This window comes from Psychroserpens luteus (genome assembly GCF_015319355.1).
In the GTDB taxonomy this organism is placed as follows: Bacteria; Bacteroidota; Bacteroidia; order Flavobacteriales; family Flavobacteriaceae; genus Psychroserpens; species Psychroserpens luteus.
Genome location: NZ_JADILU010000012.1, coordinates 1 through 51282 on the forward strand (window position 1 = coordinate 1; position 51282 = coordinate 51282).

At 32.9% G+C, this 51282-nt stretch carries 62 protein-coding genes and 1 pseudogene; 47 read left to right on the forward strand and 16 right to left on the reverse strand.

Going from position 1 to position 51282, the window contains the following annotated elements; genetic code table 11:
* Nucleotides 1-80 (forward strand): IS3 family transposase (locus IM744_RS20940; RefSeq protein ID WP_394355007.1); only part of this gene is annotated, 80 nt, incomplete at its 5' end.
* Between the two features lie 101 nt (nt 81-181).
* Here the strand turns inward: IM744_RS20940 and IM744_RS19680 are convergent.
* On the reverse strand, nt 182-913 hold the full coding sequence (locus IM744_RS19680; protein WP_194509892.1) for a hypothetical protein: 732 nt from the start codon (nt 911-913) through the stop codon (nt 182-184).
* Between the two features lie 305 nt (nt 914-1218).
* On the reverse strand, nt 1219-1977 hold the full coding sequence (locus IM744_RS19685; protein WP_194509893.1) for an SGNH/GDSL hydrolase family protein: 759 nt from the start codon (nt 1975-1977) through the stop codon (nt 1219-1221).
* 665 nt (nt 1978-2642) lie between these two features.
* Between IM744_RS19685 and IM744_RS19690 the strand changes: the two genes are divergently transcribed.
* From IM744_RS19690 to IM744_RS19710, 5 genes are all read left to right on the forward strand, one after another.
* Nucleotides 2643-3359, forward strand: coding sequence for a cupin domain-containing protein (locus IM744_RS19690; RefSeq protein WP_194509894.1), 717 nt, complete (start codon nt 2643-2645; stop codon nt 3357-3359).
* A 160-nt stretch (nt 3360-3519) separates the two neighbouring features.
* Complete coding sequence (locus IM744_RS19695) at nt 3520-4386, forward strand: helix-turn-helix domain-containing protein (RefSeq protein ID WP_194509895.1); 867 nt, start codon at nt 3520-3522, stop codon at nt 4384-4386.
* A gap of 32 nt (nt 4387-4418) precedes the next feature.
* Nucleotides 4419-5558 (forward strand): acyl-CoA dehydrogenase family protein, encoded by a 1140-nt coding sequence (locus IM744_RS19700; RefSeq protein WP_194509896.1) that lies wholly within the window; start codon nt 4419-4421, stop codon nt 5556-5558.
* 241 nt (nt 5559-5799) lie between these two features.
* A complete protein-coding gene (locus IM744_RS19705; RefSeq protein WP_194509897.1) occupies nt 5800-6432 on the forward strand; it encodes a hypothetical protein in 633 nt (210 codons plus the stop codon).
* A gap of 2 nt (nt 6433-6434) precedes the next feature.
* Nucleotides 6435-7073, forward strand: a complete 639-nt coding sequence (locus tag IM744_RS19710; protein WP_194509898.1) for a hypothetical protein — start codon at nt 6435-6437, stop codon at nt 7071-7073.
* Nucleotides 7074-7124: 51 nt separating this feature from the next.
* Here the strand turns inward: IM744_RS19710 and IM744_RS19715 are convergent, their stop codons facing one another.
* From IM744_RS19715 to IM744_RS19725, 3 genes are read right to left on the reverse strand one after another with little or no spacing between them, the layout of a single operon-like run.
* A complete protein-coding gene (locus IM744_RS19715; protein WP_194509899.1) occupies nt 7125-8294 on the reverse strand; it encodes an MFS transporter in 1170 nt (389 codons plus the stop codon).
* Between the two features lie 47 nt (nt 8295-8341).
* Nucleotides 8342-9235, reverse strand: coding sequence for a dienelactone hydrolase family protein (locus IM744_RS19720; RefSeq protein WP_194509900.1), 894 nt, complete (start codon nt 9233-9235; stop codon nt 8342-8344).
* Nucleotides 9236-9267: 32 nt separating this feature from the next.
* On the reverse strand, nt 9268-9858 hold the full coding sequence (locus tag IM744_RS19725; protein WP_194509901.1) for an FMN-binding negative transcriptional regulator: 591 nt from the start codon (nt 9856-9858) through the stop codon (nt 9268-9270).
* 84 nt (nt 9859-9942) lie between these two features.
* On the opposite strand from IM744_RS19725, the gene radC reads away from it, so the two are divergent.
* From radC to IM744_RS19745, 4 genes are all read left to right on the forward strand, one after another.
* A complete protein-coding gene (radC, locus tag IM744_RS19730; protein ID WP_194509902.1) occupies nt 9943-10641 on the forward strand; it encodes a RadC family protein in 699 nt (232 codons plus the stop codon).
* 24 nt (nt 10642-10665) lie between these two features.
* The gene (locus IM744_RS19735) at nt 10666-11970 is read left to right on the forward strand and encodes a polysaccharide deacetylase family protein (RefSeq protein WP_194509903.1); all 1305 of its coding nucleotides are present in this window, start codon (nt 10666-10668) and stop codon (nt 11968-11970) included.
* 39 nt (nt 11971-12009) lie between these two features.
* A complete protein-coding gene (locus IM744_RS19740) occupies nt 12010-12699 on the forward strand; it encodes a YjjG family noncanonical pyrimidine nucleotidase (RefSeq protein WP_194509904.1) in 690 nt (229 codons plus the stop codon).
* Nucleotides 12700-12921: 222 nt separating this feature from the next.
* Entirely contained in the window at nt 12922-13794 is an 873-nt protein-coding gene (locus IM744_RS19745; RefSeq protein WP_194509905.1) for a hypothetical protein, read from the forward strand.
* Here the strand turns inward: IM744_RS19745 and IM744_RS19750 are convergent.
* Nucleotides 13791-15071, reverse strand: coding sequence for a replication-associated recombination protein A (locus IM744_RS19750; protein WP_194509906.1), 1281 nt, complete (start codon nt 15069-15071; stop codon nt 13791-13793). The two genes, IM744_RS19745 and IM744_RS19750, sit on opposite strands and share 4 nt — an antisense overlap.
* A gap of 81 nt (nt 15072-15152) precedes the next feature.
* Here IM744_RS19750 and IM744_RS19755 point away from each other — a divergent pair, with 81 nt between their 5' ends.
* Nucleotides 15153-15902, forward strand: coding sequence for a rhomboid family intramembrane serine protease (locus tag IM744_RS19755; RefSeq protein WP_194509907.1), 750 nt, complete (start codon nt 15153-15155; stop codon nt 15900-15902).
* Here the strand turns inward: IM744_RS19755 and rlmB are convergent.
* The 7 genes from rlmB to IM744_RS19790 all read right to left on the reverse strand — a co-directional run bounded on the left by rlmB (nt 15899) and on the right by IM744_RS19790 (nt 26904).
* Nucleotides 15899-16633: a 23S rRNA (guanosine(2251)-2'-O)-methyltransferase RlmB gene (rlmB, locus tag IM744_RS19760; RefSeq protein WP_194509908.1), complete on the reverse strand. Its 735-nt coding sequence runs from the start codon at nt 16631-16633 to the stop codon at nt 15899-15901. The genes IM744_RS19755 and rlmB overlap by 4 nt on opposite strands.
* A gap of 63 nt (nt 16634-16696) precedes the next feature.
* Nucleotides 16697-18340, reverse strand: a complete 1644-nt coding sequence (locus IM744_RS19765) for an aryl-sulfate sulfotransferase (protein ID WP_194509909.1) — start codon at nt 18338-18340, stop codon at nt 16697-16699.
* Between the two features lie 172 nt (nt 18341-18512).
* On the reverse strand, nt 18513-19553 hold the full coding sequence (locus tag IM744_RS19770; RefSeq protein WP_194509910.1) for a hypothetical protein: 1041 nt from the start codon (nt 19551-19553) through the stop codon (nt 18513-18515).
* A gap of 13 nt (nt 19554-19566) precedes the next feature.
* The gene (locus IM744_RS19775) at nt 19567-20430 is read right to left on the reverse strand and encodes a hypothetical protein (RefSeq protein WP_194509911.1); all 864 of its coding nucleotides are present in this window, start codon (nt 20428-20430) and stop codon (nt 19567-19569) included.
* Nucleotides 20431-20441: 11 nt separating this feature from the next.
* Entirely contained in the window at nt 20442-21959 is a 1518-nt protein-coding gene (locus tag IM744_RS19780) for a SusD/RagB family nutrient-binding outer membrane lipoprotein (protein WP_194509912.1), read from the reverse strand.
* A 4-nt stretch (nt 21960-21963) separates the two neighbouring features.
* Nucleotides 21964-25098 (reverse strand): SusC/RagA family TonB-linked outer membrane protein, encoded by a 3135-nt coding sequence (locus tag IM744_RS19785; RefSeq protein WP_194509913.1) that lies wholly within the window; start codon nt 25096-25098, stop codon nt 21964-21966.
* 117 nt (nt 25099-25215) lie between these two features.
* Nucleotides 25216-26904 (reverse strand): POTRA domain-containing protein, encoded by a 1689-nt coding sequence (locus IM744_RS19790; protein ID WP_194509914.1) that lies wholly within the window; start codon nt 26902-26904, stop codon nt 25216-25218.
* Nucleotides 26905-27076: 172 nt separating this feature from the next.
* Between IM744_RS19790 and rpsL the strand changes: the two genes are divergently transcribed.
* From rpsL to eno, 34 genes are all read left to right on the forward strand, one after another.
* Nucleotides 27077-27451 carry a 30S ribosomal protein S12 gene (gene rpsL / locus IM744_RS19795; RefSeq protein ID WP_010181934.1) on the forward strand — a complete coding sequence of 125 codons (375 nt, stop codon included), beginning with the start codon at nt 27077-27079 and terminating at the stop codon, nt 27449-27451.
* Between the two features lie 92 nt (nt 27452-27543).
* Nucleotides 27544-28020: a 30S ribosomal protein S7 gene (gene rpsG / locus IM744_RS19800; protein ID WP_194509915.1), complete on the forward strand. Its 477-nt coding sequence runs from the start codon at nt 27544-27546 to the stop codon at nt 28018-28020.
* A 6-nt stretch (nt 28021-28026) separates the two neighbouring features.
* Entirely contained in the window at nt 28027-30153 is a 2127-nt protein-coding gene (fusA, locus tag IM744_RS19805) for an elongation factor G (RefSeq protein ID WP_194509916.1), read from the forward strand.
* Nucleotides 30154-30166: 13 nt separating this feature from the next.
* Nucleotides 30167-30472, forward strand: a complete 306-nt coding sequence (gene rpsJ, locus IM744_RS19810; RefSeq protein ID WP_007650482.1) for a 30S ribosomal protein S10 — start codon at nt 30167-30169, stop codon at nt 30470-30472.
* Nucleotides 30473-30665: 193 nt separating this feature from the next.
* Entirely contained in the window at nt 30666-31283 is a 618-nt protein-coding gene (gene rplC / locus IM744_RS19815) for a 50S ribosomal protein L3 (RefSeq protein WP_194509917.1), read from the forward strand.
* Nucleotides 31283-31912 carry a 50S ribosomal protein L4 gene (gene rplD / locus IM744_RS19820; RefSeq protein ID WP_194509918.1) on the forward strand — a complete coding sequence of 210 codons (630 nt, stop codon included), beginning with the start codon at nt 31283-31285 and terminating at the stop codon, nt 31910-31912. The genes rplC and rplD overlap by 1 nt, the downstream gene beginning before the upstream one ends.
* Nucleotides 31913-31918: 6 nt before the next feature.
* Nucleotides 31919-32209, forward strand: a complete 291-nt coding sequence (gene rplW, locus IM744_RS19825) for a 50S ribosomal protein L23 (RefSeq protein ID WP_194509919.1) — start codon at nt 31919-31921, stop codon at nt 32207-32209.
* Between the two features lie 10 nt (nt 32210-32219).
* Nucleotides 32220-33047 (forward strand): 50S ribosomal protein L2, encoded by an 828-nt coding sequence (gene rplB / locus IM744_RS19830; protein ID WP_194509920.1) that lies wholly within the window; start codon nt 32220-32222, stop codon nt 33045-33047.
* A 10-nt stretch (nt 33048-33057) separates the two neighbouring features.
* A complete protein-coding gene (gene rpsS, locus IM744_RS19835) occupies nt 33058-33336 on the forward strand; it encodes a 30S ribosomal protein S19 (RefSeq protein ID WP_028871106.1) in 279 nt (92 codons plus the stop codon).
* A 5-nt stretch (nt 33337-33341) separates the two neighbouring features.
* Entirely contained in the window at nt 33342-33749 is a 408-nt protein-coding gene (gene rplV / locus IM744_RS19840) for a 50S ribosomal protein L22 (protein ID WP_194509921.1), read from the forward strand.
* A gap of 8 nt (nt 33750-33757) precedes the next feature.
* Nucleotides 33758-34480, forward strand: a complete 723-nt coding sequence (rpsC, locus tag IM744_RS19845; RefSeq protein ID WP_194509922.1) for a 30S ribosomal protein S3 — start codon at nt 33758-33760, stop codon at nt 34478-34480.
* Between the two features lie 19 nt (nt 34481-34499).
* The gene (rplP, locus tag IM744_RS19850) at nt 34500-34919 is read left to right on the forward strand and encodes a 50S ribosomal protein L16 (protein WP_194509923.1); all 420 of its coding nucleotides are present in this window, start codon (nt 34500-34502) and stop codon (nt 34917-34919) included.
* Between the two features lie 13 nt (nt 34920-34932).
* Nucleotides 34933-35124, forward strand: coding sequence for a 50S ribosomal protein L29 (rpmC, locus tag IM744_RS19855; protein ID WP_040278737.1), 192 nt, complete (start codon nt 34933-34935; stop codon nt 35122-35124).
* An 18-nt stretch (nt 35125-35142) separates the two neighbouring features.
* The gene (rpsQ, locus tag IM744_RS19860; protein WP_040278735.1) at nt 35143-35400 is read left to right on the forward strand and encodes a 30S ribosomal protein S17; all 258 of its coding nucleotides are present in this window, start codon (nt 35143-35145) and stop codon (nt 35398-35400) included.
* 2 nt (nt 35401-35402) lie between these two features.
* Nucleotides 35403-35771, forward strand: coding sequence for a 50S ribosomal protein L14 (gene rplN / locus IM744_RS19865; RefSeq protein ID WP_040248536.1), 369 nt, complete (start codon nt 35403-35405; stop codon nt 35769-35771).
* Between the two features lie 11 nt (nt 35772-35782).
* Complete coding sequence (gene rplX, locus IM744_RS19870; protein WP_194509924.1) at nt 35783-36094, forward strand: 50S ribosomal protein L24; 312 nt, start codon at nt 35783-35785, stop codon at nt 36092-36094.
* Between the two features lie 2 nt (nt 36095-36096).
* Nucleotides 36097-36648, forward strand: coding sequence for a 50S ribosomal protein L5 (gene rplE / locus IM744_RS19875; protein WP_194509925.1), 552 nt, complete (start codon nt 36097-36099; stop codon nt 36646-36648).
* A 3-nt stretch (nt 36649-36651) separates the two neighbouring features.
* Nucleotides 36652-36921 (forward strand): 30S ribosomal protein S14, encoded by a 270-nt coding sequence (gene rpsN / locus IM744_RS19880; RefSeq protein ID WP_194509926.1) that lies wholly within the window; start codon nt 36652-36654, stop codon nt 36919-36921.
* Between the two features lie 100 nt (nt 36922-37021).
* Complete coding sequence (gene rpsH, locus IM744_RS19885; protein WP_194509927.1) at nt 37022-37420, forward strand: 30S ribosomal protein S8; 399 nt, start codon at nt 37022-37024, stop codon at nt 37418-37420.
* Nucleotides 37421-37437: 17 nt separating this feature from the next.
* Nucleotides 37438-37980 (forward strand): 50S ribosomal protein L6, encoded by a 543-nt coding sequence (rplF, locus tag IM744_RS19890; RefSeq protein WP_194509928.1) that lies wholly within the window; start codon nt 37438-37440, stop codon nt 37978-37980.
* Between the two features lie 10 nt (nt 37981-37990).
* Nucleotides 37991-38347, forward strand: coding sequence for a 50S ribosomal protein L18 (gene rplR / locus IM744_RS19895; protein ID WP_194509929.1), 357 nt, complete (start codon nt 37991-37993; stop codon nt 38345-38347).
* A gap of 6 nt (nt 38348-38353) precedes the next feature.
* Nucleotides 38354-38878: a 30S ribosomal protein S5 gene (gene rpsE / locus IM744_RS19900; RefSeq protein WP_033960800.1), complete on the forward strand. Its 525-nt coding sequence runs from the start codon at nt 38354-38356 to the stop codon at nt 38876-38878.
* Nucleotides 38879-38889: 11 nt separating this feature from the next.
* Complete coding sequence (rpmD, locus tag IM744_RS19905) at nt 38890-39072, forward strand: 50S ribosomal protein L30 (RefSeq protein WP_194509930.1); 183 nt, start codon at nt 38890-38892, stop codon at nt 39070-39072.
* Nucleotides 39073-39081: 9 nt separating this feature from the next.
* A complete protein-coding gene (rplO, locus tag IM744_RS19910; RefSeq protein WP_194509931.1) occupies nt 39082-39534 on the forward strand; it encodes a 50S ribosomal protein L15 in 453 nt (150 codons plus the stop codon).
* A 13-nt stretch (nt 39535-39547) separates the two neighbouring features.
* Nucleotides 39548-40903, forward strand: coding sequence for a preprotein translocase subunit SecY (secY, locus tag IM744_RS19915; RefSeq protein ID WP_194509932.1), 1356 nt, complete (start codon nt 39548-39550; stop codon nt 40901-40903).
* 87 nt (nt 40904-40990) lie between these two features.
* On the forward strand, nt 40991-41206 hold the full coding sequence (infA, locus tag IM744_RS19920) for a translation initiation factor IF-1 (RefSeq protein ID WP_027126052.1): 216 nt from the start codon (nt 40991-40993) through the stop codon (nt 41204-41206).
* Nucleotides 41207-41214: 8 nt separating this feature from the next.
* Nucleotides 41215-41331, forward strand: a complete 117-nt coding sequence (gene ykgO / locus IM744_RS19925; RefSeq protein WP_008269159.1) for a type B 50S ribosomal protein L36 — start codon at nt 41215-41217, stop codon at nt 41329-41331.
* Nucleotides 41332-41333: 2 nt separating this feature from the next.
* A complete protein-coding gene (gene rpsM / locus IM744_RS19930; RefSeq protein WP_194509933.1) occupies nt 41334-41708 on the forward strand; it encodes a 30S ribosomal protein S13 in 375 nt (124 codons plus the stop codon).
* A 100-nt stretch (nt 41709-41808) separates the two neighbouring features.
* Nucleotides 41809-42192, forward strand: coding sequence for a 30S ribosomal protein S11 (gene rpsK / locus IM744_RS19935; protein WP_194509934.1), 384 nt, complete (start codon nt 41809-41811; stop codon nt 42190-42192).
* 214 nt (nt 42193-42406) lie between these two features.
* Nucleotides 42407-43012 (forward strand): 30S ribosomal protein S4, encoded by a 606-nt coding sequence (rpsD, locus tag IM744_RS19940; RefSeq protein ID WP_194509935.1) that lies wholly within the window; start codon nt 42407-42409, stop codon nt 43010-43012.
* Between the two features lie 94 nt (nt 43013-43106).
* The gene (locus IM744_RS19945; protein WP_194509936.1) at nt 43107-44099 is read left to right on the forward strand and encodes a DNA-directed RNA polymerase subunit alpha; all 993 of its coding nucleotides are present in this window, start codon (nt 43107-43109) and stop codon (nt 44097-44099) included.
* Between the two features lie 71 nt (nt 44100-44170).
* Nucleotides 44171-44644 carry a 50S ribosomal protein L17 gene (rplQ, locus tag IM744_RS19950; RefSeq protein ID WP_194509937.1) on the forward strand — a complete coding sequence of 158 codons (474 nt, stop codon included), beginning with the start codon at nt 44171-44173 and terminating at the stop codon, nt 44642-44644.
* Nucleotides 44645-44875: 231 nt separating this feature from the next.
* Complete coding sequence (carA, locus tag IM744_RS19955; RefSeq protein WP_194509938.1) at nt 44876-45979, forward strand: glutamine-hydrolyzing carbamoyl-phosphate synthase small subunit; 1104 nt, start codon at nt 44876-44878, stop codon at nt 45977-45979.
* Nucleotides 45980-46178: 199 nt separating this feature from the next.
* A complete protein-coding gene (gene eno / locus IM744_RS19960; protein WP_194509939.1) occupies nt 46179-47471 on the forward strand; it encodes a phosphopyruvate hydratase in 1293 nt (430 codons plus the stop codon).
* A 157-nt stretch (nt 47472-47628) separates the two neighbouring features.
* On the opposite strand, the gene IM744_RS19965 is transcribed toward eno, so the two are convergent.
* Nucleotides 47629-48390, reverse strand: coding sequence for a DUF481 domain-containing protein (locus IM744_RS19965; protein ID WP_194509940.1), 762 nt, complete (start codon nt 48388-48390; stop codon nt 47629-47631).
* A gap of 212 nt (nt 48391-48602) precedes the next feature.
* On the opposite strand from IM744_RS19965, the gene IM744_RS19970 reads away from it, so the two are divergent.
* Together IM744_RS19970 and IM744_RS19975 are read left to right on the forward strand one after the other, a co-directional pair.
* Nucleotides 48603-49889 carry a citrate synthase gene (locus IM744_RS19970; protein WP_194509941.1) on the forward strand — a complete coding sequence of 429 codons (1287 nt, stop codon included), beginning with the start codon at nt 48603-48605 and terminating at the stop codon, nt 49887-49889.
* 64 nt (nt 49890-49953) lie between these two features.
* Complete coding sequence (locus IM744_RS19975) at nt 49954-50868, forward strand: dimethylarginine dimethylaminohydrolase family protein (RefSeq protein WP_194509942.1); 915 nt, start codon at nt 49954-49956, stop codon at nt 50866-50868.
* Between the two features lie 20 nt (nt 50869-50888).
* On the opposite strand, the gene IM744_RS19980 is transcribed toward IM744_RS19975, so the two are convergent.
* Both IM744_RS19980 and IM744_RS20945 read right to left on the reverse strand, forming a co-directional pair.
* Nucleotides 50889-51077, reverse strand: coding sequence for an ACT domain-containing protein (locus IM744_RS19980; protein WP_241738379.1), 189 nt, complete (start codon nt 51075-51077; stop codon nt 50889-50891).
* A 24-nt stretch (nt 51078-51101) separates the two neighbouring features.
* Nucleotides 51102-51167 (reverse strand): annotated as a pseudogene (locus IM744_RS20945) (hypothetical protein); the annotation flags it as partial.
* Nucleotides 51168-51282 lie beyond the last annotated feature (115 nt).

A 51282-nucleotide genomic window follows, 5' to 3' on the forward strand; every position in this document is an offset into this window, starting at 1 on the left:
ATTATAATAATGAAAGAATTAAACTAAATCTAAATGGAATGAGCCCGATTGAATATCGAGCTAATTATTGTCAAAATTAATTATAAATTTGTCTAAGCTTTTGGGTGCAGTCTAAAATCCGAAAGGATTTTCGTAAGCAGGCGAGAATTAGCAATAAATTATATACGGTGTTGTGCTTTCGTTATTTGTTTTTAAGTTCAAGATTAATCATTTCTTTTAATTCTTTTATATTAATCAGCATATCGCTAAGGGCTTTAGCATTGTTAATTTCAGTATAATATTTTAAACCTAATGCACCTTCAAGTGTCAAAATAATTTCTTCAATATTATCATTGATTCTTGAACCTTTATAAATAGGTTTTTTCGTGTTTAATCTAAGAAGACCTAATTGAAGAGGTTTCATTAGCGCATTTAGGTATACTCCATTATTGCCATTAGACACTTTACTGTAGCTTTCTTGTGAGCGCTTTAAATCCAGTAGATGATTTCGAATAATTTCTGGCATTAATTTTATATCACCTGTCGATTCTAATGTTTGAATAGTATTCGTGTTGAATGATGAGTATCTAGATACTCTATTAATTTTAAGTAATTCCTTAATAATTTGATTAGGCTCTAAATCTAAAGTCTCAATATATTTGTTGTATTCTTCAAAAGAGACAGTGTTACTTTCTAAAAAGGAAATTCGATTAGTAATGTTTTCTATTTCTTTATCGAGATCAACTAAAATCTGACTATAGTAGTTGTGCCTTGTTTCATTAAGTTTACTAATTTCTTTAGCATTGTTTAATTGAAGTGCAATCAATATTCCAATAACAACCAGTATAATTTCTCCAATTGCATAAATCAGATATTTGCTGAATTTGTTTTCAGTCAGTAAGTTTTGTCTAATTTTTCTAAAGAATTTTATCATTGGTTAGTTGTTTGTGGTAGTGAAGCACAATCAATGGATATACGCTATAGTCTATGTCCACACTATAACGCTAAGATAGTAAATCTTTTAATTTTTATTAATGATTTATTAGCTTCATAAATTTGTATATCAATCTATTATCTAACCTAATCATTCAAATTTCTCCCAAACACAGCAGCAACACCACCAACTAATCCTGTGATTAAAATCAAGAGATAAGGATTTTACTTTTTAATATTTCAATAATCACAAAAATATAGCAAAGCTTTGACTGGATTTTTATTATAATATAGGCTTTGTTGTGGTTAGTGCTTATTTATTATTTCTTGAGCTACTTTTCTAAAAAAAATGACGTCTAAAGGATCAATGTGATCCAATAGAACAACACTTTCACCATAAGCATCTTCAATACTGTAAGATGTGCCTAAATTCTCAGGGACTTTTTCTAAAATAGTTCCTATAAAAGTACAGGCAGTTAAAAATGCTCCCAATTGGTTAGGATGAGTACCATCACTATCATATAATTTGATATTTGGGCGTAATTCCATTGCTAATTTCCAAGCTTTACCAATAGGTACTATAACTGCATCATTTTGAATAGCTACTTCAGAGTATACATCATTTATTACTTCCTGATATTGTGGAACTTTTTCTCGTGCCCAAGTCAGGTATAAATATGGTTTTGCCCCATTTTCTTTGATAAGATCACAGAATAATTTTGAATATTTGAAGAGGCTGTCAGGTTCTTTGATAGCTCCCATACTAAATTCTTGAAGTACAACAATATCAAAATCCCCATTCTTTATCAATTCCTGAGTTTTTAATCCTTTTTTACCGTGCCAATGTTCACTTAATTTAGCTCCTCCTACTACGCTTTTTTTTGTAACTAATTTTGTTTTTGAATAATCAGAAATCAATGATACAATTTGTGGCATATTTTCAAAATAAGTGTAACTATTTCCAACAAACAGCACATTAATTGTGTCCTTTTTTTCTTGGGCTATACCTGTTAAGCTCAGAAATAATATTAGAATGATATTGATATTTATTGTTAACCTTTTCATTTTTTAAACTCTATTTATTTATATTAATTTGATTGTTTAATTTTTTTAGTTACCATTTTTCATCTTCTTACAAGCAATATCTATTAATATCAATTGTCGATTTTTACATTCAAACGAAGTTCGATTTATTTTTTGAGAAAGTCAAGTTTACTGGTTTAAGATTATTGATATTTCTATATTATTTCATGCAGTTGGTGTATCAAAAAGATGATTAATTTCATCATCAGATCTATGTTTTTCAATTATTAATTCAAGACTACCAGAAGAATCATGTTTAGTAAAAAAAGTTATAATATTTGTGTTTGTATTTTGATGTACTGACCGAATTCTTAAGGAAGCAAGAATCTTAGGGTTTAGGAGATTGTTTCATTAGGATTTGATTGTGGAATACATGTATGATTTGTACAACTTAGGATTCTAAGGATTTTTAGTCGAGATAAATCGCTTTTTAAATATTTGCATTTTAAATGGAGTTGAGGCTAGGTGTTGATTATGTGTATTTTAAGTTTGAAATTAATTAAATTAGGTGTAAATTTCTTTCAAATATATAATTTTGACATACTCAGTCAATTTATTGAAAGGCTAGGTCAATTGAAGTATATATATTCTATTTAATTTTGTATCATAATGCAATAAGTATTTATAAAACCTTAAATAATTCAATTATGATTAAAAATGAGAATGTTATTAAAGTAATGGTATTAGGTGTCTTATTCATGATATTTACCTTGCTTCAAAGTTGTGGTAAGAAAGAGAACAACTATAAAGCTAATGAACAAATAGCCAAGCTTTCTCTTGTTGAAGAAAAATCAGAGCCACATAGTCATGAAGAAGAATTAGAACCGCATACTCATAGTCATTCACCTCAAGATCCTGGTAATAGAATATTAAAACCAGAAGATGTAAAACAATTGTGGGTTTTTCCCGAAAGTAAAGACAAATTAGGCTCTGGAGGTATGCTTCAAATTTATATGGATGCTGAAAGTCATCCTGATGCTTCTTCAGGTTTTGCAAAATATGAGTTGGGAGTAGGAGGAGCTTTACCTGAGCATAAGCATAACAAAACAGAAGAAATTGCTTATTTTATTTCCGGAGAAGGTATTGTTATAAGTTATGAAAACGACAAACGTAAAGAGACAGTTGTTAAAGAAGGATATGTATGGTATACAGCACCTGGAGAGTGGCATTCATTTAAAAACACAGGGAATGTGCCTTTAAAATTAGTATTCGCTACAGTACCAAATGCTAAGCATGGTTTATTGAATTTCTTTAAAACAGTAAGTGCAGAACCTGGAAAACAAGCGACCGCTTTAAGTGCAGAAGAATTTGCAAAACTTGCATTAGAAAATGACATGATCTTAAAGCCTGCAAAAATTGACTAAAATTTTATTTTCATTTTGTATTTGTTGTACGAAGTCTATAATTTACCATTAAGCAATTTAAAGTGCATAAAAAACAACTTTAACCTTTGATATTGTGTTTCTTACAAGTTGATTCACTAAGAAAAGCGTAATTTTAAGCTATAAACTTCATTTAAAAACTATGGGAAACGGTTACGATATAGCAAAAAATAATCCTACGTTCAGGAAAATTGAAGTGTCATCTCTTATGTTTTCGGAATATCGATGTATGGAGGAAAAATCGATTTTTACAGCATGGTCTCATCTAAATTATTTTATTTATGTTTTAGAAGGGAAAAAGAAATGGCGAACATTGCAACATAGCTATATGGCTCATGCTAATGAGGTGCTTTTTGTAAAAAAAGGAGCTAATATAATTCATAAATTTTTTGATTCAGATTTTTGTGCTATGGTCATCTTTATTCCTGATACATATATAAAAGATTTTATTTCACAAAAACCAGAAATTGGCAGTAATATAAAACATAATATAGAAAGCGACAGTGTCATCCCTCTAAAATTAGATAGAACATTAAATACTTATTTTGCTTCTATGTTGGAGTATTTTTTTAATGAAGAAAAGCCTTCAAAATATTTGATGGAAATTAAATTTCAAGAATTATTGGTCAATATTTTATCACTCTCATCTAATCCTGAAATTGGAAGCCATTTTAAGCAGGTAGCACAAAATTTGAAACCATCTATTAAAAATATAATGGAGGCTAATTTTATTTATAATCTATCTCTAGATGAGTTTGCCAGACTAACACACCGAAGTTTGAGCACTTTTAACCGTGATTTTTATACTATCTACAAAACATCACCAGGAAAATGGCTTGCTAAAAAGAGAGTCCTTCATGCTAAAAAAATATTAGAGAGTACACAGCAAAAAATATATGAAGTGGCTTTTGATTGTGGTTTTGAAAGCCCAGCTCATTTCACAAGAGTTTTTAAGAATGAAAATGGAATAACACCTTTAAAATTTCAAAAAGCACAACTGTCCGTTTAATAACAATATAAAAATATGTTCAACTTTTGATTATGGATATTCATAAAAATAAGGAAACGAAAACCGTTTCAAAAAAGTGGTTACATCTTATAGATGAGCTAGGAGAACAATTAGCAAAAAACGGAAGCGCTCATGACCGAAATGATACCTTTGTTGCTGATAATTATAAATTATTGAAGAAAAATGGATATTTATCAGCTATGGTTCCTGAGTCCTTGGGTGGTGGTGGAGTTACTTTCAAGGAAATGTGCGCAATATTGGTGAAGATTGCACATTATTGTCCATCTACTTCATTAGCACTTTCAATGCATCAACATCTCCTTGCAACCAATATATGGAAGTATAAACATCAGGACACAGGAGAAAAATTTCTAAGAGAGGTCGTTGATAAAAACCTGGTATTGATTAGTACTGGCGCACGTGACTGGTTAGACTCTAATGGAGATATGGCAAAAATAGATGGAGGCTATTTGGTTTCAGGAAAAAAACAATTTGCCAGCCAATCAGCAGTAGGTGATGTTTTAGTGACCAGTATACCTTATAATCATCCAGATGAAGGTTGGCAAGTATTGCATTTTTCAATACCTATGAACTCTTACGGAGTAAACGTATTAGATGATTGGCAAACATTAGGGATGCGTGGAACAGGCTCTCAAACTGTGACTCTTGAAAATGTATTTGTTTCAGACGATTCTATAATGATGACAAGAGCAAAAGGTGAATTCCCTATGTTTTGGAATGTGGTGCTAACAGTAGCATTGCCCTTAATTATGGCTCCTTATATAGGAATTGCAGAGAAAGCGATGAAAATCACGCTAGAAAAGTTAAAAGTGAAACAACATAAACCACATCATATCACTTTTTTGTTAGGAGAAATGTACAATAGTCTTACATTATCACAGGTGCTTCATAAAGACATGATTGAAATAACCAATAATTTAGATTTTCAACCTAAAGAGAGCATAGGAGTTGATGTATTGACTAGAAAGACTCTGGTTACGAAGGCATGTATAAAAACTCTTAATAAAGCTATGGAAATAGTAGGAGGTCAAAGTTTTTATCGAAAATCTGAACTTGAACGACTCTTTCGAGATGTACAGGCAGTAAATTTTCATACATTACCCGAAAAGCAGCAGCTACATTTTACTGGAGAATTTCTATTGAAATATTGAAATTATTGCCAATTATTGCCAATGCTTTTAATACTTACAGATTCAATTGTCAGTATTCCCATGTTAAACTAAATTTGATTATTTTTTTGACAAAGTCAAATTGCTTTTAAATATATCAGTTATTTCAAGTGGTCAGCAATAAAAATACTTTTTGTTGCGTTATTCTTACAAATCAACCAAACCAACAAACTCTATTCTACACAATTACGTTTATTAAACTATTTTAAATCAATCAATAATTATGAAACGTATTCTTATCACAGTATGCCTTTTTACGCTATTTTTTTCATGTTCATCAGATGATGACAACAATGTAGAACCTCAATCTAATTTTTATGGATTAGCAGTTGGAAACTCTTGGAATTATAAAATTTATGAACGTAATTTTCAAACCGAAACATTAGAATATAATGGTATTCAGCAAGATATTTCTGTAATTGACACTGAAGAGATAGATGGTAATTCATATTTTAAATTAAAAATTGTTACTTCTGGCTCTTCAGATAATGATACTTATTTTCCTAATGATGAAACTATTAACTATAGAAGAATAGAAGATGGTAAGTTGCTTAATGAATATAACCAAACTATTTTTGTCAATAATGATTATACAGAACGTTTAATTTCCGAAGATGATTGGGGAAATTTCTATAATCGAACTCTAGAAGAATTAGCAACAGTAACTGTAGATGCAGGTGAATTTACATGTGCAGATATGTTAGTTTATGCTAAAAATTCAGAAGGAGCACAAATGGCAGGTTTAGATCATACGTATTACTCAAATGAGATAGGTTTAGTGTCTAGTTCTATATCATTTGTTGTGAGTGGTCAAATATTCTATAAAACAATTCTTAATTCTTATAACATTCAATAAATATGAAACGTATTCTTATTACAATATGCTTATTCGCGTGTTTAGTAGCATGCTCAAGCGATGAATCTCAAACACCAGAAGCTCAAGACTCTAATTTTTATGCCTTAACCGTTGGTAATTCTTGGGAGTATAAAAATTATAGGTACAATCAAAACACTCAAACTTATGATGACACAGGAGTTGTTGACGCAATAAGTATTATTTCTACGGAAGTCATTGATGGAGAAACCTATTACAAGTTTAGACGATTCACCACAGGTAATGAAGAACAAATAACTTATTGTAATCCCAATGGTGAACATTTTGAATATTTAAGAGAATTTGAAGGGAATCTTATATGGAGTGATGGTGCTGTGAAATTCACAAATAATGATTATACAGTAAGAACAATAGATGAAAATGATTGGGGAAACATCTTAGAAGAATTAACAGAAGATACAACAACACTAAATGTAGAAGCTGGGACTTTTAATTGTATAAATTCTGAGCGCTATGCAATTTTACCAGATGGAGAACAATCACCAGGTTTGGATAAATTTTATTATGCTGATGGATTTGGGTTAATATATGATACGTCTTCATTTGTATCTAGTGACACACCGGTTATCATAAGACGTTTGGATTCTTATAACGTTCAATAAATAATAAAACAATATTTTAAAAAAGTCTTCAATTTAAAACTGAAGGCTTTTTTATTTTGGCGAACGACTTAAGCCTATCAAACCAAGTACAGGTCCAATTCCTAAAACCATATAAACCATTACAGAGTCTGTTGATTTTACTAAAGTGTTTAAAAGCAAAATACTCACAATCGTAATGGCGAACCCTATGCAATTTACTATCGTTAAAGCTGTTCCTTTGATTTGTGGTTCTGCATTTTGAGCAACTAATGTTGAAAATAAAGGAGAGTCTGCAATCACTACAATTCCCCAAAAGATGAGAAAGCCAATGAAGACGATTTCCGAAGTAAAAATAAATATAAACGGACAAAGTAAACAACAAATGCAAGAGAGTAGAAGTGCTGTAAAGGCGGTTTTTTTTGTTCCGAAGTGCTCAGAGATATAACCTGCGATGACACATCCTAATCCTCCAATTGCTATAATAAAAAATGAGAGAAGAGGAATATTAAATTCTACATTTTGATGTAGGTCACTGTATGTTTTAAGTATTATGGGTACGAAAGCCCAAAACGTATAGAGTTCCCACATATGCCCAAAATACCCAAATGAGGCTGCACGAAACTCTCTGTTTTTAAATATTCTTGAAAATGTAGATAGGTTAAGCGTTTTGGCTGCGATTCTATATGGACCATCAGGAACTAAGAAAAAGATCAAAAGTCCTCCCAGAAATGCAATTATAGAAGTTGCGATAATAATAGGTTTCCAGGATGAAATATCAATAAAACCTTTTAATATATGTGGAAATGCAGTACCAAGAACTAAAGCGCCTACTAGAAAACTTAACGATTTGCCGAGACCTTTTTTGTAATAGTCTGAAGCAATTTTCATCCCAACAGGATAAATGCCAGCGAGGAAAAACCCTGTCAAAAACCGAAATATTAAAATGCTAGTCAACGTGTTTCCGTCCCAAATTATAGCGATGTTACATAAAGCACCAAGAACTGCTGATATAAAAAACACTTTTGATGGCGAAAATCGATCTGCTATGGTAAGTATGGCAAAAATTAATGTACCAATTATAAAACCAAATTGTACAGACGATGTTAGGTAGCCAATTGCGTTGTCATTAAGGTTAAATACATTTACGAGATTTCCCATAACTGCATTGCTAGCAAACCAAAGTGATGTACAGCAAAATTGAGAAATCACGATAATAGGTAGAATACTGTTTTTTTTAATCATTCAACTTTTTGAATAGATATGAATAGACTTGAGTTTTCTATTGAAGATTATTTGTTTTTTAAATGTTCTTTAAAAAAAGTAATAGTACGTTCCCAAGATAAATTGGCAGCTTCTTTATCATACCTTGGAGTAGTATTATTATGAAACCCATGATTGACTTCTGGATAAATATAAGCTTGATACTCTACCTTGTTAGCTTTTAAAATGGCTTCAAAGGCTGGCCAGCCTTCATTCACTCTGGTGTCTAATTCTCCATATTGTAGCAAAAGAGGTGTTTTTATTTGTTTAGCATCTTCTGCTTCTGGTTGTCTTCCGTAGTAAGGAACTGCAGCACCTAAATCTGGTAAACGTACAGCCATCATATTAGAAATCCATCCACCAAAACAAAAACCTACAACACCTACTTTTCCATTGCAGTCTTCATGAGATTTGAGATAGTGATATGCTGCAATAAAATCTTCTAGCATCTCGTCTCTATCGCGTTCATTTTGAAGTGTTCTTCCGTCGTCGTCATTTCCAGGATAACCACCAAGAGGTGTAAGTGCATCTGGAGCTAAGCTAATAAAACCTTCTTTTGCAGTTCGTCGTCCAACATCTTCAATATATGGATTTAAACCTCTGTTTTCATGCACAACGATAACACCAGGTAGTTTTGTTTTTAAATCTTTTGGTTTAGATAATAAGCCTTTTATAGAACCACCACCTTTTGGAGACTCATAATGGATATAACTAGAATCTAATGTTGGATCATTAGGCTTCACTAATAAACTGTCTACATAATTTGGTGACATAAAACTTAGCAGAGAACCTACTGTGATGCCTCCAACAGCGTAAATTCCTAGCTTTTCAACAAATTGTCTACGATTTAGTTTGTTATGAGCATAATCGTCATATAAATCAAAAACGTCTTGGCTTATGTCTTCTTTTTTTAAGTTTTTCATAGCATTAATATTAAGAGTAAAAGTTACAAAATTTAAAATACTTTATCTAAAAATTGTTTCACACTCGCCTGATTAGCACGAATTAACTGAGCTCTAGCATTCTCAGTATCCTTAGGTTTTTTATCCTGAGATAATTTAAATTTCCCTTCCCAAGACCTAATGTTTATCTCAAACATTTCAATATAATCTAAATTACGATCTAATCTTGGGTTATCTGGTTCTAAGACGTATTTGTGGTCTGGAGCTTCGAGAAACTCAGTCATTGTTATTAATGATTGTTTCAATGCTGTTTTACTTTCTATGGCTTTTACAGTGCCTTTGAGATGGAGTTTGATGTAATTCCATGTAGGTAATTGTGTCGTGCTATATATGCTTGGCGAAATGTAACATTGAGGTCCTGAGAATAGAATTGTTACATCCTTATTATCTCTAAGAAGCTTTGCTTGCGGATTGTAAATATCAATATGACCAATCAACTTTTCGTCTTCCAAAACTAGTGGTAAATGTGTAATTAGTGGCTCATTATTTTCTACGGAAATGAGCGTTGCAAGAGGATATGTTTTTATAACTTCTATTAAATGAGCTTTGTCATTATCTTGATGATGCTTTGGTGGATAGTTCATTTTTAGGATTATAACTTCTGTCTTATTTTATTTATAAGTCGGTAAATAATTGCTCCCTAAATTTACAATATATATCTTTAGAACATGACAGAAAAATCAGAGTCTTTTTCCATAAAAAATTGGTCACAAGACGATCAACCTAGAGAGAAACTTCGTGATAAAGGAAAATCTTCTTTAAGTGATGCAGAACTTGTTGCTATTCTTTTAGGTTCTGGTAATAGAGATGAAAGTGCTGTAGCCTTGAGTAAGCGTATTTTGGCAAGTGTGGATAATAATCTCAATGCACTTGGGAAACAATCTTTAAAACAATTAATGACTTTTAAAGGGATTGGAGAAGCCAAAGCAATTTCTATTGCTGCTGCTATGGAGTTGGGAAGACGACGTAGAGGAGAAGAAGCACTGCAACAAAAGAAAATTACATCAAGCGCATCTGTTTTTGAATTCATGCAACCTATTATAGGAGAGTTACCACATGAAGAATTTTGGATAGTCTACCTCAATAATTCTAATAAAGTACTCCAAAAAAATCAATTGAGTAAAGGTGGTATTACTGGGACTTTGGTTGATGTAAGATTAGTGCTTAAAACTGCGTTAGAGGTTGGAGCAGTAGGATTGATATTGGCACATAATCATCCCTCAGGAACTTTAAAACCTAGTGAAGCAGATAAGAATTTGACACAAAAATTAAAAGTAGCAGCACAAAGTTTAGACATAAAAGTACTAGATCACCTTATTATCACCGAAAAAGCATATTTTAGTTTTGCTGATGAAAATATATTATAATTTTACTGAATACTAAATACTGAATTGCTACTAGTCTACACACATAAAATTACACCAAGAGTACGCTATGCTTTTAAGCATTTGTGCACAAGAATTCTTGGGATCCCTGTTTCTTTTACAACTAAAGTAGAAGACTTTATTGCGCATGATAGTTTGAAAATGTCGTATACGAGACAACCGTTAAGTAATGAGGTGTTTGTAAGAAATCACGAATTACTTTTTGAGCAAGGCATATCAGATGTAGATATTAATGTGCAAGATTGGAATGGTACAAAATGCTTTTTTCCAACTGGAGAAAAAAGCGCATTACCTTTTGATATTTTTGCTGCATCTTTTTATTTGTTGAGTCGTTATGAAGAATATCTTCCGCATGTAAAAGATGAATATGGACGTTTTACTGCTACCGAAAGTTTAGCCTACAAAGAGAATTTCTTAAAACAACCTGTTGTAGATCTTTGGGCTTATAAGCTTAAATCTATTTTAGAAGAAAGGTTTGAAGATTTTACATTTCCGAAGAGAACTTACAACATACAACCTGTTATAGATGTACCAGTGGCTTATTATTTTAAGCAGAAGGGATTATTACGAACTCTTGGAGGCGGTATGGTAGATTTGTTTAGGTTTAAATTACGACGGTTGTCTCAGCGAATTTTAGTTTTATTCGGTTTTAAACGAGATCCCTACGACACTTTTAAATGGATTATAAATAAACAAAAACAATATAAATTTAAGTTCATTGTATTCTTTTTAATTGGTGATTATTCTACGTATGATAAAAATATTAATATCAATAAAAAGAAATTCGTGTCGCTCATTAAATCTGTGGCAGACTATTGTAAAGTTGGATTAAAGGCTTCTTATTTTGCGTTAGATGATATCGCGATTCTCAAAAAGGAAAAGAAAAAAATGGAGTTTATAACCAACTATGAGTTAGAAGCTACAAGAAATTCGTTTTCAAAAATAAATTTGCCCACGTCATATCGTAACTTAATTGAGCTAGAAATCAAGAAAGACTTTACGATGGGTTATCTAGATCACTTTGGTTTTAGAGCAGGTACTTGCACACCATTTTTGTTTTATGATTTGGATTATGAAATACAAACACCACTGCTCATAAATTCGTTTCATTGTATAGATTATGCTTTGCTAAAATATCATTCACAGTTAGATAAAAAGGAAGAATTACAGCGTTTAATTAATACGGTAAAGCAAGTTGATGGGACGTTTACACCAGTTTTTCATAATTACTCTTTTGGTAGTGATCCAAGATGGAGTGGCTTCAAAAAACTATTTACACAAATTTTAGATTCTGTTGATGAAACAACTTAGAATTAAATTTGTGCTCAAACTTTTCAAAACATTTTATAAATGAAATTAAACGGAATAAAACATATATTTTTTGATCTGGACCATACGTTATGGGACTTTGATAAAAACTCTGCATTAACCTTTGAGAAAATATTTAAAGTTCATGACTTAGATCTTGATACAAGTGTTTTTTTAGAAGTTTATGAACCTATAAATTTAAACTACTGGAAATTATATCGAGAAGAAAAAATTGATAAAGAAAGCTTACGATATAAGCGATTAAAAGATGCCTTTGATGCTGTAGGTTTTAAAGTTTCTGATGATATCATAAATCAATTATCCGAAGACTACATAACATATCTAACCACATTTAATCATCTGTTTGATGGCACTGTAGATCTTTTAAATTATTTACAACCAGTTTACGATTTGCATATCATTACTAATGGTTTTGAGGAAGCACAACAAAGAAAAATGGACAATGCCAGTATTTCGCATTTTTTTAAAACCATTACAAACTCAGAAACTGCAGGAGTAAAAAAACCAAACCCAATTATTTTTAATCACGCATTGCAAGCTTCTAACGCAAATCCAAACGATAGTATTATGATAGGTGATAATTATGAAGCAGATATATTAGGTGCTATAGATGTTGGATTAGATGTCATCTTATTTAATTATCATAATTACAATGCAGAGCCTCATATTAAGCAAGTGACTAGACTTGTAGATTTAAAAAAGTATCTTTAAAAGTATTGTTATCATTATTTAAAACAAAAGTAAACTCATTCTAACTTTGGAAAGGGATATTATCAAGCCCATGCTTATTAGGTAACTATAAACTTTTATCTAAATTAATACAAGGTGTATTTAATATGTTTGTCACAGGGAATAATTTGTTAGAATTACAAAATATTTCTAAATTTCAAAGTGTATCTTTACAATTCAGGATGAACTTAATTTTCAATTCAAATGACTAAATTACTTTATATACTAATATTTTTTATTGGTTTTCAAACACAAACAAGTGCTCAGACATCTATAAATGACTACAAATACATTATAGTTCCAAAACAGTTTGACTTTTTGAGTTCGCCAGATCAATATGAAACGAGTTCATTAACTAAGTTTTTATTTAATAAATATGGCTATACAGCCTTTTTTGAAGATGAAGATTTACCAGGAGATTTGAGTAAAAATAGATGTTTGGCTTTGAGGTCTCATATTCAAAAAAATAAAGGTTTTTTATCAACCAAACTACAAATTGATTTAAAAGATTGCAATGGGAATATTGTAATGAGTTCTGTAGAAGGTTCTACTAAAGTTAAGGAGTATAAAAAGGCTTTTCAAATTGCAATTAGAGAAGCTTTCGTTACTTATCAATTTCTAGATTATAAATATGTTCCTAAAGAAGCGGTAATAGCGTCTTCAAATAGTAATGATAATTCTTCTGAAGCTAAAGAAATTGAAAAACTTAAAAAAGAAGTTGAAGCTTTAAAAGCTAAAAAGGAGGAAGTGGTTACAATTTCCGAAGAAAAAAAAGCTGAAGCAAAAACTATTTTAAAACCTAAAGTAGAAGTAAAGCAAGTCGTTGATGACGCTATAGAACTAGAAGTGAAATCTTCATCAAAAACCGAAATTCTTTATGCTCAGCCAAAACCAAACGGTTTTCAAGTCGTTGACATGACACCTAAAGTTGTCATGTTTTTATTAGAAACGACTAAAGCTGATGTTTTTATGGTTAAGGATGAAAATGCAATTGTCTATAAGGAAGATGGTTTTTGGTACCTGTCAAAATACAATGGAGATAAAGTAATGTTAACGCAGCTTAATCTTAAATTCTAGTAATCATATTTATCTTTCCAACGGGTTTTTAAAAACTCACGTTGTGCATTTTCTCTAGCATTATTTCCAGGATTGTAGAGTTTCGTGTTTTTAATGTCTTCTGGCAAAAACTCATGTGCTACAAAGTTGTTATCGTAGTTATGTGCATATTGATAGTTGTCACCATAGCCTAACTCTTTCATAAGCTTGGTTGGTGCATTTCTAACCGAAAGCGGTACAGATAAATCACCAGTTTCTTTTACCAATTGCTGTGCTCTTCCAATCGCTTCATAAGCAGCATTACTTTTTGGAGATGTCGCTAAATAAGTTACACATTGACTCAATATAATACGAGATTCGGGATATCCAATTACAGAAACTGCTTGAAATGCATTATTTGCAATTACCAATGCTGTTGGGTTGGCATTACCAATATCTTCACTGGCTAAAATCAATAAACGTCGTGCAATAAATTTGACATCTTCACCACCTTCTATCATTCTTGCCAACCAATATACAGCAGCATTTGGATCGCTACCACGAATAGATTTTATAAATGCAGAAATAATATCATAATGCTGTTCTCCAGATTTGTCATAGCGTACAATATTATTTTGAACACGTTGAGAAACCATATCATTCGTAATTACAATGGCTTCATTTTTGTCAAAAGAAGTGACGATGAGTTCAAACAAGTTGAGGAGTTTTCTTCCATCTCCTCCAGAAAGTCTAATTAATGCTTCTGTTTCTTTAAGTTCAATATTGCGTTCTTTAAATAGAGCATCTTCTTCTAACGCACGATTTAAGAGCGCTTCTAAATCGTCTTTAGTAAAAGAGTTCAACACATATACCTGACAACGCGATAGGAGTGCAGGTATGACTTCAAAACTCGGGTTCTCTGTTGTTGCACCTATTAATGTAACCCAACCTTTCTCTACAGCTTGAAGTAATGAATCTTGTTGAGATTTACTAAATCTATGAATCTCATCAATAAACAAAATAGGATTTTTGGTAGTAAACAAACCACCACTTTGTTTAGCTTTATCTATAACTTCTCTAATATCTTTTACACCACTATTTATAGCACTCAGTGTATAAAACGGACGCTTAGATTCATTAGCTACAATATTTGCTAATGTTGTTTTACCTGTTCCTGGTGGTCCCCAAAAAATCATAGACGCGATAACACCTTGATTTAATTGTTGCGTCAAAACGCCAGTTTTACCAACCAAATGCGACTGACTTATATAGTCACTAAGCGTTTGTGGACGTAATCGTTCTGCTAATGGTTCATTCATAATACAAAATTACGAAAAACCAATGTGACAATATTTCATAGTTTTGTTAAATGGAGAGCAATTTGCTATTAAAGATAATATATGAGCAATAATCAAGAACAATTTAAATATTCAACAAGCGTCATTGTGTATCCTTTGATTTTTGTGCTATCTATTTGGATGGTCTTTTGGATGCAGGTACGTTTTTTTCCTTCTATAAAACGCTTAGGCGTGTATCCTCAAGAATTACGAGGTTTGCTTGGTGTTTTTACAAGTCCGTTTATTCATGCAGATATCGAGCATTTGTATCATAACAGTATTCCGCTTTTTATTTTATCGGTAGCATTATTTTATTTCTACAGAAAAATTTCTTGGAAAGTGTTGTTCTTCGGAATTTTACTCTCTGGCTTATTTACTTGGGTTATTGGTAGACCTGCAAATCATATTGGTGCCAGTGGTTTGGTTTATGTCCTTGTAAGCTTTATCTTTTTTAAAGGGATTTTTGCAAAGCATTATAGATTGGTAGCTTTATCGTTAATTGTTATTTTTCTCTACGGAAGTATGATATGGTACGCGTTTCCAATCAAAGAAGGTATGTCTTGGGAAGGACATCTTGGTGGACTTCTCTCAGGGTTGTTATTCGCAGTAATTTTTAGGAAAGCAATTGCAAAACCAGAACGTTATGTATGGCAGCACCCAGATTATAATGAAGAAGATGATCCTTTTTTAAAACATTTTGATGAGAATGGAAACTTTATTGAACTTAAAGAGCCAGAAATAGAGGAGGAGCCAATTTCCGAAGAAAATAACCCTCATTATAATTACACCTTTAAAGAAAACAAAGACGATTAACGACGTTGTCTAACTGCTTCATATAAAAAAGCACCACAAGCTACAGAAACGTTTAGGGATTCAATTTCACCTAAGATTGGTAATTTAGCTCTTTCATCTGATACTTTTAAAACAGATGGGTTGATACCTTTACCTTCAGATCCCATAATGATAGCACATGGTTCTGTAAATGAAACATCATAAACCGTATTTTCTGTTTTTTCGGTAGCAGCAATGACTTTTATTCCGCTTGCTTGCATATAAAAAACTGCATCTTTAATGTGATCTACTTTACAAATAGGGATTTTAAAAATAGCACCTGCACTCGTTTTAATAGCATCACCATTTACAGGAGCACCACCTTTTTTCTGAATAATTATACCAGAAACACCAGTACACTCTGCTGTACGAACAATAGCTCCAAAATTACGAACATCACTTAATTGATCTAGTAATAGAAATAAAGGAACTTTACCAGATTCTAAGACACTTGTTACCAAATCTTCAATATCATAAAAAGTAATTGGTGCTATTTGAGCAATCGCACCTTGATGATTTCCCTTTGTTAATCTATTTAGTTTTTCTACTGGTACGTAAGAACTATTTAAGCGTTCCTTTTTTAGTAATTGTTCTAACTCAGTAAATAACTCACCTCGTAAACCTTTTTGTAAAAATATTTTATCAATGTTTTCACCAGATTTTATAGCTTCAATAACCGCTCTAATACCAAAGATAGTTGTTTCTTTTTCCATGGTTCAAAGGTATAAAAAAACCATTCTAAAAATAGAATGGTTTTAATCAATTATGTAGTACTATTAGTTCTTGATAATTTTTTTACTGATACTTCTATCTCCAGAGTATATTTTCACAAAATACATTCCAGATTTAAACGCTGAAATATCTATTGTAGAATTTTGTCTAGCTTCGAGTACTTTTTGACCTAAAATAGAATACAATTCGATTTTGTCAATGGTTTCATTTGAGTTTATGTTGATATAATTTGATGCAGGATTTGGATATATATTAACATTAACAAATTCTACATCAGTTACACTTAAATTCTCACAAGCAGATAAGTCTGGATTTAATTCAATAGGCGTTCCAGGTGTTAATTCCCTTCCTGCAAAAGCAGGGAAATCTAGTGCATATTTAATGGCTCTAAACAGAATACCTGATGTATTGGGTATATCTCCTTGAGTGTCAACATTACCATTAGTATTGTTTACCGGATTTCTATATTTCCACACAATACTATCATTATTATCTATTTCAAAAATATCACCTTGTCGTCCTTCACAAATTAATATATTTCCGTTTGGTAATTGTTGGGCACTACTTACAATGGCAGAGTAAAACTCTGAAGGATCTGTTGATTGATCAGAGTATGAATAATCCACAGATAAAGGACCAAATGCGGTATTTGGTGTATATTGATATACTCCCGTAGCTGTAGTTGGAGGTGTTACAATTATGGCTTCAGAATAAACAGGATTCCTACCATCTCCATTATTAAAAATCATGAGTTTGCCAGCGTTATTTAATCCGTCTGCAATAAAATGAGGATAATGTTGCCCAAATAAAGTGCGATCTAATTCTGTGCCTTGTTTGTAAGCTTGAGGGTTTCCCCAACGATACAATAAATCGCCACCTTTACCATAAACACCACCAGAACTTGTTGCTGCCTCAGCTGTAGTAGTAGAATGGTCAATAACATAAACCTCACTTAAGTGACGAGAACTCATTACTACTTGGTCTAAATTTTCGTTATATTGTATGGAGTTGAAATGTAGCCAATTAGCAACTCCGTTAAGACCATTTAAGAAATTAATATCGATTTTCTCTGGTGTTAAAGCTACATTGCCAAAATTAGTTTTTGTATTGTCAAAATCTTGAATAAGATGATCTTTTGCGTTCCATTCCCAAACAATATTTCCTTGATTAGTGCCAACAGGTTCTACTTCTATAATTTGTTCGCTATAAAGGTTAGGCTGGGTTAACAAGTTAGGGTCTCTTCCTTCTGCTATAGCTTCTGTCTCAGACATTACAGTTGCAGCAAGAATTAAGACATTACCATTTGGCATAGGAAATATATCGTGATGCTGTCTAAATTGGTTACTACTATATGTGTAAGACCAAAGAAGATTACTATCCCAGTCAAAAAGTTCTATAATGCCTCCTTGACCTCCAAATGTTATATTGCTACTGCCATCATCTAATCGTCCTGCTCTCAATAAATTTCCGTTAGGTAAAAGATATACAGCATTACCAGGTAAATAAGTGCTATTCCATTCGTTTATCACTTCACCACAATTATTAATCAAGAAAGATTTTGTGTTTGATGTGAATAATGTATAAGCATCAAATACATTTTCATTGATAAAAGTAGTTCCAACAGTGTTTTGTGCTTTGGCAAATGAAAGAAAAAGGAGTATTAAAATTAGAAGTAGTTTTCTATTCATAGCTTAATTTTTTATAAATATAAGTGTAACTTTTTTTGCAAACCTATCATAAATAGACTAAATATGTTTTTTAGATATATACTTTAACATATAAATTTCTATCTGATTTAAATTTTTATCATAAAAAAACCATCTCATTAGAGATGGTTTTTTTATAAAAATTATTAAAAAACTATTCGTTTTTTAATATCCTTTTTTGTTCTAATGTTAATCTATAATCTGCAAATCTACCTTGTGCAATTTGAGTATTATTACTGTCTGTGATGGTATACGTGTTTCCATTTTTTTCTACTGAAAAAGATGTAATTGCGTTTCCATTGCCATCATTAAGTCCTCCATCGTTTAATGGGAATAATGACGATAAGTCAACCGATTCTAAAAAGACGCCATCTTTCATGAAATCTATAGATACTGGTACATTGTTGCCATCTGTAGATGTATTGCCATTGGCAGTCCAAAAACTAGCATCAATAGTATATATGCCATCAGCATCTGAACTTATAATTGTTAATTGTTCAGGACAATCATTATAACTTGTTTGAATATAAGCACCATCAAATATTAACTCTAAATCTAAATCTAGACCTGCGTCAATATCACATGGGTCTTCACCACTATCTAAATAATCTCCAGACCAATTTAGTGTAGCTATCAAGTCACTTCCTGTAAAATCATTTACGATAATACTTATATCTTCTTGTATGGTAGCATTCATTAATGATGTACCAGACAATCTTAAATTAATAGTTTGAGTTCCATCTTGTATAAAGTCTTGAAGAGTTTCAATGTTTAGTTGAATAGTTTCTGTAAAAGCTGGGTATGAAGCCACATAACCCGTTCCTCCAAGGTATCCATACTCAAACCAACCAGATTCAAACCATGTTGGATATGGTACTTCAATAGATTCAAATTGAACTCTGTCATAGAAACCATTACCAGTCGTTGGGTCTCCCTCTGCAGTCACAACAGGATTGCCATCTGCATCTAAGATGTCAATTCTAATATCTATTTTTTCTGAAACTGCATATTCTACATCAATAGTAAATACTGCAGTTTCGCCTTCAGTTACTGTTACAGAATTACTCAATAAAGTTAATTCTGGTTTTCCTCGTCTGGCAATTGAGTCATCATCATCTTGGCACGAAAAGGTCACAAGACTTAATAGGAATACAGCAGCTAGAGCGTAACTTATTTTTTTATTTATATTTTTCATATTCTTTCTTGTATTAAAGTGGTGTGTAAACTGAAACTCCATTTTCGCCATATCCTTCACAATACCATGAGATTGTAACAATACCTGTATCTGGATCAACCGAATTGACACCTCCTGATAATGGTATTACTGCTCCCCAAGGATCAGTTTGACCAACCCAAGATATGTCACCGCAATTTTCTGTAAATTCTACATCAAAACTTGTTGGTCCAGTGCCATAGGCAGTTGAATATGGTCCAACAGTATAAAGTCCTCCAGAAAAATCAACAACGTTATATAGTCCATCTTCTATAGCTTCAATCTCTACGTCCATAGTATGTGTACTAAAATCTGGTAAGAAATCATGAAAAGCATACGTTGTAGTTACGCTATACAGACCTCCAATATCAGAAAAGCAAATCCCATTAATCGTTATTGTTAATGTTTGAAATTGGGCACCTACTACAGCATTGTTATCTGCTGAGGTGATATTTAAAATTAAAACTTTCGGGTTGTCTATATTTATATTTTCCGAATAAAAATTAATATCAAGTGTTGCAAATTCTCTATTTTCTGCAATAGTCAAAGATTGAGAATCGTTAACAAAATCAAAATCAGTTCCTGCTACAGCTGTTGAGCTTTGATCTACTTCAAAACTTACTGTAATACTAGGATTACTTGAAAAATCGTTTCCACCTAACAGTACTACATTTTCACTAAATAGATTTACAGCTCCATCAGTAAGAAATGCTGGAGCAGCTTCACTATTGTTAAAGCCTACCACATAAGGTGTGGTTGCAAAATCTGCTTCTAATTGCTGAGGATCATCATCAACGTTACAAGAGACTATGAGTCCAGCACTTAGAATTGTAATTAAAATAAATTTAAATTTTTTCATTTTTCTTTTTTTTAGTTAACATCCCAAAAGAGTGAAGAATTAAACGCAGTATCCACATTTTGGTTGTAAATACTAACATTTGCTGAATTCCCTGTATATTCTGATGTTGGATATAATAATCGTATTGGTCTATTTGGTCTGTTTGTAATATCTGGAAGTGGCATATTACTTGGATATCCTGTTCTTGTATATTCAATCCAAGTTTCAATACCATTTGTTCCACCTAAATCAATCCATTTTTGAGTAATTATAGCTTCAAGTTTATCTGCAGTTCCATCCCAACCAATACCACTTACATTATTGGCACTGCTTAAATACGTTCCTGGTGAAGCACCTAATCTATTAAATGATGATTCTATTGCACTTTCAAATAATCCTTTAGCATTTCCTGAGGATAATAATCCTTTAAATACTGCTTCAGACTGAAGGAAAAGTGACTCAGATGCTGTCATAATATAACCGTCTTGTTGTGGTGAACTCAATAAACCAGGTCCAATTCGTGAAGGTTGATCACCACCTCCTTGTGTGTTTCCTTGAATAGAAGACTGACCAGACCTAAGAGTGTATAATCGTTGTAACCTTGAATCTGAAACACCATTTGTTGTTCCGTTTAAAAATTCAACCAAATATGTTGTAGGTCCTGCTCTAAGATTAGAAAATGTTTCATTTGCTGTATTTCCAAATTGTCCAGGTGCATAACCAAAAGTTTCTACAAAAGGGTTCATCCTATCTACTTCATCTGAATAGCCAGGATTAATAGTAACATCTTCTCCCATGCCTAAGAATTCTGCATTATTAAGTGATGCAAATTCAGAATTGAATATGTTTTGTAAGTCTGGATTAGCTTGAACTGCATCAGACATGCGTAATAATATTCTAAGTTTTAATGTGTTTCCAAATTTAATCCACTTATTCATGTTTCCACCCATAATGACGTCATTAGATCCCATAGTGACCGCTGTACTTGTATCTGTATTTTCAATTTGAGCTATAGCATCATTTATGTCGTTAATTAGAGCAACATAAACATCTATTTGATCATCATATTCTGGAAACAATAAGTCTCCACGTTGATGAATATCCGTGAATGGAATATCACCATATAAATCTACTAAATATTGAAAATAAAATGCTCTATATATTTTCGATACACCTTTAAAATAATCGTAGTTATCATCATAATCATTTGTGATAATCTGAGTTAAGTTTCCTGTTCTAGCCATTAAATTATCCCAAATATCATCATAAAAATCTGTAGTTAATTGATATTGGAATTCTACAAAATAAGGAGCTTGAACTTGTTGAGCATTTCCAGACCATGTTGCTACCATAGTATTACCTAGATCATTCATGGATGACATAAAAGTCTCTGAGGGTACAGTAAACGCACCAGGTAAAATTACTTCTGGAGGTAATTGATCTATAGCCACTCCATTAGGATCTTCATTAACAAGTACATCATTACAAGAAAATGTAAGAAATAACAGTGCCAATGACAACGTGTATTTTATATTATATAAGTTTTTCATTTTCTTAAAAGTTAAGTTTTACATTCATTGAATAAAATTTAGTTGGAGGCGTTTGTCCGTATCCACCTATTCCAGATCCTATTTCAGGATCATTGTATCCTCTATTTTCTTTAGGTAATACTACAAGTAAATTTCTACCACTTATACCAATAGATAAACCTTGAATAAAAGTGTTTTCTAACATCTTACTTGGTAATGCATAACTAAGAGCAACTTCTCTAAGTTTGAAAGCAGTAGCATCAATCACAAAGTTTTCATCAACTCCAGTAAAATCACCACTTTGAACAAATGATTGATATTGTGCGTAAGCCGATGGCCCTCCATAAGATGGTCCTGTTAGAACTGAAGTATTTGTTGTTCCAGAGCCTATAACTGTGGAATTAGGGAAAATAAAGTGACCTCTTCCATTTTCCGCAGTAATAAAACTACGACCTTGACCTGTTAAGTTATTATAAATGTTAGAGTAGAATACATGTCCTGTTCTAAAATCTGCAACAGCACTTAATCTAAACCCTTTATAGGTAATATCTGTTCCAAAATTTAAAATATAATCTGGAGTTGTTTTACCAAGCACTTTTAATCCAGATGCAGTTCTAGGTGATCCATCAGGATTTAAAACCACTCTGCCTTCTTCGTCTCTTTCGTAAGCACTACCTCTAATTAGAGGGAATTCTTGGCCTAATACTGCGGAAATATTTGGTGTGCCAGATGTTAGTGCAACAATATCAGTGTCTTCAGTAATTTTCGTGGCTATTGTTTTTTGAGAAGCATAACCAACGTTTAAATTCCATCTTAAGTCATCCGTTTTAATTGGAGTTAAACCTAAATCAACCTCATACGCGTTGGTTTGAGTTTCACCTACGTTAATACCAGCGCTATATACACTAGTAGCAGATGATACAGAAGCACTTAATATTTGATTGTCATTTGTATAAAAAGAATAACTACCATCTAGTGTAATTCTAGGAATTCCTCCACGCTTTAGTAATTCTAAATTTAAATTGGCTTCTAATGTGTTAATGAATTCAGGCTCTATGGCATTATCAAATGTTGATGAAGGAATAATAAAGGAGTTGACACCACCAGAAAATGGAAATGCTGGAGGTCTAAAGCCAGTATCGAATAAACGATGTGGAGTTAAAGCAGATAGATTTGCAGCTTTCACAAAACCTCCTGATATTTTCATTCTGTGTAGAAAGTCAGATTTAATTTCTGGAAAAGCCTTGGTTGGTATAAATGATGCACCAACAGAATAGTAAAAGAAACCAATATCTTTAATGGTTCTTCCAGGAGATTGTAACCTAGAATCCCATTCTTGTCTTCCTGTTAAATTTAAGAATAAATAATCTTTATAGCTTAAATCGATGTTAGCAAAAACAGCTTGTTGTCTGCCTATGAAACTATAGTCTGATACTGAAATTCCACTAGAAATATTTTCTACGGTGTACAATCCTGGAAGTGTTAAGATATCTCCTGCAGTATTTTGAGTAAACCCTCTACTCTCTGTACTATTAAAACCTACTAATGATTTCAATTCTATATCCTCAGTTAATTCATAATTAAAATTTGTAATTAAATCAGTGTATAATGATCTAGTGCTATAGCTATTTACTCTTAACGAGGATTGGATATCTCTACTATCACCTGTTACAGTATATTCAGAAACGTAGTCATTGGCATAAGTGAAGCTTTTTCCGTTTTCTGAAACTACATTACTTCTTAAAACAGCACTAATGTTGTCGTTAAATTGGTAAGATAGTTCTGCAGATAAATCTGATCTTGTCTTTTCTGAAACATCTCTTTGATTATCTTTAACCCAATATGGACTATTAGCAAAAGCAGTCCAGTGATCACTATTACTTCCTGAGTCAAAATCAGTAACATCTATATTACTAGGTAATTGTGCTAATTCTGCATAAACACCACTTAAACGTACATTACCATCATTATCAAAAATTGTACTTGCTACATTTCCATCATCAGAAGTGTAACGAGCATTTCCAGACATGGAGAATTTACCATATGTTCTTCCTGCACTCAATGCGAAAAAGTCTTTTTTATAAGTGTCATCTGGTATAATACCATCTGTTTTTCGTCTGTTTGCTGATAAAGAATAAAATCCTTCACTATCTCCTCCTGATAGTGTTATTGTATTTTGTATTGCAGTACCTGTATTAAAAAAGTCTTTCATGTTGTCTTTTTTAAATTCATAGGCACCATAGGTAAAGTCATTCACTGTTGGATAAGGCAATCCTACAGGTTGAAGAGAGCCATCAAATTCTGGACCCCAAGATCCTTGATCAAATGCATCAATTTCTCCCCAATATCCTTTACCATATCTATCTTGTAGTTGCGGTAAAAAGGCAATTTCTTCTATGGTAAGCGTAGTGGATAAAGAGATGTTGAGTTTGCCTTGGTTTCCTGCGCCTTTTTTTGTAGTTACAATAATAACACCATTTCCTCCGCGAGATCCGTAGAGAGCAGCTCCATTAGGTCCTTTTAAAACGTTTATAGATTCTATAATTTCAGGATCTAAATCTGATAATATTTCAGCTCCTGTTTCATTATCTATTCCAGAAATAACATTATCAATAACAACTAAAGCAGCGTTTGAACCAGATAATGATCGAGTTCCTCTCAGTATAATAGCTGTAGTAGGATTTACACCAGTATTAGTTGTGTTAATCTGTAAACCTGAAACTTTACCTACTAGAGATTGAACTGCATCTGGATTATTTGCAGATGTGATTTCTTCTGCTTTGAGGTTCTCGTAGGCTGTAGTGATTTCGTCAGGCTTTCTTTTAATACCTACTGCAGTAACGATGACCTCGTCTAGAGCATCTGCATCTTCGAGCATCGTAACATCAATAGTATTTGATGTGCCTACTTTAATTTCTTGCGCTTTTAAACCAACATAAGAAAACACCAAAATATCACCTACATTACTTTTAATAGTGTAAAGACCATCAAAGTCTGTTTGTGTACCTGTAGAGGTGCCTTTAACAATAATGTTGACTCCTGGAAGCGGTAAGGCAGATTGATCTGTCACTGTTCCTGTAATAGTTTTTTCTTGCGCCAGTGTAAGTTGCACAACTAACAAGAGTAATAGCGTTAGAGCTTTACTGAGAGTTTTTTTCATATTTGAGTTAATTAAATTAGTCTTCCAATCAAAGTTCTTAATAAAATGTTAAAAAACCTATATTAATTACATCTTTTTTGTTAAAAAAATGAATAATTCATTTTGCTATCTAATTAATCAAAATGTAGTTGTTAAACTTAAGTGAATTTTAGAATCTGATAATTTGAATCTTTGATTTTCAGTTTTTCCACTAGTGTAATTAAATCGAAATAACCCAGCTTTGGTGAGAAGTCCAAACCCAAATCCAAATCCAAAGAGTTTTTCTTTTTGATTTGCATTTTGATTTTCAAAATATGCAGCATCAATTACTGAATGTACATAGATGGTATTGTTGAGTTTGTATCTGTATTCGGTATTTAAAACTGCATATAAATTAGCAATTAAGCTGTTTTCTTCAAAGCCACGAATTGAGTTTATACCACCAAAACGAGGCAGTTCGTTTTCTAAATAGGTGTCAGAGATTAAGTAGTTAGAGCTTACTCTTCCGTAGATACTATTTTTATTATTAAGATTAAAAATTTTAAATGTATTGAGATAAAAGTTTGATTGTTTTTCTTCTAAGTCTTCGTAGGTTCTATTCCCAAATCCAGTAGAGATATCAAATAAAAAATTTATAGGAAAAAGTAGATTAAAATTTTGTCGGTCTGTGTACGTGTAATTTACAAAGTATTGGTTAGAGTCATAATCCGTAATCAATGTAGAGGGAGTGTCGAGTAAGTCTGTAGATTGCACAGTTGAAATTCCACCAGAGATTATATGTTTACTGTTAATTTGATAATTAAGCTTAGCAGCTTGAGTCACTGTAACAAAAGATGAATCTCTTTTAAAAATATTTAAATTTACATCAATGCCAACTGGAGTGTTAAATATATATGGTGCTTTTAATCTTAAATCAAAAGTCTGTTGTTCATTTTCCTCACTCTTATACATTAGTTTTAAAGACTCTCCATAATTTAGATTATTAGTTAAATTCAAATCTAAATAACCATCAAATTCAATTTTATTAGTGGTTTCGTTAGTTCCAAAACCTAAAAAACCATCAAATGTATTGCTTTTTGCTTTTTCTATATACATATATAATATGGTAGAATCTTGAGAGAATAGAACTTCGGGATCTCTAATTTGGTTAGCAAAAGGTAAATCATTTAAAGATTTAGTTTTTTGCTTAATCTTATCTAAGTTAAAGATTTGTCCTGCTTTAATTTTTAAATAACGTTTTATAAATGACTTAGGAAATTTTTCATAACCTTTCAAAACAAGTTTGTCTATGGTTCGAGAATTTAGTTTTGAAACAGACAGAGATCCTTTTAAATTTTTATGGTCAATTTTTTCAATATCAGTTATAATTAAAAAACTAAAAGGATTACCTTGATTTGCTATTTGCGTATTTATAAATTGTAAGGTAGTTTCAATATGTTCAATAGGAATAATTAAATTATTTTTTTTGTTTAAAAATCCAGTCAATTTTAAAATAGGTAAGCTCACTAAGTCATTATGAATTATTGTAATGGACTCGTATTTGTTTTTTATACTGAAATTTGCCTGATATGAAGAATCCGTCTGTTTGATTAAATTAAGTTGCTCGGTTTCTATATATCCAATTTGAATTAACTTTTTTTTAAGCTTAGTAATTTCAGTATTTAAAGAAGAATAATCTTCAAACGATTTTTTATAGCCTAAAGAATCTATAGATTTTGTTTCATTTTCTGAAGAACCAATACAAGTTAAATGTAAGTTTTGTCCAGATGCATTAAAGAAATACAACAAAAATAGGAGTGAGGTAAAAAGATATTTTGTTTTTGGCATCAAAGATTCTATTATTCAAATCTAACGCAAAATAACTACTAAAAATATCTGTATATAAAAATAATTTGAAAAACTTTCTAAAATTAATCGCTTGGTGTTTGAATAATTGATATTTATTTTTACCTTTGCAGCCCTCTAAAGAGAGGATTTAATAAAAATTATATAGAAATATATGCCAACAATTTCACAATTAGTACGAAAAGGAAGAGCCAAAATAACCAAGAAGAGTAAATCGGCTGCTTTAGATTCGTGTCCACAAAGACGTGGTGTATGTACTCGTGTTTATACAACGACACCTAAAAAACCTAACTCAGCAATGCGTAAGGTAGCAAGGGTTCGTTTAACAAACGGAAAAGAGGTTAACGCATACATCGGTGGTGAAGGACACAATTTACAAGAGCACTCGATAGTATTGGTTAGAGGTGGAAGGGTAAAAGATTTGCCAGGAGTTAGATATCACATCGTTCGTGGTGCCTTAGACACCGCAGGTGTTGCAGGTAGAACACAACGTAGATCTAAGTATGGTGCAAAACGCCCTAAGAAGTAAAATTAAAGTTAGAAGTTAGAAGTTAGAAATTTTGAGTGTAACGCTTAAAGTTGATAATTAAAGACTACAAACTAAAAACTCAAAAAGAAGACATGAGAAAAAGAGCAGCAAAAAAGAGACCGCTTTTGCCAGATCCAAGATTTAACGATCAGTTAGTAACTCGTTTCGTTAACATGATGATGTGGGATGGTAAGAAGTCTGTCGCTTTTAAAGTATTCTATGATGCAATTGATATTGTAGAAGCAAAAAAAACAGATGAAGAAAAAACAGCTTTAGAAATCTGGAAAGATGCCTTATCTAACGTTATGCCTCACGTAGAAGTACGTAGTCGTAGAGTAGGTGGAGCAACGTTCCAAATTCCAATGCAAATTCGTCCGGATCGAAAAGTATCTACAGCTATGAAATGGTTGATTAGTTATTCTAGAAAAAGAAATGAAAAATCTATGCCTCAAAAATTGGCTGCTGAAGTTTTAGCTGCAGCTAAAGAAGAAGGAGCAGCTGTCAAAAAGAGAGTTGATACTCACAAAATGGCAGAAGCGAATAAGGCATTTTCTCACTTTAGATTTTAAGAAGAAATGGCAAGAGATTTAAAATATACAAGAAATATTGGAATTGCTGCTCATATTGATGCTGGTAAAACAACAACAACAGAGCGTATTCTTTATTATACAGGAGTTTCACATAAAATTGGTGAAGTACATGATGGTGCTGCAACAATGGACTGGATGGAGCAAGAGCAAGAACGTGGTATTACTATTACGTCTGCTGCTACAACATGTACGTGGCAGTTTCCGAAGGAGAACGCTCAAGTTCTTCCTGATACAAAGGATTATCACTTTAATATTATTGATACTCCAGGTCACGTAGATTTTACGGTTGAAGTTAACCGTTCATTACGTGTACTAGATGGTTTAGTGTTTTTGTTTAGTGCAGTTGATGGTGTTGAGCCACAATCTGAAACTAACTGGAGACTTGCTGATAACTATAAAGTACCAAGAATAGGATTCGTAAATAAAATGGATCGTCAAGGTTCTGACTTTATGATGGTTTGTGGTCAAGTAAAAGAAATGTTAGGTTCAAATGCTGTGCCTATCGTTTTAAATATTGGTGACGAAGAAAACTTCAAAGGTATTGTCGATTTAGTTAAGAACAGAGCTATTATTTGGCATGAAGAAGGAATGGGTGCAACGTTTGATGTTGTTGATATTCCTGAAGAACTTAAAGAAGAAGCAAAAATTCTACGTGCTAAACTTATTGAAGAAGTAGCAAGTTATGATGAGAACTTACTAGAGAAGTTTATGGAAGATGAAGATTCGATTACGGAAGAAGAAGTGCATTCTGCACTTAGAGCTGCTGTGATGGATATGGCAATTATTCCTATGATTTGTGGTTCTGCTTTCAAAAATAAAGGTGTGCAGTTTTTATTAGATGCTGTATGTCGTTACTTACCTTCTCCAATGGACAAGGAAGGTATAAAAGGAATGAATCCTGATACAGAATTAGAAGAAATTCGTAAGCCAAGTGTAGATGAACCTTTCGCTGCATTAGCATTTAAAATTGCTACAGATCCTTTCGTAGGACGTTTAGCGTTTTTTAGAGCTTATTCTGGTCGTTTAGATGCAGGTTCTTATGTTTTAAATAATCGTTCTGGTAAGAAAGAACGTATCTCTCGTATCTATCAAATGCATGCTAATAAGCAAAATGCAATTGATTATATAGAAGCTGGAGATATTGGAGCTGCTGTTGGATTTAAATCTATCAAAACGGGAGATACACTTACTGATCAAGATCATCCTATTGTTTTAGAATCTATGGACTTTCCAGATCCTGTAATTGGTATTGCGGTTGAGCCTAAAACTAAAGCAGATGTTGATAAACTAGGTATTGGTTTAGCTAAATTAGCTGAAGAGGATCCTACGTTTACTGTACGTTCAGACGAAGCTTCAGGTCAGACTATTATTTCTGGAATGGGTGAACTTCACTTAGATGTTATTGTAGATCGTTTACGTCGTGAGTTTAAAGTTGAGGTTAATCAAGGTCAACCACAAGTAGAGTATAAAGAGGCTATTACAGCATCTGCAGATCACAGAGAAGTTTACAAGAAACAATCAGGTGGTCGTGGTAAATTTGCTGATATCGTATTTACGGTAGAACCAGCAGATGAAGGTGTAGTAGGTCTTCAGTTTGAATCTGTGATTAAAGGTGGTAACGTTCCTAAAGAATTTATACCTTCAATTGAAAAAGGATTTAAACAAGCAATGATAAACGGACCATTAGCTGGTTACGAAATTGATTCTATGAAAGTGACTTTAAGAGATGGATCATACCACGATGTGGATTCTGATCAACTATCTTTTGAATTAGCTGCGAAGTTAGGATTTAAAAATTGTGCTAAAGCTGCGAAAGCAGTAATTATGGAGCCTATTATGAAACTTGAGGTAATCACACCTGAAGAAAATATGGGTGATATAGTTGGAGATTTAAATCGTCGTCGTGGACAAATGAGTGATATGGGTGATAGAGCTGGTGCAAAAACTGTAAAAGCAACTGTACCATTATCAGAAATGTTTGGTTATGTAACAACATTAAGAACATTATCTTCAGGTCGTGCAACATCAACAATGGAATTTTCACATTATGCTGAAACTCCTTCTAATATTTCAGAAGAAGTAATTAAAGCAGCAAAAGGCGTAGAAGCTTAAAACTAAAAAGAAAATGAGTCAGAAAATTAGAATAAAATTAAAGTCTTACGATCACAATTTAGTTGACAAGTCTGCTGATAAGATTGTAAAAACAGTAAAAAGTACAGGTGCTGTTGTAACTGGACCAATTCCACTACCAACACATAAAAAGATTTTCACTGTATTACGTTCACCACACGTAAATAAGAAGTCAAGAGAACAATTTCAGTTAAGCTCTTACAAGAGATTACTTGATATCTACTCTTCATCTTCTAAAACGATTGATGCGTTAATGAAACTTGAATTACCAAGTGGAGTTGAAGTAGAGATTAAAGTGTAAGTGAATCTTATCGCTTAAAAGATAAAAGCGAAACATGTCCTGAGCTGCGTGCAAAGGAAAAACGGTAAAAATACAATTCAAGGTCGAATGTATTTTCGGCCTTGAATTTTTTATAAATAGGGACAAGTCGCGACTTGTCCGACATAAACAAAGAGGCAAGTCGCGAATTGCCAATAACAAAACAAAATTAATTATGTCTGGGTTAATAGGAAAAAAGATCGGTATGACCAGCATTTTCGATGAAAATGGAAAAAATATTCCATGTACAGTAATCGAAGCTGGACCATGTATCGTTACCCAAGTCAGAACCGAAGAGGTCGACGGGTACAGTGCCCTTCAACTTGGTTTCGATGACAAGACAGAGAAAAGTGCTACTAAAGCTGAAATTGGTCACGCCAAAAAAGCTGGTACTTCTGTTAAGAGAAAAGTCGCGGAATTTCAAGGATTTGAAGGAGATTACAAATTAGGAGATGCAATAACAGTAGAACACTTTATAGAAGGTGAGTTTGTTGATGTTGCAGGAACTTCTAAAGGAAAAGGTTTCCAAGGTGTTGTAAAACGTCATGGATTTGCTGGTGTAGGTCAAGCGACACACGGTCAGCATAACCGTTTAAGAGCTCCAGGTTCTATTGGTGCTGCTTCATATCCTGCGAGAGTATTCAAAGGAATGAAAATGGCTGGTCGAATGGGTGGCGAAAGAGTATATGTTGAAAATTTAAGAGTCTACAAAGTAGTTGCTGAAAAGAACTTAATTGTGGTTAAAGGATGTGTTCCAGGACACAAAAACTCTTATGTAATTATTCAAAAATAATGAAAGTAGCAGTTTTAGATATAAACGGAAAAGACACAGGTAGAAAGGTAGACCTTTCTAAGGATGTGTTCGCTATTGAGCCTAATAATCATGCAGTTTATTTAGATGTTAAGCAATATCTTGCTAATCAACGTCAAGGAACGCATAAGGCAAAAGAAAGAGCAGAAATTTCTGGAAGTACACGTAAGATAAAAAAACAAAAAGGTACTGGTACTGCAAGAGCAGGTAGTATTAAATCTGGTGTATTTAGAGGTGGTGGACGTATGTTCGGACCAAGACCAAGAAATTATAGTATTAAATTGAATAAAAACCTGAAGCGTTTAGCACGTAAATCAGCTTTATCAATGAAAGCTAATGATAAGGAAATCTTAATTTTGGAAGACTTCACTTTTGATTCTCCAAAAACGAAAAACTTTACTGCAATATTGAACGCTTTAGACCTGCAAAACAAAAAATCTTTGTTTGTCTTGGGTGCGTCAAATAATAATGTATATTTGTCATCACGTAATTTTAAAGGCTCTGAAGTCATAATGAACTCAGAATTAAGTACTTATAAAATACTGAATGCAAGTAAAATAGTTCTTTTAGAGGGATCTTTAGAAGGAATTGAATCGAACTTAAGTAAATAAAAGACAATGAGTATCTTAATTAAACCTATCATCACTGAAAAAGCGACAACTAATAGTGAGTTGAACAACTGCTTTACATTTCAAGTGAAAACCAAGGCGAACAAGGTAGAAATCAAAAAAGCGGTGGAAGCTGCTTATGGTGTCTCTGTAGAAAAAGTTCGTACTATAAATGTCCGTCCAGATCGTAGTACTAAGTTTACAAAAACTGGTATTCAACATGGTAAAACAAATGCTGTTAAAAAAGCAATTGTACAACTGGCGGATGGTGAAGTAATTGATTTATACACTAACATGTAATTAGACAAGAATGTCAGTAAGAAAATTAAAACCAATCACATCAGCTCAGCGATTTAGAGTAGTAAATGGATTCGATGCCATAACTACTGATAAGCCGGAAAAGAGTTTACTCGTACCGAACAAAAGGTCTGGTGGTAGAAACAATCGAGGAAAAATGACAATGCGCCAAATTGGTGGAGGTCATAAAAGAAAGTATCGTATTATCGATTTTAAAAGAGACAAAGCAGGAGTTCCTGGTGAAGTAGCTTCAATACAATACGATCCAAACAGAACAGCGTTTATTGCATTATTGAATTATCAAGATGGAGAAAAGCGTTACATTATTGCACAAAATGGTTTACAAGTTGGGCAAAATGTATTTTCTGGAAGAGAAGGAGTAGCGCCAGAAATTGGTAATGCTATGCCATTAAGTGAAATACCTTTGGGTACTATAATTTCTTGTATTGAATTGCGTCCTGGACAAGGAGCGGTAATGGCAAGAAGTGCTGGAGCATTTGCTCAATTAATGGCAAGAGACGGTAAGTTTGCAACTGTAAAATTACCATCAGGAGAAACTAGATTGATTCTTGTAGAATGTTTAGCTACAATTGGAGTTATTTCTAACTCTGATCATCAATTAACTGTATCTGGTAAAGCAGGTAGAAGTAGATGGTTAGGTAGAAGACCAAGAGTTAGACCAGTGGTAATGAATCCAGTTGATCACCCGATGGGTGGTGGTGAAGGTAAATCTTCAGGTGGACACCCAAGATCTAGAAATGGTATTCCTGCTAAAGGATTTAGAACACGTTCTAAGACTAAAGCGAGTAATAAGTATATTGTAGAACGTAGAAAGAAATAATTGAGATAATATGGCACGTTCATTAAAAAAAGGACCTTACATCCATTATAAATTGAGTAAAAAAGTTGATGCTAATGTAGCATCTAACAAAAAGACGGTAATCAAAACGTGGTCTAGAGCCTCTATGATTTCTCCGGATTTTGTTGGACAAACTATTGCAGTTCATAACGGACGTCAATTTGTACCAGTTTATGTAACTGAAAATATGGTAGGTCATAAATTAGGAGAATTTTCACCAACACGATCTTTTAGAGGTCATGCAGGTGCAAAAAATAAAGGTAAAAAATAGTAGCTATGGGAAGTCGTAAAAAACAAATGGCAGATGCTATTAAGGAAGACAGAAAGAAAGTTGCATTTGCAAAATTAAATAACTGTCCTACCTCACCAAGAAAAATGCGTTTAGTTGCAGATTTGGTAAGAGGAAAAGAAGCAGAAAAAGCATTACAAATCTTAAGATTTAGCTCAAAAGAAGCGTCTAGGCGCTTAGAGAAATTGTTGTTATCAGCAATTTCTAACTGGCAAGCTAAAAATGAAGATGCTGATATGGAAGAAGCAGATTTATTTGTACAAGAGATTAGAGTTGATGGAGGATCTATGTTAAAGAGATTACGTCCAGCACCTCAAGGTCGTGCACACAGAATAAGAAAAAGATCTAATCACGTTACAGTTGTGATTGGAGCTAAAAATAACACACAAGCTTAAATAGAGATATGGGACAAAAGACAAATCCAATCGGAAATCGTTTAGGAATTATCAGAGGATGGGAATCTAACTGGTATGGTGGAAACGATTATGGTGATAAACTTGCTGAAGACGATAAAATCAGAAAGTATATTCATGCTCGTTTATCAAAAGCTAGTGTATCTAGAGTTATTATTGAGCGTACGCTTAAACTTGTAACCGTTACTATCACTACTGCTAGACCTGGTATTATTATCGGTAAAGGTGGACAAGAGGTAGACAAGTTAAAAGAAGAGCTTAAGAAAATTACTGGAAAAGAAGTTCAGTTAAATATCTTTGAAATTAAGAGACCTGAACTTGATGCATTTTTAGTAGGATCGAGTGTTGCTCGTCAAATTGAAAATCGTATTTCTTACAGACGTGCGATCAAAATGGCAATTGCTGCAGCGATACGAATGAATGCTGAAGGAATAAAAATTCAAATTAGTGGTCGTTTAAATGGTGCTGAAATGGCACGTAGCGAACACTACAAAGAGGGACGTATTCCTTTGTCTACTTTTAGAGCTGACATTGATTATGCTTTAGTTGAGGCACATACTACTTATGGTAGATTAGGTGTTAAAGTTTGGATCATGAAGGGTGAAGTATACGGAAAAAGAGAACTTTCTCCATTAGTTGGCTTGTCTAAGAAACAAGGTGGTAAACCAGGAGGACGCGGTCGTGATAATAATAAATCTCGTCGTAGAAAGTAATTTTTAAAGAAAAGTAATAATGTTACAACCGAAAAGAACAAAATTTCGTAAAGTCCAAAAAGGACGTATGAAAGGAAATACAGGAAGAGGTTTTACACTTTCTAATGGTATGTTTGGTATAAAATCTATGGATACTAATTTTTTGACTTCTCGTCAAATCGAAGCTGCACGTATTGCTGCAACTCGTTACATGAAGAGAGAAGGTCAATTGTGGATCAAGATATTTCCAGACAAGCCAATTACTAAAAAGCCTTTAGAGGTTCGTATGGGTAAGGGTAAAGGAGCTGTAGAATATTGGGTAGCTGTAGTAAAACCAGGAAGAATTTTATTTGAAATTGGTGGAGTGCCAATGGAAGTTGCAAAAGAAGCCCTGAGATTAGCTGCGCAAAAGTTACCAGTAAAAACAAAGTTTTTAATGGCTCGAGATTACGAAGCTTAATTTATTTGATATTATGAAACAATCAGAAATTAAAGAATTATCAGTAGCTGAGTTACAAGAGAAACTTGGTGAAACTAAAAAGAGTTATGCAGACCTTAAAATGGCACATGCAATCTCTCCATTAGATAATCCAATTCAGTTACGAAACGTTAGACGTTCAGTAGCACGAATTGCAACAGAATTAACTAAAAGAGAAATACAATAATTGTATTCTGGCTGAAAGATGGAAAAAAGACACTTAAGAAAAGAACGTATAGGAATTGTTACTAGTAACAAAATGCAGAAATCAATTGTGGTTGCTGAAGTTAAAAAAGTAAAACACCCTATGTACGGAAAGTTCGTTTTGAAAACAAAGAAATATGTTGCTCATGACGAAACAAACGATTGCAACATTGGAGATACTGTAAAGATCATGGAAACACGACCTTTAAGTAAATCTAAATGTTGGAGATTAGTAGAAATAATTGAAAGAGCGAAGTAATTATGGTACAACAAGAATCAAGATTAAAAGTAGCTGATAACACTGGAGCAAAGGAAGTTTTAACTATCCGTGTTCTAGGTGGAACAAAAAGAAGATACGCTTCTATTGGAGATAAAATTGTTGTCTCAGTAAAAGATGCTACTCCTAATGGAAACATTAAAAAAGGAGCAGTATCAACAGCAGTAGTTGTCCGTACTAAAAAAGAAGTGAGACGTCCAGACGGATCTTATATTAGATTTGACGATAATGCTTGTGTACTTTTAAACCCAACGGGTGAAATGAGAGGAACACGTGTATTTGGACCAGTAGCTAGAGAACTTCGTGATAAACAATTCATGAAAATTGTATCATTAGCACCAGAAGTGCTTTAATGACTAATAAAATGACAAAGTTTAAAATTAAATCAGGAGATACAGTAAGAGTGATAGCTGGAGACCATAAAGGTACAGAAGGTAATGTTCTTAAAGTATTAAAGGATAAAAACAAAGCCATTATTGAAGGCGTGAACATGGTTAAGAAACATACTAAACCAAGTGCACAAAGTCCTCAAGGTGGAATTGTAGAAAAAGAAGCACCAATGCATATTTCTAATTTATCATTGTTAACATCGAAAGGTGAAGCAACAAGAGTAGGTTACAAAATGGAAGGTGATAAGAAAGTAAGATTTTCAACAAAATCAAATGAAGTAATATAGTTATGACTTATATTCCAAGATTAAAACAAGAGTACAAGGACAAAGTAGTTTCTGCTCTTACAGAAGAATTCGGATATAAAAACGTAATGCAAGTTCCTAAACTTGAAAAGATAGTAATATCTAAAGGTGTTGGAGCTGCTGTTGCTGATAAAAAATTAATTGATCATGCAATTGATGAATTAACAATGATATCTGGTCAAAAAGCTGTTGCTACATTATCTAAAAAGGATGTTGCATCTTTCAAATTACGTAAAGGTATGCCAATTGGTGTAAGAGTGACGTTAAGAGGAGAACAGATGTATGAGTTTTTAGATCGTTTAGTAACTTCTGCGTTACCACGAGTTAGAGATTTCAACGGTATTAAAGCTAAAGGTTTTGATGGTAGAGGAAATTATAACTTAGGTGTTGTTGAACAAATTATCTTCCCGGAAATAAATATTGATAAAATCAATAAAATCTCTGGTATGGATATTACTTTTGTAACATCTGCACCTACAGATAAAGAAGCAAAATCGTTATTAACTGAAATGGGTTTACCTTTTCAAAAGAACTAAGATATGGCTAAAGAATCAATGAAAGCCCGTGAGGTAAAAAGAGCAAAAACAGTAGCTAAATATGCTGAGAAACGTAAAGCTTTGAAAGAAGCTGGCGATTACGAAGGATTACAAAAGTTACCAAAAAATGCTTCACCAGTTAGAATGCACAATAGATGTAAACTAACAGGTAGACCAAAAGGGTACATGAGAACTTTCGGTCTTTCACGTGTTACATTTCGTGAAATGGCAAACCAAGGTTTGATACCAGGTGTTAGAAAAGCATCTTGGTAAACTAAATCGTTTAAGACGATTTTAAAAAAATTATAAATTGGTTTTAGGTTCGATTCCGAAGAAACGGAAGTTCGAAAACCATTACCGCAAATTGATATAAATGAATACAGATCCAATTGCTGATTTCTTAACAAGAATCAGAAATGCAGTGAAAGCCAACCACAGAGTGGTGGAAATTCCGGCATCAAACTTAAAGAAAGAGATGACTAAAATATTATTCGATCAAGGATATATTTTAAGTTATAAATTCGACGATTCTAGTGTACAAGGAACAATTAAGATTGCTTTGAAGTATAATAAAGAAACTAAAGAATCGGTTATCAGAAAAATTCAAAGAATCAGTACACCAGGTTTACGTAAGTATGCTGGCGCAAATGAAATGCCAAGGATCCTTAATGGTTTAGGTATTGCTATTGTTTCTACATCTAAGGGTGTAATTACAGGTAAGCAAGCGCAAAGAGAAAATGTAGGTGGTGAAGTATTGTGTTACGTTTACTAATTTAAAGCAGAAAGAACATGTCAAGAATAGGAAATAATCCAGTAGCAATTGTAGAAGGTGTTACAGTTGATGTTAAAGATAGCGTAGTTACAGTAAAAGGTAAATTAGGTGAATTAACACAATCATACGATACTGTTGAAATTAAAGTTGAAGACGGAAACGTACTTGTAACAAGATCAGCAGATAATAAAGAGCATAAAGCAAAACATGGTTTATACAGATCTTTAATGAATAATATGATTGAAGGTGTATCTAAAGGATGGACTAAACAATTAGAACTTGTTGGTGTAGGTTATAGAGCATCTAATCAAGGTCAAAAATTAGATTTGGCTCTTGGTTTCTCTCACAATATTGTTTTAGATATTGCACCAGAGGTTAACATTGAAACCATTTCAGAAAAAGGTAAAAACCCAATAATAAAATTAACATCTCACGATAAACAATTAGTTGGACAAGTCGCTGCGAAAATTCGCGGATTTAGACCACCAGAGCCTTACAAAGGTAAAGGTGTCAAGTTTGTTGGTGAAGAATTAAGAAGAAAAGCAGGTAAATCAGCTTAAAAAATTAGTTATGGCATTAACAAAGAACGAAAAAAGACTAAGAATAAAAAGCAGAATCCGTAAGGTTGTTTCTGGTACAGAAGCAAGACCTAGATTAGCTGTTTTTAGAAGTAATAAAGAAATCTATGCTCAAGTTGTAGATGATGTAACAGGTAAGACTTTAGCTGCAGCATCTTCTAGAGATAAAGATGTAGCTTCTACAAAAGGAAATAAAACAGAAACAGCTACCTTAGTTGGTAAAACTGTTGCTGAGAGAGCAATTAAAGCTGGTATCAATACTATTTCTTTTGATAGAGGTGGATACCAATATCACGGAAGAGTAAAATCATTAGCTGAAGGCGCAAGAGAAGGCGGACTTAAATTTTAAGACACTATGTATCAAAAATATAAAAACGCAGAACTAGTTAAACCAAGTGGAATTGATCTTAAAGATCGTTTAGTTGGTGTTCAAAGAGTTACTAAAGTAACAAAAGGTGGTAGAGCTTTTGGTTTTTCAGCGATCGTAGTGGTTGGTGATGAAGCTGGAGTTGTAGGACATGGTTTAGGGAAATCTAAAGATGTAGCGACTGCAATTGCAAAAGCTATTGAAGATGCTAAGAAAAATTTAGTAAGAATTCCTATTATTAAAGGAACCTTACCACATGAACAAAAAGGTAAATTTGGTGGAGCAAGAGTAAATATTATTCCTGCTGCTCCTGGTACAGGTGTAATTGCTGGTGGAGCTGTGAGAACAGTTTTAGAAGCAGTTGGTATTCATGATGTATTATCAAAATCTCAAGGGTCTTCTAACCCTCATAATGTAGTAAAAGCAACTTTTGATGCTTTATTACAATTAAGAGATGCAAGAACAATTGCAAAGGATAGAGGTGTTTCTCTTGAAAAAGTATTTAACGGTTAATCAATAGGACGATGGCAAAGATTAAAGTAACAAAAGTAAAAAGCGCAATAAATCGTACGCTAAACCAAAAGAGAATTTTAGAATCTCTTGGGTTGAATAAAATTGGTCAAACCAAATTGCACGATGCGTCTCCAAGTATTCTTGGGATGGTAAGTAAAGTTTCACATTTAGTTTCTGTTGAAGAAACAAAATAATAAGATACAATGAACTTAAGTAATTTAAAACCAGCAGAAGGTTCTGTAAAGAATCAAGGTAAAAGAATAGGTAGAGGACAAGGTTCTGGAAAAGGTGGTACTGCAACACGTGGTCACAAAGGAGCAAAATCTCGTTCAGGTTATTCTAAAAAATTAGGTTTCGAAGGTGGTCAAATGCCACTTCAAAGAAGAGTTCCTAAATTTGGATTTACAAATATTAACCGCGTAGAATATCAAGGTGTAAACTTAGATAAATTGCAAGAGTTAGTAGATAACAAGAAAATAAAGGATGCAGTTGATTTTCAAACTCTAGTTGATCTAGGTTTGGCGGGAAAGAATGAAGTAGTAAAAATTCTTGGTCGTGGTGAATTAAAATCAAAATTAACAGTAACTGCTCATAAATTTACTGCTTCAGCAAAAGCTGCAATCGAAGCTGCAGGTGGAGAAGCGGTAACTTTATAAGAACACTTTTAGTATGAAAATAATAGATACATTAAAAAATGTTTGGAAAATAACCGAACTAAAAGATAGAATCATTCTTACGCTTGGTCTTCTTTTAGTGTACCGTTTTGGTGCTCAGGTTGTTTTACCAGGTATTGATGCAACTCAACTTGGTGGTTTAGCTACAGGTACAGATGGAGGTATATTAGGAATTCTTAATATGTTTACTGGTGGTGCTTTTGCTAACGCTTCAGTTTTTGCACTTGGTATTATGCCATACATTTCGGCTTCTATTGTAGTACAGTTAATGGGAATCGCTATTCCGTATCTACAGAAATTACAAAAAGAAGGAGCGAGTGGACAAAAGAAGATTACACAAATCACACGTTGGTTGACAATCATCATATGTTTATTCCAAGCACCAGGTTATTTGGCTAGTTTACAGCCTGCATTTGGTATTCCTTCTTCTGCATTTTTGTTAGGAACAGGACCTCAATTTTACATCTCTTCAGTAATTATATTAGTTACAGGATGTATTTTTGCAATGTGGTTAGGAGAAAAGATTACAGATAAAGGTATTGGTAATGGTATATCATTATTAATTATGGTAGGAATTATTGCTACTTTACCACAATCATTTATTCAAAATGCTGCATCTCGTTTAGATGGAGGAGGAAATGGTGGTTTAATGATGATCTTAATTGAACTTGTAGTTTGGTTTGTAATTATATTAGCTTCTATTATGTTAGTAATGGCTGTTCGTAAAATTGCTGTACAATATGCAAGACGTACTGCTTCTGGTGGATATGAGAAAAACGTATTTGGAGGAAACAGACAGTTCTTACCATTAAAATTGAACGCTTCTGGTGTAATGCCAATTATCTTTGCTCAAGCTATTATGTTTGTACCTAGTTTAATTGGAAAATCTATGGGTTCTTCAAGTGAAGTTGGTCAATGGATGCAAGCGCAGTTTAACGATCCTTTCGGATTGTGGTATAATGTGTTGTTTGCTTTCTTAATCATTGTCTTTACATATTTCTATACTGCGATTACTGTTCCTACGAACAAAATGGCAGATGATTTAAAAAGAAGTGGTGGTTTTATTCCAGGTATTAGACCAGGAACAGAAACATCTGAGTATTTAGATAAAATAATGTCTCAAATAACATTACCTGGTTCTATCTTTTTAGCGCTTATTGCTGTGTTCCCAGCTATTATAGTTAAAATTATGGGTGTTCAAGGTGGTTGGGCATTATTCTTTGGTGGCACATCGCTACTAATTATGGTTGGAGTTGCAATAGACACGATGCAGCAAATTAATTCATACTTGTTGAATAAACATTATGATGGTTTGATGAAGACTGGTAAAAACAGAAAAGCAGTAGCTTAATGTAATACTAATTTAGAGTTTAATCTACGTTATAAATTTTGGGCAAGGTAATTGCTTAAGCTTAGATTAAATACTATAATATATAATATGGCAAAACAAGCAGCAATAGAACAAGACGGATCAATCATTGAAGCATTATCAAATGCGATGTTCCGAGTTGAACTAGAAAACGGTCACATTGTGACAGCACACATTTCGGGTAAAATGCGTATGCATTACATTAAATTGTTACCTGGAGATAAAGTGAAATTAGAAATGAGTCCTTATGATTTAAGTAAGGCTCGCATAACTTATAGATACTAATTAATACGATGAAAGTAAGAGCATCAGTTAAAAAAAGAAGTGCCGACTGTAAATTAGTCCGCAGAAAAGGGAGACTTTACGTCATTAACAAAAAGAATCCTAGATTCAAACAAAGACAAGGGTAATTATGGCAAGAATTGCAGGTGTAGACATACCAAAACAGAAAAGAGGAGTGATCTCTTTAACTTATATCTACGGAGTAGGTAGAAGTAGAGCAGTAGAAATTTTAGCAGCAGCTAAAGTAGACGAAAGCATCAAAGTACAAGATTGGACAGATGATCAAATTGGAGCAATCCGTGACGCTGTAGGAACTTTTACTATTGAAGGTGAATTACGTTCTGAAACACAATTAAACATTAAGCGATTAATGGATATTGGATGTTACAGAGGTATTCGTCATAGAGCTGGACTTCCATTAAGAGGTCAAAGAACAAAAAACAACTCTAGAACTAGAAAAGGTAGAAGAAAAACTGTTGCTAACAAGAAGAAAGCAACTAAATAAGAAATAGTCTTTAGTCTTTAGACGTTGGAAAGAATCTGTTTGAAATTTAACGGTTTAGGATTCTAGCGACTATAAACTAATACTAAAAACTAAAAATAATATGGCAAAGTCAAGTACTAAAAAACGTAAAGTTATAGTAGACGCTGTTGGAGAGGCTCATATTGCAGCATCTTTTAACAACATCCTTATTTCTTTAACAAACAAAAAAGGTGACGTTATTTCATGGTCATCAGCTGGTAAAATGGGATTCAGAGGTTCTAAAAAGAACACACCATATGCTGCTCAATTAGCTGCAGAAGATTGTGCAGGAGTAGCAAAAGAAGCTGGATTGAAGAAAGTGAAAGTTTACGTTAAAGGTCCAGGAAACGGTAGAGAATCTGCTATTAGATCTATTCATAATGCAGGTATTGAAGTAACAGAAATTATTGATGTTACACCATTACCACATAATGGATGTCGTCCTCCTAAAAGAAGAAGAGTTTAATCTGAATTAACTTTCAGGTACTGCATAATTTTATTGTGCAATCTCAAAAATATTATGATAAACTAATATTAATGCATTTATGTATGATATTAGTTTATTTTGCATAAATTTGCAAACTGAAAAATAACAAACAAGTATCAACGAGAGATCAACGTTCGTCGAAGGATAAGATTAAGACCTTAATTCACAAACACTCTCTAAACAAAATTTTAAAATGGCAAGATATACTGGTCCTAAAACTAAAATAGCCCGAAAATTCGGTGAAGCTATTTTTGGAGATGATAAAGCTTTCGAGAAAAGAAACTATCCTCCAGGTCAACATGGCGGAAACAAGCGTCGTGGAAAAAAATCTGAATACGCTATCCAGTTAATGGAAAAGCAAAAAGCAAAATATACTTATGGTATATTAGAAAAGCAATTCAGAAACATGTTCAAAAAAGCAACAGCTGCTCAAGGAATCACAGGTCAAGTTTTACTTCAACTTTGTGAATCTCGTTTAGATAACGTTGCATTTAGAATGGGATTATCTCCTTCTAGAAGTGGAGCAAGACAATTAGTGTCTCACAGACATATCACTGTAAATGGTGAAATCGTAAACATTCCTTCTTACCAATTAAAAGCAGGAGATGTTGTAGCGGTTAGAGAGAAATCTAAATCATTAGAGTCTATTCAATCGTCATTGACTAACTCTAGCAATGTATTTGAGTGGATTACTTGGAACAACGATACAAAAAAAGGAACTTACGTTTCTATTCCTGAAAGAATCCAGATTCCAGAAAATATCAACGAACAGTACATCGTTGAACTTTATTCTAAATAATATATTAATTATATTGGTATTTAGCCAAAGGGTTTATTAGACTTCTTCAAACTTATAAATCGCGCAACTAAATAACAATCAAAATGAAGACAATATGGCAATATTAAATTTTCAGAAGCCTGACAAAGTAATCATGATTGATTCAACTGAGTTTGAAGGTAAATTTGAATTTAGACCTTTAGAACCAGGTTATGGATTAACAGTAGGTAATGCTTTAAGAAGAGTTTTATTATCTTCTTTAGAAGGTTTTGCAATTACATCAATAAGAGTAGAAGGCGTAGATCACGAATTCTCAACAATAGCAGGTGTAGTTGAAGACGTTACAGAAATAATTTTGAACTTAAAGCAAGTAAACTTTAAACGTCAAATTGATGAAGTTGATAACGAATCTGTTTCAATTTCTATCTCTGGACAAAATCAAATTACTGCAGGAGACTTCCAAAAGTTTATCTCAGGATTCCAAGTATTGAACAAAGACTTAGTGATTTGTAATTTAGATCCTAAAGTCAATATCAATATGGAAATCACTATTGAAAAAGGTAGAGGATATGTTCCTGCTGAAGAAAATAAAAAAGCTTCTGCACCAATAGGAACAATCTTTACAGATTCAATTTACACTCCTATAACGAATGTAAAGTATAGTATTGAAAACTGGCGTGTTGAACAAAAGACTGATTTTGAAAAATTAGTTTTCGAAATTCAAACTGACGGTTCAATTGCACCAAAAGATGCTTTAACTGAAGCTGCTAAAATATTAATTCACCACTTCATGTTATTCTCTGATGAGCGTATCACTCTTGAAGCTGATGAAATTGCTCAAACAGAAACTTATGATGAAGAATCACTTCACATGAGACAACTATTGAAAACTAAATTAGTTGATATGGATCTTTCTGTACGTGCATTAAACTGTTTAAAAGCTGCAGAAGTAGATACTCTAGGAGACTTAGTATCTTTCAACAAGAATGACTTGATGAAGTTCCGTAACTTTGGTAAAAAATCTTTAACTGAGCTAGAAGAGCTTGTAAATGTTAAAGGTCTTAACTTCGGTATGGATTTAGCAAAATACAAATTAGATAAAGATTAATTTTAAATTATAATAATCATATTTTGCTCCTCATTAATTGAGTTTGGAAGCAAGATGATAAATAGAAAGTCATGAGACACGGAAAGAAATTTAACCATTTAGGAAGACAAACTGCTCATAGAAAAGCAATGTTAGCTAACATGGCATGTTCATTAATTGAACATAAACGTATCAACACAACTGTTGCAAAAGCAAAAGCTTTAAAACAATTTGTTGAACCAATGATTACTAAATCTAAAACAGATACGACGCATAACAGACGTATCGTTATGGCTAAACTAAGACAAAAGGATGTTGTTGCTGAATTATTCAGAGACGTTGCACCTAAAATTGGTGATCGTCCAGGTGGTTATACAAGAATCATCAAATTAGGAAACAGACTTGGTGATAACGCTGATATGGCAATGATTGAGTTAGTTGATTACAATGAGATCTACAATGCAGGTAAAGCAGAGAAGAAGACGACTAGAAGAAGTCGTAGAGGAGGCTCTAAACCAGCAGTTGCTCCAGTTGAAACTAAAGCAACTAACGAAGAAGAAGAATAAATGTTAATAAGCATTTAATATAAAAAGGATAATCTATTTTAGATTATCCTTTTTTTTATAGATTTTTGTGAAAATAATTTGGGCGTTAACTTTTAATGCTCCATTGCATTAAAAGGTCAGGCTTTCGGCAGTCGCTCTCTACGAGGAGCTCCAACAAAGCCTTAATCCTTAACGCAGTAGAACAACAAGATAATTAATAACAACTTTAGGACATTCAACACACAACAAAAAATGAAATACCAAAAACGTAAAAAAGCCCTAATCTTACTTGCAGACGGAACAATTTTTCACGGTAAATCAATAGGCAAAGAAGGGACTGCCTTTGGTGAAGTTTGTTTTAATACAGGTACAACTGGTTACCAAGAAATTTTTACAGACCCATCGTATTATGGTCAGTTAATGGTGACAACCAACGCTCATATTGGAAACTACGGTACAAAAGCAGATGAATCAGAATCAGATGCTATTAAAATTTCAGGATTAATCTGTAAGAACTTTAGTTTTCATTATTCTCGTCCTGATGGAGACAAATCTTTAGAAGAGTTTTTAGACGATAATAATCTCTTAGCAATTTCAGATGTAGATACTAGAGCACTAGTAAGCCATATTAGAGATCATGGAGCTATGAATGCAGTAATTTCTACAGAGGTTGAAAATGTTGAAGGCTTGAAGAAGCAACTTTCCGAAGTACCAAGTATGGAAGGTTTAGAGTTAGCATCTCAAGTATCCACAAAAGAGCCTTATTGTTATGGAGATGAAAATGCAACGTATAAAATTGCAGCTTTAGACATCGGTATTAAAAAGAATATTTTACGTAACCTATCTAAACGTGACGCTTATATAAAAGTGTTTCCATACAATTCAAAATTTGAAGATTTAGAGGCATTTAAACCAGATGGTTATTTCTTATCTAATGGTCCTGGAGATCCAGAACCTTTATTAGAAGCTCAAGCAGTTGCAAAAGAAATCATTAAAAGAGACTTACCTTTATTTGGGATTTGTTTAGGTTATCAAGTGATTGCATTGGCAAACGGAATTTCAACTTACAAAATGCACAATGGTCACAGAGGAATTAATCATCCAGTGAAAAACCTATTGACAACAAAAGGTGAAATTACTTCTCAAAACCATGGATTTGCTATCAATAGGGAAGAAACTGAAAACCATCCAGATATTGAGATTACTCATGTGCATCTTAACGATCATACGGTTGCAGGAATTAAATTGAAAAATAAAAACTGCTTTTCGGTACAATATCATCCAGAAGCAAGTCCTGGACCAAATGACTCGGTCTATTTATTTGACCAGTTTATTCAGAATATGAAAAAGAACTAGTGACAAAAAAGCAATGAATGTTATAATTCATTGCTTTTTCTCTTTTACGAAAACATTGTAGTTGAGATTTTATGTAATTCTCGGTTATGTTAATTCCATATAGACCAAGTATTTCGTAAATTTGTTTACACACTCCTGCAAGGTTTCAAAACTTAGAGGTTTACATAAAAAATAAATTAATCATTATAAAAAATATACAATGAGCATTATAATTAATATTCATGCAAGACAAATTTTAGATTCAAGAGGTAATCCTACAGTAGAAGTAGATGTTGTTACAGAAAACGGAGTAATGGGAAGAGCTGCAGTGCCTTCTGGAGCTTCAACTGGAGAACATGAAGCTGTAGAATTAAGAGATGGTGGAAAAGCTTACATGGGTAAAGGTGTTACTAAAGCTGTTGATAATGTAAATTCAATTATCGCTCAAGAATTATTAGGAGAATCGGTTTTTGACCAAAATAGAATTGATCAATTAATGATTGATTTAGATGGTACAAAAAACAAATCAAAATTAGGAGCTAATGCTATTTTAGGTGTTTCTTTAGCAGCAGCTAAAGCTGCTGCTGCAGAGTTAGGAATGCCATTATACAGATATGTTGGAGGTGTTTCTGCAAATACATTACCAGTACCAATGATGAACATCATCAATGGTGGTTCTCATAGTGATGCACCAATCGCATTTCAAGAGTTTATGGTCATGCCAGTAAAAGCAAAGAATTTTACTCATGCCATGCAAATGGGAACTGAGATTTTTCATAATCTTAAAAAAGTATTACACGACAGAGGTTTAAGTACTGCTGTTGGTGATGAAGGTGGTTTTGCTCCAAACTTAGAAGGAGGAACTGAAGATGCTCTAGAAACGATAGCTGTAGCTGTTTCAAATGCAGGATACAAATTAGGTGATGATGTGATGATTGCTTTAGATTGTGCTGCTGCAGAATTCTACGTAGATGGAAAATACGACTATACTAAGTTTGAAGGTGAAACTGGAAAAATACGTACAAGTAAAGAGCAAGCAGATTATCTAGCTGAATTATCTCGTAAATACCCAATCCTATCTATTGAAGATGGAATGGATGAAAACGATTGGGATGGTTGGAAATACTTAACTGAGCAAATTGGTGATAAAGTACAATTAGTAGGTGATGATTTATTCGTGACTAATGTTGAACGTCTATCTCGTGGTATTGAGAATGGAATAGCAAACTCAATCCTAATTAAAGTAAATCAGATTGGTACGTTGACTGAGACGATTTCAGCAGTAAATATGGCACACAATGCTGGATATACATCTGTAATGTCACATCGTTCTGGAGAGACTGAAGATAACACTATTGCAGATTTAGCAGTTGCTTTAAACACAGGTCAAATCAAAACAGGTTCTGCTTCTCGTAGTGATCGTATGGCAAAATACAATCAATTATTACGTATTGAAGAAGAATTAGGTGATGTTGCTTACTTTCCTGGATTAAATGCTTTTAAGATAAAATAAGATATATTAGACTATAAAAGTTAAAAACCTATTCGTTAATTCGGGTAGGTTTTTTGTTTTAAATTTAACGTTAAATTGATCTGGCTTTCCTGCCAAAGCAGGAATCCACAAATATGAAAACCATAGATTCCTTCCTACGCAGGAATGATAGTTTTCATCAAAAACTATAAACCAAACCATTGGTCAATTCAAATTGTGTCTTTGGGATACTAGAACTCACAGGAACCTTATCATAGAAATAATTAAAATTGGTCTTAAATGCCAAATTCTCAAAGATTTCAAATAGGAGTGAGGTGTTGCTAGAAAAGCGATAATCACTAAACGCATCTAGTTTTGGTTGATAATAGCTCGTACTAATGATGCTTATCGTTTCGGTAGGATATAAACTAAAAGATAAATAAGCACTTCCTCTCACGTCGTTTTGCGTTCTATTAATAATTACATCATCAGCATTAGAGGCTTTTTCATATTCGTACATAATTAAGGTTCCCAAATAGAAACGGTAATTATCACTTTTGGTTAATTTTAAACGTGGACCAGTACCAATTAAACCTCTAAAATCAATTTGTGAAATCGCATCGTATTGTGCTTGAGCAAAAGCTTCCCACTTAACACGTTCTGTAATTTTTCTATTATAGCGTAAATGTTGTGTACCTCTATTGACTAATGAGTTGTCTTCTATTTTTTCAAACTTCAAGTCATTAACAAATAACCATAGATTGGTTTTGTCGTTATATTGAAGATGCGCTTTATTTGCAATTCTAAAAATAGTATTCTTGTTCTTTATTAATGATACATCTAAGCTCGCAGAGCCAGTCCATTTAGCAGAATCTGAAGGTTTACGTAAAGTCTCCACATTAATCACTTGTGAGAAGCCTGTTAAGCTTAAAAAGAATAGTATATATGAGAGTTTTAACATGTACATGAGAATTAAGTTGCAAAAATAAAATTTCTATTTTACAATAAAGCATCACGATTATTAATACTGCATATTTCCGTAGAAAAGAATAATAACTTTTATTAATATCATAATTGTTAAAAGCATTATAAATGTACTTCGTAAATCATTAGATATTTCGTAAATTAGCATTCCGCAGAAAAAAATAAATTCTAATATAATTATAATAATACATGTCAGATAAAGCTACACTAGAAATTAATGGTAAAAAATATGAATTTCCATTGATTACAGGTACAGAAAATGAAGTCGCAATAGATATCAAAACCTTAAGAGCTGCCACAGAAGGTGTCATAACCATTGATCCAGGATATAAAAACACAGGTTCTTGCGAAAGTGCAATTACGTTTTTAGATGGAGAGAAAGGAATCTTGAGATATAGAGGCTATTCTATAGAAGAGTTAGCAGAAAAGGCAGACTTTCTTGAAGTAGCTTATCTTTTAATATTTGGAGAATTACCAAATGAAGAGCAGTTAGAAAAGTTTCATTCAGATATTAAAAAGAATTCTGTAGTTGATGATGATATTAAAAAAATCTTAGACGCTTTTCCTAAATCTGCACATCCAATGGGTGTTTTAGCATCTTTGACAAGTGCATTGACTTCTTTTAATCCATCATCTGTGAATGTAGATTCTGAAGAAGATATGTACAATGCTATTGTTAAGATTTTAGGGAAATTCCCAATCTTAGTAGCTTGGACTATGCGTAAGAAAAAAGGATTACCATTTGATTATGGAAATTCTTCTTTAGGTTATGTGGAGAATTTGTTGCAAATGATGTTTAAGCAACCAAATGAAGATTATAAGCAAAATCCAATCCTAGTAAATGCTTTAGATAAGTTATTAATCTTACATGCAGATCACGAACAAAACTGTTCTACATCTACTGTGAGAATTACAGGATCATCACACGCAGGTTTATTTGTGTCGTTATCTGCTGGTATTTCTGCACTTTGGGGACCACTTCATGGTGGAGCAAACCAAGCAGTTTTAGAAATGTTAGAAGGTATCAAAGAAGATGGAGGAGATACAAGTAAGTATATGGCTAAGGCTAAAGACAAACAAGATCCTTTCCGTTTAATGGGCTTTGGACATCGTGTGTATAAAAACTTTGATCCTAGAGCAAAAATAATTAAAGTTGCTGCAGATGAAGTATTAGGTGACTTAGGTGTAGAAGATCCAATTTTAGATATCGCTAAAGGTTTGGCAAAAGAAGCTTTAGAAGATCCATATTTTGTAGATAGAAAATTATATCCAAACGTTGATTTCTATTCTGGTATTATATACAGAGCAATGGGAATTCCTACCGAAATGTTCACAGTAATGTTCGCTTTAGGACGTTTACCAGGTTGGATATCTCAATGGAAAGAAATGCGTATGCGTAAAGAACCAATTGGTCGTCCACGTCAATTGTATATTGGAGAAACATACAGACCATTTAAAGAAATGAGTAAGAGATAAATTACTCTAAGTAATAGTAAAGGCTTCATAATTTATTTATGGAGCTTTTTTTATATTTGTAACTATGATAAAACTTCATGTAAAAAATGAGACCTCTCGTTTGCGAGCAGTAATTCTCGGTACAGCAAAAAGCAATGGTCCAACACCAAATGTAGACCAAGCTTATGATCCTAAATCTTTAGAACATATCAAAGCAGGGACCTATCCACTAGAAGACGATATGGTTAAAGAAATGGAAGCTGTAGCCAAAGTTTTTGAAAAATATGACGTTACCGTCTATCGACCAGAAATTATAGAAAATTGCAACCAGATTTTTAGTAGAGACATTGGTTTTGTCATTGATGATACATTTGTAAAAGCTAATATTTTACCAGATCGTGAAGAAGAGTTAGAGGCTATTCAATACGTGATTGACCAGATGAATCCTGAGAAAGTAGTTCGCCCACCAGAGGAAGTTCATATAGAAGGAGGAGATGTTCTTGTTTGGAACGATCATATTTTTATTGGCACATATAGAGAACCAGATTATGCTAATTATATCGTTGCTCGTACCAATTTAGAAGGTGTAGAGTATATTACCAAACAGTTTCCCCACAAAACAGTAAAGAGCTTTAATCTACGTAAATCACAGGTTAACCCAAAAGATAATGCCTTACATCTCGATTGTTGTTTTCAACCTATTGGCACTAACAAAGCGATTTTACACAAAGAAGGATTTCTTGAAGAAGAGGAGTATGAGTGGTTGCTTAATTTCTTCGGAAAAGAGAATTGCTTCATCATTTCGAAAGATGAAATGTACAATATGAACAGCAACGTATTTTCAATTTCTGAAAGTGTCATTATTTCTGAACAAAATTTCACCCGATTAAACACATGGCTTCGAGATCAAGGCTTCACTGTTGAAGAAGTACCTTATGCCGAAATCGCAAAACAGGAAGGCTTGTTGCGTTGTAGTACGTTGCCTTTAATTAGAGATTAGATGATTTTTAGATAGTATAGTTAAAACTTGAATAGCTTGTCTGCATCTTTTTTATTAACAAAAATATGATCGTGATAATAACCAGCAATGACATTGCAACTAATGTTATTTTTTGCTAATTCGGTAGAAAATATTGTTGTTAAATCAGCAGCATCAAGTGAAGAATGAATCATAAGCGTAATCCAAGAAGCAATATATTCATAACTCAAATTTAGCTCATCGGCTTTTTCTTTTTCAATAACAATGGTTGTACCTTCTGCTTCTTTAAATTCACAAATAGTGTCTTGTCCTGAAAATATGGCTACAGGTTAAAATTGATTTTTACACTGTTAATTTATATACCATATTTGGTGTTTTATAGTCTAAAGATAAATGTAATCTTATTTCGTTGTATAAATTAATTGCATTTTTTGC

Coding starts and splice junctions, on each gene's coding strand:
- IM744_RS19680 (WP_194509892.1), bottom strand. CDS start 913: ATGATAAAATTCTTTAGAAAAATTAGACAAAACTTACTGACTGAAAAC.
- IM744_RS19685 (WP_194509893.1), bottom strand. CDS start 1,977: ATGAAAAGGTTAACAATAAATATCAATATCATTCTAATATTATTTCTG.
- IM744_RS19690 (WP_194509894.1), top strand. CDS start 2,643: ATGATTAAAAATGAGAATGTTATTAAAGTAATGGTATTAGGTGTCTTA.
- IM744_RS19695 (WP_194509895.1), top strand. CDS start 3,520: ATGGGAAACGGTTACGATATAGCAAAAAATAATCCTACGTTCAGGAAA.
- IM744_RS19700 (WP_194509896.1), top strand. CDS start 4,419: ATGGATATTCATAAAAATAAGGAAACGAAAACCGTTTCAAAAAAGTGG.
- IM744_RS19705 (WP_194509897.1), top strand. CDS start 5,800: ATGAAACGTATTCTTATCACAGTATGCCTTTTTACGCTATTTTTTTCA.
- IM744_RS19710 (WP_194509898.1), top strand. CDS start 6,435: ATGAAACGTATTCTTATTACAATATGCTTATTCGCGTGTTTAGTAGCA.
- IM744_RS19715 (WP_194509899.1), bottom strand. CDS start 8,294: ATGATTAAAAAAAACAGTATTCTACCTATTATCGTGATTTCTCAATTT.
- IM744_RS19720 (WP_194509900.1), bottom strand. CDS start 9,235: ATGAAAAACTTAAAAAAAGAAGACATAAGCCAAGACGTTTTTGATTTA.
- IM744_RS19725 (WP_194509901.1), bottom strand. CDS start 9,858: ATGAACTATCCACCAAAGCATCATCAAGATAATGACAAAGCTCATTTA.
- radC (WP_194509902.1), top strand. CDS start 9,943: ATGACAGAAAAATCAGAGTCTTTTTCCATAAAAAATTGGTCACAAGAC.
- IM744_RS19740 (WP_194509904.1), top strand. CDS start 12,010: ATGAAATTAAACGGAATAAAACATATATTTTTTGATCTGGACCATACG.
- IM744_RS19745 (WP_194509905.1), top strand. CDS start 12,922: ATGACTAAATTACTTTATATACTAATATTTTTTATTGGTTTTCAAACA.
- IM744_RS19750 (WP_194509906.1), bottom strand. CDS start 15,071: ATGAATGAACCATTAGCAGAACGATTACGTCCACAAACGCTTAGTGAC.
- IM744_RS19755 (WP_194509907.1), top strand. CDS start 15,153: ATGAGCAATAATCAAGAACAATTTAAATATTCAACAAGCGTCATTGTG.
- rlmB (WP_194509908.1), bottom strand. CDS start 16,633: ATGGAAAAAGAAACAACTATCTTTGGTATTAGAGCGGTTATTGAAGCT.
- IM744_RS19765 (WP_194509909.1), bottom strand. CDS start 18,340: ATGAATAGAAAACTACTTCTAATTTTAATACTCCTTTTTCTTTCATTT.
- IM744_RS19770 (WP_194509910.1), bottom strand. CDS start 19,553: ATGAAAAATATAAATAAAAAAATAAGTTACGCTCTAGCTGCTGTATTC.
- IM744_RS19775 (WP_194509911.1), bottom strand. CDS start 20,430: ATGAAAAAATTTAAATTTATTTTAATTACAATTCTAAGTGCTGGACTC.
- IM744_RS19780 (WP_194509912.1), bottom strand. CDS start 21,959: ATGAAAAACTTATATAATATAAAATACACGTTGTCATTGGCACTGTTA.
- IM744_RS19785 (WP_194509913.1), bottom strand. CDS start 25,098: ATGAAAAAAACTCTCAGTAAAGCTCTAACGCTATTACTCTTGTTAGTT.
- IM744_RS19790 (WP_194509914.1), bottom strand. CDS start 26,904: ATGCCAAAAACAAAATATCTTTTTACCTCACTCCTATTTTTGTTGTAT.
- rpsL (WP_010181934.1), top strand. CDS start 27,077: ATGCCAACAATTTCACAATTAGTACGAAAAGGAAGAGCCAAAATAACC.
- rpsG (WP_194509915.1), top strand. CDS start 27,544: ATGAGAAAAAGAGCAGCAAAAAAGAGACCGCTTTTGCCAGATCCAAGA.
- fusA (WP_194509916.1), top strand. CDS start 28,027: ATGGCAAGAGATTTAAAATATACAAGAAATATTGGAATTGCTGCTCAT.
- rpsJ (WP_007650482.1), top strand. CDS start 30,167: ATGAGTCAGAAAATTAGAATAAAATTAAAGTCTTACGATCACAATTTA.
- rplC (WP_194509917.1), top strand. CDS start 30,666: ATGTCTGGGTTAATAGGAAAAAAGATCGGTATGACCAGCATTTTCGAT.
- rplD (WP_194509918.1), top strand. CDS start 31,283: ATGAAAGTAGCAGTTTTAGATATAAACGGAAAAGACACAGGTAGAAAG.
- rplW (WP_194509919.1), top strand. CDS start 31,919: ATGAGTATCTTAATTAAACCTATCATCACTGAAAAAGCGACAACTAAT.
- rplB (WP_194509920.1), top strand. CDS start 32,220: ATGTCAGTAAGAAAATTAAAACCAATCACATCAGCTCAGCGATTTAGA.
- rpsS (WP_028871106.1), top strand. CDS start 33,058: ATGGCACGTTCATTAAAAAAAGGACCTTACATCCATTATAAATTGAGT.
- rplV (WP_194509921.1), top strand. CDS start 33,342: ATGGGAAGTCGTAAAAAACAAATGGCAGATGCTATTAAGGAAGACAGA.
- rpsC (WP_194509922.1), top strand. CDS start 33,758: ATGGGACAAAAGACAAATCCAATCGGAAATCGTTTAGGAATTATCAGA.
- rplP (WP_194509923.1), top strand. CDS start 34,500: ATGTTACAACCGAAAAGAACAAAATTTCGTAAAGTCCAAAAAGGACGT.
- rpmC (WP_040278737.1), top strand. CDS start 34,933: ATGAAACAATCAGAAATTAAAGAATTATCAGTAGCTGAGTTACAAGAG.
- rpsQ (WP_040278735.1), top strand. CDS start 35,143: ATGGAAAAAAGACACTTAAGAAAAGAACGTATAGGAATTGTTACTAGT.
- rplN (WP_040248536.1), top strand. CDS start 35,403: ATGGTACAACAAGAATCAAGATTAAAAGTAGCTGATAACACTGGAGCA.
- rplX (WP_194509924.1), top strand. CDS start 35,783: ATGACAAAGTTTAAAATTAAATCAGGAGATACAGTAAGAGTGATAGCT.
- rplE (WP_194509925.1), top strand. CDS start 36,097: ATGACTTATATTCCAAGATTAAAACAAGAGTACAAGGACAAAGTAGTT.
- rpsN (WP_194509926.1), top strand. CDS start 36,652: ATGGCTAAAGAATCAATGAAAGCCCGTGAGGTAAAAAGAGCAAAAACA.
- rpsH (WP_194509927.1), top strand. CDS start 37,022: ATGAATACAGATCCAATTGCTGATTTCTTAACAAGAATCAGAAATGCA.
- rplF (WP_194509928.1), top strand. CDS start 37,438: ATGTCAAGAATAGGAAATAATCCAGTAGCAATTGTAGAAGGTGTTACA.
- rplR (WP_194509929.1), top strand. CDS start 37,991: ATGGCATTAACAAAGAACGAAAAAAGACTAAGAATAAAAAGCAGAATC.
- rpsE (WP_033960800.1), top strand. CDS start 38,354: ATGTATCAAAAATATAAAAACGCAGAACTAGTTAAACCAAGTGGAATT.
- rpmD (WP_194509930.1), top strand. CDS start 38,890: ATGGCAAAGATTAAAGTAACAAAAGTAAAAAGCGCAATAAATCGTACG.
- rplO (WP_194509931.1), top strand. CDS start 39,082: ATGAACTTAAGTAATTTAAAACCAGCAGAAGGTTCTGTAAAGAATCAA.
- secY (WP_194509932.1), top strand. CDS start 39,548: ATGAAAATAATAGATACATTAAAAAATGTTTGGAAAATAACCGAACTA.
- infA (WP_027126052.1), top strand. CDS start 40,991: ATGGCAAAACAAGCAGCAATAGAACAAGACGGATCAATCATTGAAGCA.
- ykgO (WP_008269159.1), top strand. CDS start 41,215: ATGAAAGTAAGAGCATCAGTTAAAAAAAGAAGTGCCGACTGTAAATTA.
- rpsM (WP_194509933.1), top strand. CDS start 41,334: ATGGCAAGAATTGCAGGTGTAGACATACCAAAACAGAAAAGAGGAGTG.
- rpsK (WP_194509934.1), top strand. CDS start 41,809: ATGGCAAAGTCAAGTACTAAAAAACGTAAAGTTATAGTAGACGCTGTT.
- rpsD (WP_194509935.1), top strand. CDS start 42,407: ATGGCAAGATATACTGGTCCTAAAACTAAAATAGCCCGAAAATTCGGT.
- IM744_RS19945 (WP_194509936.1), top strand. CDS start 43,107: ATGGCAATATTAAATTTTCAGAAGCCTGACAAAGTAATCATGATTGAT.
- rplQ (WP_194509937.1), top strand. CDS start 44,171: ATGAGACACGGAAAGAAATTTAACCATTTAGGAAGACAAACTGCTCAT.
- carA (WP_194509938.1), top strand. CDS start 44,876: ATGAAATACCAAAAACGTAAAAAAGCCCTAATCTTACTTGCAGACGGA.
- eno (WP_194509939.1), top strand. CDS start 46,179: ATGAGCATTATAATTAATATTCATGCAAGACAAATTTTAGATTCAAGA.
- IM744_RS19965 (WP_194509940.1), bottom strand. CDS start 48,390: ATGTTAAAACTCTCATATATACTATTCTTTTTAAGCTTAACAGGCTTC.
- IM744_RS19970 (WP_194509941.1), top strand. CDS start 48,603: ATGTCAGATAAAGCTACACTAGAAATTAATGGTAAAAAATATGAATTT.
- IM744_RS19975 (WP_194509942.1), top strand. CDS start 49,954: ATGATAAAACTTCATGTAAAAAATGAGACCTCTCGTTTGCGAGCAGTA.